44 protein-coding genes and 1 pseudogene (2 of these 45 cut by a window edge) are annotated in these 57,671 nt (G+C 72.9%); 27 read left to right on the forward strand and 18 right to left on the reverse strand.

Annotation, left to right across the window (positions count from 1 at the left end):
- A protein-coding gene (locus ACIRRH_RS17975; RefSeq protein ID WP_403067810.1) for an FUSC family protein crosses the window boundary here: on the reverse strand, positions 1-340 show its start. The gene continues 1,610 nt to the left of window position 1, outside the view; 340 of the gene's 1,950 nt are visible here — the first part of the coding sequence; it begins with the start codon at positions 338-340; its stop codon lies beyond the left edge, outside the window.
- 509 nt (positions 341-849) lie between these two features.
- On the opposite strand from ACIRRH_RS17975, the gene ACIRRH_RS17980 reads away from it, so the two are divergent.
- From ACIRRH_RS17980 to ACIRRH_RS18010, 7 genes are all read left to right on the forward strand, one after another.
- The gene (locus ACIRRH_RS17980) at positions 850-1,956 is read left to right on the forward strand and encodes a phytanoyl-CoA dioxygenase family protein (RefSeq protein ID WP_403067812.1); all 1,107 of its coding nucleotides are present in this window, start codon (positions 850-852) and stop codon (positions 1,954-1,956) included.
- A complete protein-coding gene (locus ACIRRH_RS17985) occupies positions 1,938-3,251 on the forward strand; it encodes a DUF6271 family protein (protein WP_403067815.1) in 1,314 nt (437 codons plus the stop codon). Before ACIRRH_RS17980 ends, ACIRRH_RS17985 begins: the two co-directional genes overlap by 19 nt.
- 207 nt (positions 3,252-3,458) lie before the next feature.
- Positions 3,459-4,640 carry a type III PLP-dependent enzyme gene (locus ACIRRH_RS17990; protein WP_403067949.1) on the forward strand — a complete coding sequence of 394 codons (1,182 nt, stop codon included), beginning with the start codon at positions 3,459-3,461 and terminating at the stop codon, positions 4,638-4,640.
- Positions 4,637-5,272 (forward strand): GNAT family N-acetyltransferase, encoded by a 636-nt coding sequence (locus tag ACIRRH_RS17995; RefSeq protein ID WP_403067817.1) that lies wholly within the window; start codon positions 4,637-4,639, stop codon positions 5,270-5,272. The genes ACIRRH_RS17990 and ACIRRH_RS17995 overlap by 4 nt, the downstream gene beginning before the upstream one ends.
- A 5-nt stretch (positions 5,273-5,277) precedes the next feature.
- Positions 5,278-6,483, forward strand: a complete 1,206-nt coding sequence (locus ACIRRH_RS18000) for an MFS transporter (protein WP_403067819.1) — start codon at positions 5,278-5,280, stop codon at positions 6,481-6,483.
- A gap of 287 nt (positions 6,484-6,770) precedes the next feature.
- Positions 6,771-8,297: a hypothetical protein gene (locus ACIRRH_RS18005; RefSeq protein WP_403067822.1), complete on the forward strand. Its 1,527-nt coding sequence runs from the start codon at positions 6,771-6,773 to the stop codon at positions 8,295-8,297.
- A 10-nt stretch (positions 8,298-8,307) separates the two neighbouring features.
- Positions 8,308-8,775 carry a hypothetical protein gene (locus ACIRRH_RS18010; RefSeq protein ID WP_403067824.1) on the forward strand — a complete coding sequence of 156 codons (468 nt, stop codon included), beginning with the start codon at positions 8,308-8,310 and terminating at the stop codon, positions 8,773-8,775.
- Positions 8,776-8,787: 12 nt separating this feature from the next.
- On the opposite strand, the gene ACIRRH_RS18015 is transcribed toward ACIRRH_RS18010, so the two are convergent.
- Positions 8,788-9,180 carry a MerR family transcriptional regulator gene (locus ACIRRH_RS18015; RefSeq protein WP_403067827.1) on the reverse strand — a complete coding sequence of 131 codons (393 nt, stop codon included), beginning with the start codon at positions 9,178-9,180 and terminating at the stop codon, positions 8,788-8,790.
- A gap of 16 nt (positions 9,181-9,196) precedes the next feature.
- Positions 9,197-10,216, reverse strand: a complete 1,020-nt coding sequence (locus tag ACIRRH_RS18020; protein ID WP_403067829.1) for a zinc-binding dehydrogenase — start codon at positions 10,214-10,216, stop codon at positions 9,197-9,199.
- A 155-nt stretch (positions 10,217-10,371) separates the two neighbouring features.
- Between ACIRRH_RS18020 and ACIRRH_RS18025 the strand changes: the two genes are divergently transcribed.
- Positions 10,372-10,722: a hypothetical protein gene (locus ACIRRH_RS18025; RefSeq protein ID WP_403067832.1), complete on the forward strand. Its 351-nt coding sequence runs from the start codon at positions 10,372-10,374 to the stop codon at positions 10,720-10,722.
- Here the strand turns inward: ACIRRH_RS18025 and ACIRRH_RS18030 are convergent.
- The 3 genes from ACIRRH_RS18030 to ACIRRH_RS18040 all read right to left on the reverse strand — a co-directional run bounded on the left by ACIRRH_RS18030 (position 10,719) and on the right by ACIRRH_RS18040 (position 12,424).
- Positions 10,719-11,384: a DedA family protein gene (locus ACIRRH_RS18030; protein ID WP_403067835.1), complete on the reverse strand. Its 666-nt coding sequence runs from the start codon at positions 11,382-11,384 to the stop codon at positions 10,719-10,721. The genes ACIRRH_RS18025 and ACIRRH_RS18030 overlap by 4 nt on opposite strands.
- A gap of 50 nt (positions 11,385-11,434) precedes the next feature.
- On the reverse strand, positions 11,435-11,629 hold the full coding sequence (locus ACIRRH_RS18035) for a DUF1918 domain-containing protein (RefSeq protein WP_403067837.1): 195 nt from the start codon (positions 11,627-11,629) through the stop codon (positions 11,435-11,437).
- Positions 11,630-11,755: 126 nt separating this feature from the next.
- Positions 11,756-12,424, reverse strand: coding sequence for a TetR family transcriptional regulator (locus tag ACIRRH_RS18040; protein WP_403067840.1), 669 nt, complete (start codon positions 12,422-12,424; stop codon positions 11,756-11,758).
- 377 nt (positions 12,425-12,801) lie between these two features.
- Here ACIRRH_RS18040 and ACIRRH_RS18045 point away from each other — a divergent pair, with 377 nt between their 5' ends.
- Genes ACIRRH_RS18045 through ACIRRH_RS18075 form a run of 7 tightly spaced genes read left to right on the forward strand, consistent with a single transcriptional unit; the run spans position 12,802 to position 22,097 of the window.
- Complete coding sequence (locus ACIRRH_RS18045; RefSeq protein WP_403067842.1) at positions 12,802-13,644, forward strand: phytanoyl-CoA dioxygenase; 843 nt, start codon at positions 12,802-12,804, stop codon at positions 13,642-13,644.
- Between the two features lie 11 nt (positions 13,645-13,655).
- Complete coding sequence (locus ACIRRH_RS18050) at positions 13,656-14,225, forward strand: DUF6309 family protein (protein ID WP_403067845.1); 570 nt, start codon at positions 13,656-13,658, stop codon at positions 14,223-14,225.
- A complete protein-coding gene (locus tag ACIRRH_RS18055; protein WP_403067848.1) occupies positions 14,222-18,421 on the forward strand; it encodes an AMP-binding protein in 4,200 nt (1,399 codons plus the stop codon). Before ACIRRH_RS18050 ends, ACIRRH_RS18055 begins: the two co-directional genes overlap by 4 nt.
- An 11-nt stretch (positions 18,422-18,432) precedes the next feature.
- Positions 18,433-19,689, forward strand: coding sequence for an aspartate aminotransferase family protein (locus ACIRRH_RS18060; protein ID WP_403067850.1), 1,257 nt, complete (start codon positions 18,433-18,435; stop codon positions 19,687-19,689).
- 12 nt (positions 19,690-19,701) lie between these two features.
- A complete protein-coding gene (locus tag ACIRRH_RS18065) occupies positions 19,702-20,565 on the forward strand; it encodes a TauD/TfdA family dioxygenase (RefSeq protein ID WP_403067852.1) in 864 nt (287 codons plus the stop codon).
- Positions 20,562-21,347 carry an SDR family oxidoreductase gene (locus ACIRRH_RS18070; protein ID WP_403067854.1) on the forward strand — a complete coding sequence of 262 codons (786 nt, stop codon included), beginning with the start codon at positions 20,562-20,564 and terminating at the stop codon, positions 21,345-21,347. Before ACIRRH_RS18065 ends, ACIRRH_RS18070 begins: the two co-directional genes overlap by 4 nt.
- Positions 21,348-21,350: 3 nt before the next feature.
- Complete coding sequence (locus ACIRRH_RS18075; protein WP_403067856.1) at positions 21,351-22,097, forward strand: hypothetical protein; 747 nt, start codon at positions 21,351-21,353, stop codon at positions 22,095-22,097.
- 309 nt (positions 22,098-22,406) lie between these two features.
- On the opposite strand, the gene ACIRRH_RS18080 is transcribed toward ACIRRH_RS18075, so the two are convergent.
- The 4 genes from ACIRRH_RS18080 to ACIRRH_RS18095 form a co-directional block, all read right to left on the reverse strand.
- Positions 22,407-23,093, reverse strand: a complete 687-nt coding sequence (locus tag ACIRRH_RS18080; RefSeq protein WP_403067858.1) for a Tat pathway signal sequence domain protein — start codon at positions 23,091-23,093, stop codon at positions 22,407-22,409.
- A 355-nt stretch (positions 23,094-23,448) separates the two neighbouring features.
- The gene (locus ACIRRH_RS18085) at positions 23,449-24,063 is read right to left on the reverse strand and encodes a TetR/AcrR family transcriptional regulator (protein WP_403067860.1); all 615 of its coding nucleotides are present in this window, start codon (positions 24,061-24,063) and stop codon (positions 23,449-23,451) included.
- Between the two features lie 20 nt (positions 24,064-24,083).
- Positions 24,084-25,532 (reverse strand): MFS transporter, encoded by a 1,449-nt coding sequence (locus ACIRRH_RS18090; protein ID WP_403067862.1) that lies wholly within the window; start codon positions 25,530-25,532, stop codon positions 24,084-24,086.
- Between the two features lie 121 nt (positions 25,533-25,653).
- Positions 25,654-26,472, reverse strand: coding sequence for a tyrosinase family protein (locus ACIRRH_RS18095; protein ID WP_403067952.1), 819 nt, complete (start codon positions 26,470-26,472; stop codon positions 25,654-25,656).
- Between the two features lie 272 nt (positions 26,473-26,744).
- Here ACIRRH_RS18095 and ACIRRH_RS18100 point away from each other — a divergent pair, with 272 nt between their 5' ends.
- From ACIRRH_RS18100 to ACIRRH_RS18110, 3 genes are all read left to right on the forward strand, one after another.
- Positions 26,745-27,548, forward strand: coding sequence for a class I SAM-dependent methyltransferase (locus ACIRRH_RS18100; RefSeq protein ID WP_403067864.1), 804 nt, complete (start codon positions 26,745-26,747; stop codon positions 27,546-27,548).
- 394 nt (positions 27,549-27,942) lie between these two features.
- On the forward strand, positions 27,943-28,548 hold the full coding sequence (locus tag ACIRRH_RS18105) for an AAA family ATPase (RefSeq protein ID WP_403067866.1): 606 nt from the start codon (positions 27,943-27,945) through the stop codon (positions 28,546-28,548).
- Between the two features lie 10 nt (positions 28,549-28,558).
- Positions 28,559-29,425: an NAD-dependent protein deacetylase gene (locus ACIRRH_RS18110; RefSeq protein ID WP_403067868.1), complete on the forward strand. Its 867-nt coding sequence runs from the start codon at positions 28,559-28,561 to the stop codon at positions 29,423-29,425.
- Positions 29,426-29,434: 9 nt separating this feature from the next.
- Here the strand turns inward: ACIRRH_RS18110 and ACIRRH_RS18115 are convergent, their stop codons facing one another.
- Complete coding sequence (locus ACIRRH_RS18115; RefSeq protein WP_403067870.1) at positions 29,435-30,091, reverse strand: hypothetical protein; 657 nt, start codon at positions 30,089-30,091, stop codon at positions 29,435-29,437.
- Between the two features lie 297 nt (positions 30,092-30,388).
- On the opposite strand from ACIRRH_RS18115, the gene ACIRRH_RS18120 reads away from it, so the two are divergent.
- Complete coding sequence (locus ACIRRH_RS18120) at positions 30,389-30,826, forward strand: glutaredoxin domain-containing protein (protein WP_403067872.1); 438 nt, start codon at positions 30,389-30,391, stop codon at positions 30,824-30,826.
- A 192-nt stretch (positions 30,827-31,018) separates the two neighbouring features.
- On the opposite strand, the gene ACIRRH_RS18125 is transcribed toward ACIRRH_RS18120, so the two are convergent.
- Entirely contained in the window at positions 31,019-31,408 is a 390-nt protein-coding gene (locus tag ACIRRH_RS18125) for a hypothetical protein (RefSeq protein WP_403067875.1), read from the reverse strand.
- 608 nt (positions 31,409-32,016) lie between these two features.
- Complete coding sequence (locus tag ACIRRH_RS18130; RefSeq protein WP_403067877.1) at positions 32,017-32,532, reverse strand: SigE family RNA polymerase sigma factor; 516 nt, start codon at positions 32,530-32,532, stop codon at positions 32,017-32,019.
- Between the two features lie 359 nt (positions 32,533-32,891).
- Between ACIRRH_RS18130 and ACIRRH_RS18135 the strand changes: the two are divergent.
- The 3 genes and pseudogenes from ACIRRH_RS18135 to ACIRRH_RS18145 all read left to right on the forward strand — a co-directional run.
- Positions 32,892-33,814 (forward strand): annotated as a pseudogene (locus ACIRRH_RS18135) (hypothetical protein); the annotation flags it as partial.
- Positions 33,815-33,868: 54 nt separating this feature from the next.
- The gene (locus ACIRRH_RS18140; RefSeq protein ID WP_403067880.1) at positions 33,869-36,286 is read left to right on the forward strand and encodes a DUF4118 domain-containing protein; all 2,418 of its coding nucleotides are present in this window, start codon (positions 33,869-33,871) and stop codon (positions 36,284-36,286) included.
- A 450-nt stretch (positions 36,287-36,736) separates the two neighbouring features.
- A complete protein-coding gene (locus tag ACIRRH_RS18145) occupies positions 36,737-37,585 on the forward strand; it encodes an SDR family NAD(P)-dependent oxidoreductase (RefSeq protein ID WP_403067883.1) in 849 nt (282 codons plus the stop codon).
- Positions 37,586-38,088: 503 nt separating this feature from the next.
- Here ACIRRH_RS18145 and ACIRRH_RS18150 read toward each other — a convergent pair.
- Entirely contained in the window at positions 38,089-38,802 is a 714-nt protein-coding gene (locus ACIRRH_RS18150; RefSeq protein ID WP_403067885.1) for a TNT domain-containing protein, read from the reverse strand.
- 339 nt (positions 38,803-39,141) lie between these two features.
- Between ACIRRH_RS18150 and ACIRRH_RS18155 the strand changes: the two genes are divergently transcribed.
- Complete coding sequence (locus tag ACIRRH_RS18155) at positions 39,142-40,482, forward strand: GH1 family beta-glucosidase (protein ID WP_403067888.1); 1,341 nt, start codon at positions 39,142-39,144, stop codon at positions 40,480-40,482.
- Positions 40,483-40,657: 175 nt separating this feature from the next.
- Here the strand turns inward: ACIRRH_RS18155 and ACIRRH_RS18160 are convergent, their stop codons facing one another.
- The 4 genes from ACIRRH_RS18160 to ACIRRH_RS18175 form a co-directional block, all read right to left on the reverse strand.
- Positions 40,658-40,870, reverse strand: a complete 213-nt coding sequence (locus ACIRRH_RS18160) for a hypothetical protein (RefSeq protein WP_403067890.1) — start codon at positions 40,868-40,870, stop codon at positions 40,658-40,660.
- A gap of 201 nt (positions 40,871-41,071) precedes the next feature.
- Positions 41,072-42,334 carry an IS701 family transposase gene (locus ACIRRH_RS18165; protein ID WP_403067893.1) on the reverse strand — a complete coding sequence of 421 codons (1,263 nt, stop codon included), beginning with the start codon at positions 42,332-42,334 and terminating at the stop codon, positions 41,072-41,074.
- A gap of 47 nt (positions 42,335-42,381) precedes the next feature.
- Positions 42,382-48,033 carry a hypothetical protein gene (locus ACIRRH_RS18170; protein ID WP_403067895.1) on the reverse strand — a complete coding sequence of 1,884 codons (5,652 nt, stop codon included), beginning with the start codon at positions 48,031-48,033 and terminating at the stop codon, positions 42,382-42,384.
- Between the two features lie 41 nt (positions 48,034-48,074).
- Positions 48,075-49,010, reverse strand: a complete 936-nt coding sequence (locus tag ACIRRH_RS18175; protein WP_403067898.1) for a hypothetical protein — start codon at positions 49,008-49,010, stop codon at positions 48,075-48,077.
- A gap of 765 nt (positions 49,011-49,775) precedes the next feature.
- Between ACIRRH_RS18175 and ACIRRH_RS18180 the strand changes: the two genes are divergently transcribed.
- The 4 genes in view from ACIRRH_RS18180 to ACIRRH_RS18195 are tightly spaced (at most 34 nt apart) and all read left to right on the forward strand, a layout consistent with a single transcriptional unit that may run on beyond the window.
- Positions 49,776-51,290, forward strand: a complete 1,515-nt coding sequence (locus tag ACIRRH_RS18180) for a TIGR02677 family protein (protein WP_403067900.1) — start codon at positions 49,776-49,778, stop codon at positions 51,288-51,290.
- Positions 51,291-51,324: 34 nt separating this feature from the next.
- Positions 51,325-52,539, forward strand: a complete 1,215-nt coding sequence (locus ACIRRH_RS18185; protein WP_403067903.1) for a TIGR02678 family protein — start codon at positions 51,325-51,327, stop codon at positions 52,537-52,539.
- 16 nt (positions 52,540-52,555) lie between these two features.
- Positions 52,556-56,641 (forward strand): TIGR02680 family protein, encoded by a 4,086-nt coding sequence (locus tag ACIRRH_RS18190; RefSeq protein WP_403067906.1) that lies wholly within the window; start codon positions 52,556-52,558, stop codon positions 56,639-56,641.
- A protein-coding gene (locus ACIRRH_RS18195; protein ID WP_403067909.1) for a TIGR02679 family protein crosses the window boundary here: on the forward strand, positions 56,638-57,671 show its 5' portion. The gene runs 193 nt beyond the window's last position; the window shows 1,034 of its 1,227 coding nt (coding positions 1-1,034); it begins with the start codon at positions 56,638-56,640; its stop codon lies beyond the right edge, outside the window. Before ACIRRH_RS18190 ends, ACIRRH_RS18195 begins: the two co-directional genes overlap by 4 nt.

Consider the following 57,671-nt stretch of genomic DNA (forward strand, 5'->3'; position numbering starts at 1 on the left):
GCGCGACGACGGTCACCGTGGCGACGGCCGTCCAGCCGGCGCCGAACACCAGGGTGCCGAGCAGCAGTCCGAGGGCGCCGAACAGCTGGGGCACGGCGATGTTGAACACCCGCATCCGGTACGCGTCGGCGGTGTCCCCGATGACCCCGGACAGCGCGCCCATCGACACCAGCGCGCCGTAGGCGGGCCGCCCGGTGGCGGTGCCCACCGCGAGCGGGGCGGCGAGGGCGACGGAGGCGCGGGCGACCGCGGCCCAGGGGATCGGCGCAGCCCGGGGCCGCAGGCTCGCGGTCAGCCAGCCGGGCGGGGCGAGCCGGACGGCTCCTCGGGGTCGTGCCACGGTCCCAAGCTACGGCGGGTGGGCGGGCCCGGCCCGGTGTCGTGCTCCCGGGCGCGTCCCGGAGCCGGGTGTCACGGGGTGCAACGGGTCTCCGGCCGGTGACGGTTCAGTATCCCGCCGTTATGTCGATTCCGGAAACATACTCGTCCTTATGTCAGTCTCCGAAACATAAAGCGAACTCCGAGAGGGCGTCGTGAGCTGCATTGATTTCCCAATCGGTAACCCGCGGGAAAGGGTTGACACCATTAGTTGGTCTAGTCCAACGTATGGGGAGTGCGGTTCGGCAAAGGCTGATGCAGGGTGAGAGCCCTTGCCGAGCAGGCGAGTTGGGCCCCTGACGTGGCGCTGTTCCGCGCCCGTGGGGCGAGGCATGAAGGACCGTGTGCGGACGGCCCTCCGGTCCGCGCTCGAATTCCTGTTGCGGCCGGCCACCGGCCGTCGACCCGCCGTGCCCGTACCGGGCGCCCGAGGAAGCGCCGCGTCGACTACGAACCACGGAGTGACTGCCCATGCCGAGCCCTGCCGAACACCCCGACGAACCCGGGGAATACCTGTACCGGGCCGCATCGGAGCGCCCCTACTTCAGCGCCGACACCGAGAGCTACCTCGCTCGGACCGCGCTGCGCGAGATCCGCAAGAAGCACCCGCTGCGGGTGCTCTCCGAGGAGGACTACGCGTTCTGGCAGACCTACGGCTACGTGGTGGTGAAGCAGGCCATCCCGGCCGGGGCCGCGCGCCGACTGCTGGACTTCGCCTGGGAGTTCCAGGGCCTCTCGCCGGACCGCCCCGAGGACTGGTACCGCGGGCGCGAGTACCGCGACGAACTCGACCGGCACCTGTACATCTACGGCTTCGTCGAGGCCTACCACCACCAGCTCATCTGGGACAGCCGGCAGGCGCAGCGCGTCTACGACGCCTTCGTGGACGTGTGGGACTGCGAGGAGCTCTGGGTCACCCTCGACCGGCTCAACCTCAACCCGCCGAACGTCCGCAACCGCGACCGGGCGCTGATCGAGCCCACCGACCGCGGCTTCGACATCGAGCTGCACTGGGACGTCGACACCACCCGGGGCATGCTGCCGCAGCGCGTCCAGGGCATCATCGCGCTCGACGACACCGCCCCCGACCACGGCGGCTTCCAGTGCAACCCGGAGCTTTTCCGCCGCTTCAACGAGTGGCAGGCCGCCCAGCCGGCCGACCGCGACCCGATCCGCCCGGACGTCGACCGAGCCGAATTCCCAGTCGTGCGGCCAGAGTTGAAGGCCGGCGACCTGCTGATCTGGAACGGCCTGCTCGCCCACGGTGTCGAGCGCAACACCTCCGAGAACGGCGTGCGCGCGGTGCAGTACCTGTCGATGATGCCCGCGCTGGAGGAGTCCGGAAAGCTGCGCCGCTCCCGGGTGGAGTCCTGGCGCACGCTCGCCACCCCGGACTGGAACCGCACCCTGGTCGGCGACGCCGACCGGCCCGAGGCGCAGCGCTACAAGACAGCCGAACTCACCGAGCTGGGAGAGAAGTTGCTCGGCCTGCGGTCATGGAGCGGCAAACCGTTCGAGCAGCGCGGGGAAGACCGGCAGGGCGCCACGGGGGAGCGGGAATGCGCGACGTCTGTCTGACCCTGCCCACCAACCGGGAGTGCGCGGACACCATCACCGCGATCGGTGCCGAAGCCGCCTACGCCGCACGGCGGTTCGGCGTCCGGGTGCACCTGCTGGTACTGGACTCCGCCGACCCCGCTTCCCGCGCCCGGCACGCCGGGGCCCTCGCCGCCCTGCCTGCCGTCGAGGGCGTGGTCGTCCACCACCTGGACGAGGACGCCCAGCGCGCCTTCCTGGACGAGGTGATCCACCGCTCCGGCGCGGCCGGCCCGGACAGGCTGCTGGACCTCATGCTGCCCGACGCCGTTTCCTACGGCGCCTGCACCAACCGGGCGTTCCTGCTGGCCGCCGCACTCGGATGCGAGTCGGTGCACCGCCGCGACTCCGACAGCCGCTACCAACTGCTCGACGGCGAACCGGTGTTCCCGATCGAGCACGAGCTGGCCACGCTCGGACTGAAGGCCGCCGACGCGGCCGCGGCCGTCACCGGGAACAGCCTCGACGCGGTGCACGCGGACAAGCGCGTCGTGCTGGTCGGCGCCTCCTTCGTCGGCGAACTCTCCGTCGACATCGGCGAGATCCGGGAGCTCGATGCCGAGGCCTACCACGACGTGGTCGCGCTCTGGGCGCCCACCGGCGCGAGCGAGGAGGAGAAGCGCGAACTCGTCGCCGACTCCTTCGTCGGCGGCGGCACCGAGCCCTTCACCGCCGACCGCGCGGTGCTCGACCTACCCGACATCTGGCACATCGACATGTGCAACATCGGCCTCGACCACGAGGTGTACGAACGGGTGCCGCTGCCGCCCGCCACCGACACCATCGGCAGTGACTACTTCCTACACCACCTGGTGCGTGACGCGACCCTGCCGGGCGTCACCCACAACCGCCACATCGTCAACTACCACACTCCGGAACGGCGCACCGGCCCCGGCTTCACCGCCTACCAGCTGCGCTACGCCAAGTTCCTGCTCTCCATGCTCTACCTCCACCCGGTCTACTCCGAGATGGAGGCCGCCGGCGGCGCTCTGCTGGACGAGCAGCACCGCGTCCGCCCCGAGGTGATCGCCGACTCCGCCCGCCGCAGCGCCGCGACGGACCGCACGGAGAACCACCGCAGGCTCGCCGAACTCGACCGCTGCTACCGGCGGCTCGGAGGGAAGTACGCCGAGTTCGCAGACCACCTGGCGCCCCTGCGGGCGCGCCTGCTCGACGAGGCGCAGGCGGACATCGAGGACTTCGCAGTGCTGATCGACGCGTGGGGCCCGCTGGTGCGGGCGAGCAAGGACACCCCCGCCGACCGGCTGCCGCGCTAGTCGGACGGGGAACTTTACGTGATACGTCAGACCACCAGCCAGCCCATCGGCCGCAACGTCGGTCACCGTGCCGGTCACGCCACCGGCCACCCCGCCGGCCACCACACCGGCCACCCGCCCACCCACCGCATCCCGGCCGTCTCCGCGGTCCACACCGACGCGCCCCGGCCCGAGGCGCTCCGCCCCGGCGAGCACGACCGCACCGCGCTGCGCGCCGCGCTCGCCGCCGCCACCGACGACCGGATCATCTACGACCTGGACGGCATCGGCCGCCAGTACGCCGCGCTGTGCGCCGAACTGCCGGGTGTGGCCGTTCGGTTCGCGATGAAGGCCTGTCCGGTGGATGAGGTGCTGGACCACCTCGCCGCGCTCGGTTCCGGCTTCGACGCGGCCGGCCCGCAGGAGATCGCCCAGGCCCTGCGCACCGGTGTGCCGCCCGAGCTGATCCACTACGGCAACACCATCAAGTCCGACCGCAACATCGCCGAGGCCCACCGGCTGGGCGTGCGGGACTTCGCCACCGACAGCCTGGAGGACGTCGCGGCGATCGCCGAACACGCGCCTGGCGCACGGGTGTTCTGCCGGATCGCGACCACCGGCGAGGGCGCGCTGTGGGGCCTGAGCCACAAGTTCGGCTGCTCGCCCGAGGACGCGCTGCGGGTGCTCGGCGCCGCCCGCGCCGCCGGACTCGTGCCGTCCGGCCTGTCGGTGCACGTCGGCTCGCAGCAGATGACCGCCGAGGCATGGGGGACGGCGATCGACTCGCTGGCCGCCGTGCTGGAGGCGCTCAACTGGCAGGGCATCACCCCGACCCGGATCAACCTCGGCGGCGGCCTGCCCGCCCTCGGCGTCCTCGACCGGCGCGGCCGGCCGCTCGAACCGCCGCTGGACAAGATGTTCGCGGTGATCCGCGAGGGCATGGAACGGCTGCGCGCCGTCAACGCCGCTCCGCTGGAGTTCCTGCTGGAGCCCGGGCGCCACCTGGTCGCCGACCACGGCGCGATCCGTGCGCACGTCTCCCGGCTCACCTCCCGCCGTCGCCTCGACGGCACCCGGGAGGACTGGCTCTACCTGAGCTGCGGCAAGTTCAACGGCCTGTACGAGATGGACCAGTTGCAGTACCGGCTGGAGTTCCCGACCCACCCCGGCGGGCAGTTCGTCAACGCCGTGGTGGCCGGCCCGACCTGTGACAGCGACGACGCGTACGCGCAGGAGGACGGCCTGGTCCGCGTCCCGCTCGCGGTCGCCTCCGGCGACCCGGTGTGGGTCCACTCCTGCGGCGCGTACGCCACGGCCTACGCCACCCGCGGGTTCAACGGCTTCGCACCGCTGCCGCACACCTGCATCGGTGGCGGCGACAGCCCGGGCCACCACGGAGGCACCGCATGACCGACACCCGCGTCGAGGGCCCGGCCGAGCTCCGGACCGACACCCCGGCCGACACCCCGGTCGGCCTGCGCATCCGGTTGCTCCGGGAGGAGGACTGGGACGCCGTGGTCGCGCTGGAGGAGCGCGCCTACGCCGCCAGCGGCCTGTCCGAGGGCCGCGAGGCGCTCCGGTCCCGGCACCGCGCCTCCCCGGACACCTGCTTCGTGCTGGAGCACGCCGGCGGCCTCGGCGGCTACCTGCTCGCCCTGCCGTACCCGCTGTTCCGCTGCCCGGACCTCGGCCGCAACGAGGACGGGGACGGCGCGGGCGAGCGGCCGACCAACCTGCACGCGCACGACCTGGTGATCTCCGAGGACCTGCGCGGCCGGGGCCTGTCCCTGCGGATGCTGCGGCACCTGGAGGAGACCGCCCGGGCGGCCGGCTACCGGACCGCCTCGCTGGTCGCCGTGCGCGGCTCGCAGGTGCTGTGGACCCCGCTGGGCTACCGCGCCCGGCCCGGGATCCGGCTGCCCGAGAGCTACGGCACCCGGGCGGTCTACATGGCGATGCCGCTGGACCCCGTCCCGGTCCGGCCGCTGCCGCACTCCACCGACCCGGTCCCCGGGCCGCACCCCAGAGCCGAAGTGGGCTGATACCGATGTCCCCCGTTCGCGACGACTTCCGCCGGTCCCAAGTGGCCACCGGTGCACTGTTCTTCGTCCTCGGATTCCAGTACGCGACCTGGGTCTCCCGGGTGCCCGCGCTCAAGGCCCGGCTCGACCTGGGCGAGGCCCAGATCGGCCTGCTGCTGATGACCTGCGGAATCGGCGCGGCGGTGTCCTTCCCCCTGGTCGCGGTGCTGATGCGGCGGTTCGGCTCCCGCCTGCTCTCGGTGCTGTCCTCGCTCGCCCTCGGCGTGATCCTGCTCGCGCTGTCGGTGGTGCCCGACTACCCGGTGACGCTGCTGGTGCTGTTCCTCGACGGCATCGCGGTCGGCTGCCTGAACGTCGCGATGAACGCCCAGGGCGCCGCGCTGGAGGCCCGCTTCGGGCGGACCACGATGTCCCGGCTGCACGCCACCTTCAGCGCCGGCTCGCTGCTCGCCGCGCTGCTGGCCTCGGGCGTCACCTCCTTCACCGGCACCCTGGCGGTGCACTTCGGACTGGCCGCCGCGCTGCTCGCGGTACTGGTCGTGGCCGCCCGGCCGGCGCTGCCGGCGGACCTCCCGGTCGAAGCCGCCGAACCGGCGGAGAAGAAGCAGCGCCGCGGCTTCGTGCTGCCGACCGTCGCGACCCTCTGGATGGGCCTGGCGATGGTGTTCGGCACCGTCACCGAGGGCGCCATGAACGACTGGTCGGCGCTCTACCTCAAGGACTACGTGCACGCCGGCACGGGGCTCGCCCCGATGGGCATCGCGGTGGTGTCGGTGATGATGGTGTGCGCCCGGATCTTCGCGGACGGCTGGCGCACCCGCTTCGGCGACGGCCGGATCGTGCGCACCGGCAGCCTGCTGGCCGGCCTCGGGCTCGCCCTCGCCCTGGCGGTCGGCGGCGTGGTCCCGACCCTGCTCGGCTTCGCCTGCGTCGGCCTCGGCGTGGCCGCGGTGACCCCGTGCGTCTACGTCGCCGCCGCCCGGCAGGGCGCCGACGCCCTCTCGCTGGTCGCCGCCACGGGCACCACCGGCCTGCTGGCCGGCCCCGCCGTGATCGGCTTCATCGCCGGCGCCACCAGCCTGCTCTGGGGCATGGCCGCCGTCGCCGCCTCGGCGGCCGTCGTCTCGCTCTGCGCCACCCGGATCCGCTGGCCCGGCCGGCCGACCCCCTCCGTCCCCGCCGACCCCGGGCTCGCCGCCGACGCGACCTGACGACACCCTCCGCACTCCCGCCCGGCACCTCGCGCACCCCCGTCGCGAGGTCCCGGGCGGGTCCGTTGCGCGACCCGGTGATGCGGGCGGTGCCGTACGGCGGGCTGCGGGGGTCGGTTCGGGCACCGGGCCGTCGAACCGGGGCCGCCAAGGCCTACTGGTCGCATGGAAGGGGAATGAGAAGTCAAGGGTACTGGGCTTGACGGCATCGGGGGGGCGCCGTGGGGGTCGTATTACCGGACTATCTGACAACTGCGCTGGATCTGATCGGAGTCTCCTGGCCCAACGTGGACGAGGACGACTACCGTCACATGGCGCAGACGATGCGGGAGTTCGCGGACAGCCTGGAAAACGGAACCGCGGACATCCACAACGCGCTCCAGGAGATGCTGGGTGCCAATGAGGGGCCGGCCATCGAGGCCCTGTCGTCGCACTGGGACACCGTCAAGGGAAAGCACCTCACCACGCTCGTCCAGGTCAGCCGAGGTGCCGGCACCGGGCTGGACGCCGTCGCCGTTCTGATCGAGGGCGCCAAGCTCGCCGCCATCGCCCAACTCGGCATCCTGGCCAGCGAGATCACCGCGGCGCTCGCGGCGGCGCCGCTGACCCTGGGGGCGTCCGCGCTGGCCGGTGTCGCCGGCCAGCAGGTGTGCCGGGTCGCGGTCAAGCGGATCCTCAAGGAAGTGGAACGGGCCGTCGTCGACGAGATCACCAGCAGGGTCATGGCTCCGATCGAGGAGGCTCTCGGCGCCATGGCAGGTGATCTGGTGGTCCAGTTCGGGTCAGTGGCCGTGGGGCTGCAGGGCGGTGTCGATCTCGGCAGGACCGCCGACGCGGGCAAGGCGTCACTGAAGCTCGCCTCCGCGGGAAGCGGCGCAGGCACCGGGGGAGGCGACGGCTCCCCGGCGACGGGCCGGATCCGGGTCGATCTCAAGGCCTACGCCGAACTGGAGAAGTCACTGGGCGAGGCGGGTCGCCACCTGGGCGGCCACACCGCGGGAAAGCTGGCCGTGGCGCGGCAGCACCAGGCGCGGACCCGGGGCAAGGACGCCATCGCGAACGCGGCGAACAGCGCGGTGGACAAGGCGCTCGACGGGATCGGACAGGGCCTGGCGAAAGCGGGGAAGCACCTCGGCGACGACATGAGACGTGGCATCGGACAGATGCGCACGAGCCACGAGAAGCACGACCGGTCGGCGGCCGAGGCGTTCAGGGGCATGGGGTCGAGAGCCGGCGGCGGAGACCCGCATCCGGCGGGCGGCCAGGGGCCGGGTGCCAAGCCCCGGTCGGCGAGCTCCACCCCGGCGGCACTCCCCGCTGCGCCGGAACGCCTCGCGCTGCCACCGGGAAGCGCGAGGCTGTCGCTCCAACAGGTTCGCAACATCCGTGACCGGCGCAGACGCTGGCAGGCCGGTGAGGACCACGTACGGGAGCAGTACGGTGCGGGGCCCGAACGTGCGTATCCGGTGGCGACGAACTCCGACCCGAGGTTCCCCGTGACGACGCCCGGGGGGCGCAAGGTCGATGCCCCGGTCGATCTGCCGGGCGGCGGCACCCTCGCCGTGGAGGTCAAGACGTACCAGCAGTACCGGCGGGTGGAGGCGAAACCCGGTACCTGGGTGACCAAGTACGTGGAGGTCCCGCTCACTGAGAAGATCAGGGAACAGATCGCCAAGGACGTGGCGTTGCGCGAGGCCGACCCCGGATTCGACCCTCGATGGGTGTTCCTGCACGCCACCCCCGGTGACGACCTCCGGGGGCATTTGACGAAGGCGGGCATCATATTCGTCGAACACCACATTCCGAAGAAGTGAGGGCCTGACCATGTCCAGCGACTCCGCTGCCTCCGCGCGTGCCGACCTGGCCCGGTGGGCCGAGGACGCGCGGGAGAACGCGGCCGACCTCGCCGAGGTGCTCGGTGTCGATGCGGCCGACTACGCCGCTGACCCGCTCGTGGCCCTGCCCGCACTGGAGGACTACGTGTCCCGACTGCCCCTCGACGAGTTCGAGTCGGAGGACTGGTTCGGCCTGCACGGAGACCTCGCCGTCTACCTCGCGGACGTGCTGGTCCGCCGGCACGACGCCGAGTGGCAGGTCGTGAGCGATTCCGAGGCCCCGCGTGGCTTCCGCTACCTGCTCTTCGCGCGGGCACTGGACGGAGTGGTGCGCGGGGTGGATCCGTACGACGTCGCCCTCGACGAGATCCAGCACCTTCCGATCGAGGTCATCCGCATGCTCGCCCATGCCGAGACGGCCCTCGGACTGACGAAGGGACGAATGGACGGCGAGTGAGCCGAGGCCCCGTCAGCCCTCGGCCGGGACCTCGGTGCCGCCGGTCGCGATGTGGTGGGCGAGCTTGGCGCGCAGGGTGGTGAGACGGGCGATCTCTGCGTCCAGGGTGGCCAGACGTGCGTGGACGACGGGGGCCAGGGTGTCGGGGCCGGGGGAGTCGGAGCAGCGGACCGGCGGGTCCTGGCCGAGCAGGTCGAGGCGGTGGACGCGGCTGGCCAGGTCGTCCACCGTCAGCCCCACGGCGAGGAGCCGGCGGATCACCCGGACCCGGGCGACCTCGGCCGGGCCGTACTCGCGCTGGCCGGAGGCGGAGCGGGCGGGCGGGTGGAGGAGCCCGCGCTGTTCGTAGAATCGCAGCGCCCTGGGTGTGGTGCCCGCCGCTGCAGCCGCGTCGCCGATCCGCATGCCTGCTCCCTGGTCGTCAGAGTTCCACGATGGTGGCCCCGAAGGTGTCCCCGGTGAACAGTCCGCTCAACGCCGCGGCGGCCCGGTCGATGCCCGCCACCGGCGTCCAGGGGAAGGCGATCTCCCCGGCGCGCAGCCAGCCGCCCAGCCGCTCCCGCCACTCGGCCTCCAGATCCGGGTGGTCGAGTCCGGTGAAGCCGCGCAGGGCCAGGCCGAGGGTGACGACCCGGAAGGCGTCGATCACGGCCGGAGCGTCGCCGCCGGGGCGCTCCGGTGCGAGCTGGCCCGCCAGTGCGCCGACCAGCGCGAACCGGGCACCGTGCCGGGCCGCGTCCACGGCGGCGGTCAGCTGCTCGCCGCCGACCAGGTCCAGCACGACGTCGACGCCGTCCGGCGCGGCCTCGGCCAGCTGCTCGGCGAACGGGCGCTCGCCGGGCACCAGCACCGCGTCGTAGCCGAGTTCGGCGGTCAGCCGCTCCGCCTTGGCGGGCGAGCGGGTGGTGCCGATCACCCGGGCGGCGCCGAGCAGCCGGGCGACCTGCCCGGCCATCGTGCCGACCGCGCCCGCCGCGCCGGTCACCAGTACCACGTCACCCCGGCGTACCTCAGCGGAGCGGCTCAGCCCGCCGTAGCCGGCCGAGGCGGTGGAGAGCAGGGCGAGCGGGTCCGGGAAGTCCGCCGGGACGGGGGTGAACCGCGAGGCCTCGGCGAGCGCGTGGCTCCGCCAGCCGTACAGGTGGGTGACCAGGTCGCCCGGGTGCAGCGGCCCGTCCTCCGGTGCGGCCAGCACCTCGGCGAGAGCGGGCCCGAACAGTGCGTCCCCCGGGGCGATGTGAGGCAGCGGCAGGCCTGAGCCCGCGCCGCCGATCAGCGTGCGCAGGCCGGGGAAGACCAGGAAGGCCCGGTTGCGGACGAGCACCTCCCCGGGGCCGGGGGCCGCCAGCGGCTCCTGCGCCACGGTGAGGTCCTCGGGGGTGGGCAGTCCGGTCGGAGCGGCGGTCAGCCGGACGACGCGGGCGGTGGTGGGCAGGGCCATGGCGGCGCTCCTCGGAGCAGGGGGATGCGGCGGCCGGGCCACCGCGGGACGCCCGGACGCTAACCCCTGACGCTTGCGTCAGAGGCAAGCCTGCCGGACAGCGCCGCGAGGAGGAGCAGAACCACGACCGGGTAGAGGACGACCGGCGTGTTCGGGTGCTCCTGAACCAGGCCGACCACATCGCGGTCGGCCGGGCCACCCTGGACGGGGTCCGGGACGCCGACAACCGCTGGGTGTTCCGCGAGCTGCTGGCCGAGGGCCACGAGCCGTGGAGCGGCCTGCGGCAGATCTGGGCGGCGGCCTCGCCGGAGGCGAAGCACGCGGTGGACACCACCGAGCATTTTGACCGGGGCGTCTCCTCGCTGGAGGAGCACAAGGCGTACCTGGCCGGGCTGGGCGGGGCGACGGCGGAGCCACGGGAGTTCCTGGAGGGCTTCGGCCGGGGCGCGGGCAGCCGGCTGGGGACGCGCTTCGCGGTCCCGTTCGAGGTGTTCCCGCTGCGTTAGTCGGGCCGTTCCCCGGAGGCGTCGGTGCCCGCGCGGCGCCGGCGCCGGTAGCGCAGCACCTGCCGGAGCAGGAGGGCGGCGACCAGCACGCCCAGCCCGACCGCGAACCAGACCTGGTAGCGCAGCGCCGTGTGGTAGACGGTGCCGATGTGGGCCCCGGCGACGTAGCCGAAAGTGCCCCAGACCGCCGTCCACAGCACCGCGCCGAGCACGTTGTACGGAAGGAACCGGCGCCACGGCATCTCCGTGGTCCCGGCGATGATCCCGTTGTACTGGCGCAGCCCGTCCACGAAGCGGGCGACCGTCACCACCTTGCCGCCCTGCCGGGCGAAGAACGCGTCCGCGCGCTCCATCCGGGCCGGGGTGAGCAGCACGTAGCGGCCCCAGCGGTGGACGAAGGCGCGCCCGCCGGTGTGGCCGATCAGGTAGCCGAGGCTGTTGCCCAGCGCGGCGGCGCCGACCGCGATCAGCAGGACGCCGGCGAAGTCGAGGTGCCCGGCGCCGGCGTACACCGAGGCCAGGATCAGGATGGTCTGCCCGGGCACCGGGACGCCACAGTTGTCCAGCAGGACGAGCAGCGCCACCGCGAGGTACCCGTAGTGGTCCAGCAGTGGCGCGAGCTCGGCGAGTGCCCCGGGCAGCGGGGGCGTGGGGGCGGACACCGCTCCTCACCACCTCGCGCGGGTGGCGCGCGGGGCGGCGGAGGTGTGGGTCAGCGTTCCGCCTGACGCTGTTCGATGTTGCAGTCGGGGCCGGGGTAGATCAGACCCTCGTGGCCGTCCTCGAAGCGGACCACGTACGGCGGCTGGCCGTCGGTGCCGCGCACCTCGATGATCTCGCCCTTCTGGTCCACCATGCCCACCGACCTGCTGTGGATGTGGAGCTGGTCACCTACCGCTGCGTGCATGGTCTGCTCCTCGGGTCGTGTGTTCCTGCCGTCTCCGCGGCCGTTCCGCTATCCACTGTGCTGCGGGCGCGGCGGGCTCGCAACGCCTCGGGCGGGCGGGGCGTCCGAGGCCCGCGGGGCCGGGCGTCAGCGGGCGGACGGCTGTTGCGCGAGGTAGCCGCGGACCAACCGCTTGCACTCGGCGATCAGTGCCGGATCGCCGTCGGGGGCGTCCCGGAAGGCCAGTTTGAGCACCGCGTCGGCGGCCTCCAGGGCTACCCGCAGGGTCAGTGTGGTGGCCGTCGGGTCGCCCGTCCGGAACAGTTCGCCGCCGAGCGCCTGGAGCCGCAGCGCGACGGCGGTGTTGTTGTCCACGCCCGCGTCCAGCAGGTGCCGGTCGTCCCGGACACCGGTGGGGACGGCCGGGCCGGCCAGGCCGAAGTCCAGTCTTCCGAAGCCCGGCACCGCGCGTTTCATCGCCACGAACTCCTCCACCGCGAGGTCGGTGAAGACGGCGGGGCCGACCGGCGCGGCGGCGGCCAGCCGGGCGTCCAGGCGCTGGAGGTACTGGTCGAGGTTGCGGGTGGCGAGGGCGGCCAGCAGGTCCTCCTTGCCGGCGAAGAACTGGTAGAGGGTGCCGATCGGCACTTGGGCGCGCTGGGCGACCTCCTTGGTGGTGAGCGCGGTCGCCCCGACCTCGTCCAGCAGTCCGGCGCAGGCGTCCAGGATGCGGCCGTACCGCTCCAGGCTGCGCTGCTGGACCGGGCGGCGCCTGACCGGCCCGGTCGTCCGCTGACTCCTGGTTCCCGCGTTCATGACCTCACTGTGCCGCATCCGCTGTTGCGGCGGCGAATCACCGGGGCCCGAGTGGCCCGGAGTTCCCCGTGAGGCGGGAGCCGAGTGGTGGCCGGAGCTGAACGGCACGGTGGCGGGAAGGTGTCCAGGGGCCGGCATCGGCCTTGTCGTGGACGCGAGGACAGGTTCATACTCCTGAGGCGGACTACCTTGCGTGATCGACGCGTGCCTCTTCGTGGTGATCGCGATTCAGCTGTGGCGGCCGAGGCGCCCGTGACGGACGCTCCGCCGCCACCCGAGGTCTGGATGACCCCCGTGTGCCTCCACTGCTCGTGCCACGTCCCGTGGTGCCGGATCCCCGTGTGTGCCCCGCCGAGCGGAAGGAGGGGATCGGTTCGGTGACGCTGTCCTCCGGAGGGCGCGAGGCCCTCGACACCGGGCGCCGCCGTCAGTTCCTGGAGTCCGGGTACCTGGTCCTGCCGGGCCTGCTGCCGGAAGCACTGCGCGAACGGCTCGCCCCCGAGGTGGACCGGTGGGTCGACGAGGGCCTGCGGGCCCGGTCGATCGCCGCGTGCGCCGACCCCCTACGGCACGGACCGCCCCCGCTGCTGGAACTGGAACTGCCCGCCCACGGTGAACTCCTCACCCACCCGCCGCTGCTGCGCACCCTGACCCGCCTGCTCGGGCCGGACTTCGTCTTCCACCACCTGCACAGCGACCGCCAGGACCCGGGGATCCCGGGCAAGGCCTGGCACCACGACTGCGAGCCCAACGACCGCTCCGACCCGTCCCTGCTGATGGTCCACGCGCTGCACTACCCCGGCGGACTGGACGAGAAGGTCGGCAGCCTGGCCGTGCTGCCCGGCTCGCACCTGCGCGCCGTCGGCAAGTACGCCTTCGCCCACCACGGCACCGCGGAACTGCCCGGCGAGGTGGTGATCGACCGGCTGCCGCCCGGCTCGACGGTGCTGCTCAACTCGGCGCTGTTCCACACCCGCCGGCCGGCGCCCGAAGGGCCGGGCCGCCCCCGGTACTTCGTCGACGCCTCCTACTGCCAGGTGGGGGCGCGCTGGCGCCCGGTGAAGCCGTACTGGCGGCAGATGCTCGCCCGGGCCCGCGAACTGGACCTGGCCGACGGCCAGTGGCCCGAGCTGTTCGCGGAACGGCACTTCACCGAGTACGGCGGCGCCGAGTACACCGGCGCCGGGTACACGGGCGCCGAATCCACCGGAACCGTCTGAGGAGCACTGCCGTGGAGATCGTCACCGCCGTCGCCTACCCCGAGGTCCACGCCGCCTACCTGCGGGACCACCCGCTGGAACGGGCCCACGAGGCGAACAGCAACCTGTACGGCGAGGAGAGCCTCGAACGCGCCGACCGCATCCCCGGCGGCTGGCGGCGGATCCGGCTCTCCCGGGCGGACGTCCTGGGCGTCGTGCTGCCCTGGCACCTCAGCGAGGGCGGGGAGCTCGAACTGGTGCCGCGCTCCGGACTGACGGTGGCCGAGGCGGCCGAGCGGGTCCGCGCCGGCGGAGCCGCCTGGACCGCCGCCAACCCTGTCTGCGCGGCGAAGCTGCAGCTGCTGCGGTGGGCCCCCTTCACGCCCGTCTACCTCAGCACCGCCCCGATCGGCCACCCCGACTACGGGGACCTGAAGGTCCGGTCGGGCCTGATCCACCTCGACGGCCTGCACCGCATGCTGGCCTGGGAGTTGGCCGGGCGGCTGCCCGAGCGGGCGCTGCTGGACGGCTACCTGGCGGGTGATCCGAGGGTGGCCGCCGTGCCCGCCCGGCAGGGCCGGGCGGGGGAGAATCCGGCGTGACGCCCGCGACGCAGCACGTCCGATCCGCGTCCCCCGCCCGCTCCGCCCGCTCACTGCCCGGACTGCTCGCCCACCTCGCCCGGGCCCACCCGGACCGGCCCGCCCTGGGCGACGGCGTCCGCGGCTTCGACTACCGCACGCTCGACACCGCGGCCGCCCGGATCGCCGCCCGGCTGGCGGCCGCCGGCACCGGCCGGGGCGACCGGGTCGCGCTGGTCGGCCCCCGGGACGCCCGGATGCTGGTGCTGCTGCACGGGGTGCTGCGCTCGGGCGCGGCGGCCGTGCTGACCGATCCGGACTGGTCGGCGGCCGACCTGGCCCGGCGGCTGGCGTCCGTCCGGGTGGCCCGGGTCCTGGCCACCGAGGGCGGACTCGGCGGGGAGGCGGTGGACGTCGAGGCGCTGCCGGAGCTGCCCCCGGTGGCCACCGAGGTGCGGGGCGAGGACCTCGCGTACCTCTCCTTCACCTCCGGGTCGAGCGGCGAGCCCAAGGCGGTGGCCGTCACCCACGCCAACGCCGTGCACTACGCCCGGGCGCTGGCCGGGCGGCTCGACCTCACCGAGGCCGACGCGCCCTGCGCCGCGCACGTCACCACCCTGGCCGCAGACCTCGGCCACACCGCCTGGCTGCTCGCCCTGGCCACCGGCGGCTCGGTGCACCTCGTGCCGGACCGCGAGGTGCGCGACCCGGAGGCCTTCTGGGCCTCGCTCCGGCGGGCGCGGGTGGACGTGCTGAAGACCACCCCCTCGCACCTGACCGCCCTGCTGGAGGGCCGCCCGGCCGACTTCCCGCCGCTGCACACCGTGCTGCTCGGCGGCGAGCCGCTGCCCCGCCCGCTTGCCGCCGCCCTGCTCGACGGCGCCGTCACCGCGCGGCTGGCCAACCACTACGGCCCGACCGAGACCACCGTCGGAGCCACCTGCCTGCTCGTCACCTCCGCCCGCCAACTGCCCGCCGAGGAGCCGACCGTACCGATCGGCACCGGGATCGGGGAGGTGCTGCTGGCCGTGGTGGACGGCACCGGCCGGGTGGTGCCGGACGGCACGGTGGGGGAACTCCTCATCGGCGGCCGGGGCGTGAGCGCCGGGTACTTCGGGCGGCCGGCCGAGACCGCCCGCGGCTTCGTCCGGCACGAAGGCCGACCGGTCTACCGTACCGGCGACCTGTGCCGCAGGCGAGCGGACGGGAACCTGGTCTTCCTGGGCCGGGTGGACCGCCAGGTGAAGGTCCGCGGCTACCGGGTGGACCTCGCCGAGGTGGAGCGGGCCATGGACGGCCACCCGGGCGTCGCCCGTTCGGCGGCGCTGCTTCGGGAGGCCGCGCTCGGCAACCAACTGATCGGCGTCGTCCGGCTGTCGGACGGCTTCGGCGGCCTGGAGGCGCTGACCGCGCACCTGCGGGACCGGCTGCCCGGCTACTCCGTACCGCAGCCGATCCTGGTGCTGCCGCAGTTCCCGGTCGGGCCGAACGGCAAGCTCGACCGGCCGCGGCTGGCGGAGCTGGCGGCCGAACTGGTCGAGGCCCGGGCGGAGTCGAGCGGCGCCGCCGGGAGCGGCCCGGCCGGGGAGATCGCCCGGTTCTGGGCGGGCGCCCTCGGCCTGCCCGCGGTCGGGCCGCACACCGACGTGCTCAGCCTCGGCGGGGACTCCATCCTCGCGATGCGCACCATCGCCTTCCTGCGGCGCTCCGGTCTTCGGGTCGCCTACGAGGACTTCTACCGGCACTCGACGGCGGAGGGCCTGGCGGCGGCCGCCGTCCCGGTCGCGCCGTCCGTCCCGGCCCCGCGCGGCGACACCGACCGGCCCCGACTCGCCCCCGCCCAGCGCTGGTTGTACCGGCAGCGGTCGGTGCGGGACCTGCGGCACTGGAACCAGTCCGTGCTGCTGCGGTGCCGCACCGCCGTCGACCCGCAGGCGCTCTCGGCGGCCGTCGCGGCCGTCCTGGAGCGGCATCCGGCGCTGCGCCGGCCGGTCACCCCGGACGGCTGCGGCGAGGTCCGGGCGGTGGCCGACCTCGACCCGGTCTCCTACTCCCGGATCCCGCGCGCGGCCGGGGAGATCGCCGACACCGTCGCCGGGGTCTGCACCGAACTCCACCGCAGCATCGACCCGTTGGCCGGCCGGCTGCTGCGCGCCCACCTGTTCGCCGGCCCGCCCGGCACCGACGACCGGCTCGCGCTGATCGCGCACCACCTGGTGGTCGACGGGCTGTCCTGGCGGATCCTGCTGGACGACCTGGCGCACGCGTACCGGGCGGTGCTCGACCGGAAGCCGGCCGACCTGCCGCCGACGGCGGACTTCTACGCCTGGGCGGCGGTCTCCCTGCCCGTCGCCGAGCGGGTGGGCGCGGAGCCCGCCGACGGCGAGCCGGCTCCGCAGGAGCCCGCGGCGCTCAGCTGGACGCTCGACCCGGACGCCACCGCCCGGCTGATCGCCCGGCACGGCGCCGGCGCCGGACTGGAGGCCGTGCTGCTGGCCGCCTTCACCGACGCCGTCACCGGCGACGGCGGACGCCCCCGGCTCACGGTGGAGGTTGAGACCCACGGCCGGGACGCGGTCGGCGACGCGGGCGAATTCCTGGACACCGTCGGCTGGTTCACCGCCGTCAAGCACGTCGAGCTGGACGCCGGCGCCACCTCGGACACCGTGGCGCGGCGGCTGCGTGAGGCACCCGTCCGGCCGATGGACGCGCCCGGCGAACGGCCCGCCGTCGGTTTCAACTTCCTCGGCACCTTCCGGCTGCCCGAGGAACCCGCGCTGGACTGGACCGTCGCCGCCGAACAGGCCGGGACGGCCCGCTGCGCCGGGGGCGACCCGCTGTACGAACTGCGTCTCACCGCACGGGTGGTGGAGCAGCGGCTGGTCGCCGACCTGGTGTACGGCCGGCCCGGCCTGCCGCACCCGGCCGCCGAGCGGATCACCGGGCGGTTCGCCCGGGCCGTGGCGGCGCAGGCGTGGGCGCCGCAGGCCGTACCGCCGGTGCGGGCACCGCTGTCCACCTCCGGCCAGCTGCTGCACCCCGGCGTCGCCACGGCCACCCGGGCGCGGGTGAGCGAACCCGCCCGGGTGCTGCTCACCGGCGCCACCGGCTACCTCGGGCGGCACCTGCTGGCGGCCTTCCTCCGGCGCGGCGCCCAGGTCACCTGCCTGGTGCGGGCTGCGGACGACGCCGAGGCGCTGGCACGGCTCGGCACCGGCGCGGGCGGCGAGACCGGCCCCGTCCGGGCGCTCGCCGGGGACATCGACCGGGACGGCCTCGGCCTCTCCCCGGCCGGGCGGGAACTCGCCCGGGGCGCCCACCTGGTGGTGCACGCGGCGGCGGACGTCCGGCTGGTGGCCCCGCCCGACGAACTGGAGCGCACCAACCACGCAGCGGTGCGCCGGCTGCTCGACTGGGTCGGGGAACACGCCCCGGACGCCCGGCTCCACCATGTCTCCACGCTCGCCGTCTCGGGCGGCGTCGACGGCCCGCCGCGCCGCTTCAGCGAGGCGGACCTGGAGATCGGCCAGCACTTCCGCACCCCGTACGAGCGGACCAAGTACCGGGCCGAGCAGGCCGTGCGGGCCTGGGCCGCCCGCGGACACGCCGCCTACCTGCACCGCAGCGGCCACATCGCGGCGCACAGCCGGACCGGCGCGTTCCAGGCCAACGCCGACGACAACCGGATCTACCAGCTGATCCGCGGCTACCTGCTCGCCGGCGCCGCGCCGAGCCGGCCGGACACCGCCTTCGCGTTCTCGTACGTGGACACGGTGGCCGCCGGGATCGCCGCGATCGCGCTCGACCCGTACGCCGCGCCCGGGGCGTACCACGTGGAGTCACCGCACGCCGTCCCGCACGACGAGCTGGTGCGGTGGCTGGCCGGGCACGGCCACCGTGTGCGGCTCACCGACGAGGAGACCTTCGCGGCCGCCCTCGCCCGGGCCGAGCGACGCCACCCGACGGCCGCCCGGCTGGCCGCCGCCTGGGCGGCGCAGGAGGAGCGCGGCGTCCTGGTGGACAGCGCGTACACCACCGCGGTGCTCGACCGGCTGGGCGTGCGTTTCGCCGCCCCGACCCCGCGGTGGTGGTCGGCCGCGCTCACCTGGGCCGCCGAGGCCGGCTACCTGCCGCCCGTCGACCCGCCCCCACCCACCGGTGACGACATCCGTGCCGCCACCGGTGACGACATCCGTGAAGGCAGGACCAACCCGTGAAGGCAGGCCCCGTGTCCCAGCTGTCCCCGGTGCTCAAGCAGGCCACCCCGGTCGTCGCCGTACGCGGCGAAGGACTCCACCTCTACGGCGCCGACGGCCGCCGCCACCTCGACTTCACCTCCGGCGTGGGGGTGACCAGCACCGGCCACTGCCACCCGAGGGTGGTCGAGGCCGTCCGGGAACAGGCCGGCCGGCTGATCCACGGGCAGTACACCACCGTGCTGCACGACCAGCTCCTCACGCTCACCGAGCGGCTCGGCGAGGTGCTGCCGCCCGGCCTGGACTCGCTGTTCTACGCCACCGCCGGCACCGAGGCGGTGGAGGCGGCGCTGCGGCTCGCCCGGCACGCCACCGGGCGGCAGAACGTGATCGTCTTCGAGGGCTCCTTCCACGGCCGCACCATGGGAGCGGCCTCGCTCACCACCGCCGGCACCCGGTTCCGGGCCGGCATCGGCCCGCTCATGCCCGGGGTCGCGGTGGCGCCCTTCCCGGCCGCGTTCCGGCTGGGCCTGTCCGAGGACGAGGCGGTCGCGCACGCCCTGCGCGGACTGGACGAGGTGCTCGCCACCGTCTCCGCGCCCGCCGAGACGGCGGCCGTGTTCGTCGAGCCGGTGCTCGGCGAGGGCGGCTACGTCCCGGCCCCGCCCGGCTTCCTGGCCGGGCTGCGCGAACGGGCCGACCGGCACGGCATCCTGCTGGTGGTGGACGAGGTGCAGACCGGCTTCGGCCGCACCGGCCGGTTCTGGTCCCACCAGCACGAGGACGGGGTCGTCCCCGACGTCCTGATCACCGCCAAGGGCCTGGCCAGCGGCTTCCCGCTGTCCGCGATCGCCGCGCCCGCCGAGCTGATGGCTCGCGCCTGGCCGGGCTCGCAGGGCGGCACCTACGGTGGCAACCCGGTGGCCTGCGCCGCCGCCCTGGCGACCCTGGACGTGCTGCGCGAGGAGCGGCTGGTCGAGAACGCGGCCGAGCAGGGCGCTCGGCTGCTGGCCGGGCTGCGCGCGGTCGCCGCCGAGGCGCCCGGGATCGCCGACGTCCGTGGGCTCGGGCTGATGGCCGCCAGCGAGTTCTGCCGCCCGGACGGCACCCCGGATCCGGAGGCGGCCCGGCGGGCCCAGCAGGCGGCGGCCGAGTACGGCCTGCTGCTGTTGCTGTGCGGGATCCACCTGAACGTGGTCCGGATGATCCCCGCGCTGGTCGTCACGGCCGAACAGATCGACGAGGGCCTGGAGCTGTGGGCGAAAGCCGTCGCGGCCGGTGGCCGGTAGGGAGGAGAGGACATGGAAGCGGTGACCGAAATCGGTTGGAGCAGCCTGGAGTTGGACGCCCGGCGGGAGCTGTGGTCGCTCCCGTTGGGGGAGCGGGAGCGACGGCTGCTCTGGGCCGACGCGCGGGCCGGACGCTGGGACGCGGCCGAGGAGGTGCGGGCCCGGCTGCGGGAGTTCGTTCGGAACGCCGCCGACTCGGTCGGCATCACCCATGTGAGCGGACTGGTGGACCCGGCCCACCCGGAGCAGGAGATCACCGAGGTGCTCTCCTTCCTGCTGCGGGACTTCGGCCGGATCGTGCCGCAGAACGGGCGCGGTGACCTCACCTCGGTGCTGCACGACCAGGACGGCGACGGCAACACCGAACTCGGCTTCCACTGCGACACCTGTGACCTGCTGGTCCTGCTCTGCATCCGGCCCGCCTTCGACGGCGGTGGGCTGACCAAGCTGGCGAGCGCCCGGCACGTGCACGACCTGATCCAGCGGGAACGGCCGGACGCGCTGTCCACGCTCCGCGAGGACTGGACCTTCGAACGCAGCGGTCGGGCCGGCCCGCAGGTGGTGGTCACCCCGATCCTGTACGACCGCAAGGACGGGACGGTCGGCTGCTACTACCAGACCCGCACCGTCCGTTCGTCCCCCGACCGCGGCGGGCCGGAACTGACGGACCGTCAATGGGAGGCGCTCGGCGTGCTGGACGAGGTGCTCTACCGGCCGGAGATCGCCTTCGGGCTGTCGATGGCCGCCGGGGACCTGCTGATCATCCGCAACAGCCGGGTTCTGCACGGGCGTTCGCCCTTCGTCGACGAGCCCGGGCGGTATGCCCGGCGGATGCTGCGGGTCTGGGTGAACGAGGGGGAGGAGTGGGCGCCGTGACCACCACAGGAGAGGCCGGCGGCGCGGCCGCACCGCACGGGCGGGTGGCGATCGTCACCGGCGGGGGCAGCGGGCTCGGCCGGGCCTCGGCGCTGGCCCTGCTGGCGGCCGGCTGGACCGTGGTCGTCGCCGGGCGGCGCAAGGACGCGCTGGAGGAGACCGCGGTCCTGGCCGGGCCCGGCGCCTCCCGGGTGCTGCCCGTCCCGACCGACATCCGCAGCCCGGAGGAGGTCGCCCGGCTCTTCGACACCGTCCTCGACCGGCACGGCCGGCTGGACCTGCTGTTCAACAACGCGGGCGCCGCCGCCCCGCGCCGGCCGATCACCGAGACCCCGTTCGAGGACTGGAACCGGGTACTGGACACCATCGTCACCGGCGGCTTCCTCTGCGCCCGCGAGGCCTTCCGGGTGATGAGCACCCAGACCCCGCAGGGCGGGCGGATCATCAACAACGGCGCGCCCTCGGCCTACGCGCCGCGCCCCAACTCGATCGCGTACACCGCCGCCAAGCACGCCGTCCTCGGCCTCACCAAGGTGCTCGCCCTGGACGGCCGGCCGTACGGCATCTCCTGCGGGCAGATCGACGTCGGCAACGTCACCCCGGTGGACGGCGGCCCGCAGCCGGCCGCGATGCAGGCCGACCGGACCATGGCCGTCGAGGCGACCATCCCGGTGGACCGCTTCACCGAGGCCCTGGTGCTGATGGCCTCGCAGCCGCCGGACACCAACATCCAGTCCCTGGTGGTGCTGCCGACCACCATGCCGTTCGTCGGAAGGGGTTGAGCCGTGCTGGTCAGTGCGCGCTCCTTCGCGGAGTACCGGGCGATGTTCGCGCTCACCGAGCGCGACCTGGAGCAGCGCGTCCTGGACTGCCCGGCCGGCGCCGCGAGCTTCGTGGCGGAGGCCGGGCAGCGCGGCGTCGATGCCGTCGCCGTCGACCGCCAGTACGCCGAGCACCGCGAGGAGCTGGGCCTGCTGGTGGAGCGGGAGACGGAGTTCAAGCGCGAGCGGCTGGTGAAGGAGACGGCCGGCTACGCCCGGGCCTGGTACGCCGACGCGGACGACATGATCCGCCAGTGGACCGCCAACGCCCGCGCCTTCCGCGCCGACATCGCCGCCCGCCCGGAGCGCTACCTGGCCGGCTCGCTACCCGAACTCCCCATCGCCGACGACTCCTTCGACCTGGTGCTCAGCTCGCACCTGCTGTTCTCGTACGGCAACCGGCTGGGCAGGGACTTCCACCGGGCGGGCCTGCTGGAGCTCGCCCGCGTGGCGCGCCGGGAGGTCCGGATCTTCCCGCTGGTGGTGTACGACACGGGAGCGCGCTACGAGGGGCTGGGGCCGCTGCGCGAGGAACTGGCGGAGCTCGGTGTCCCCAGCCGGGTGGAGCGGGTGGCGTACGAGTTCCAGCCGGGGGCCGACGAGATGCTGGTGCTCTCCGGCGCCGGCTACCGGGCGCCGGCCCGGACCGCGCCGGGCGCGGCGGGGGCCGACGACCCGGTGCGGTGGCGGCACCGGGAGCCGCGGGCCTGAGCGGTCCTCGGGCCCGCCGGTTCCCCTGCTGCACGGCATGCCCGTAGGGGGTATGGAAAACCGGGCGCACCACCGGTCCGGGCGCCCGCAGTTCGCCCTGGTCCGTCAGCTGCCAGCCGGTACCGTCGAAGCGGGCCCGGAAGATCTCGACGGTCCGGCCCCCGTGGTCGCGCCCGGTCAGGACGGCCCGGTCGCCCCGGGCGGCGGACCCGTCCGGGCCGGGCGCCGGGCTGGGCCGGGTGTCGCTCCCGCCACCGGGGCGGGCCCGGTGACGCCGGGCCCGCCCCGGTGGCGCGGGTGCGGAGGCGGTCAGTTGACGAAGACCGCCGGGCTGCCCGTCTGGCTGGTGTCGGCGACGGGGCCGTACGTCGCGGAGAAGTAGCCGTCGCCCGGGCAGAGCGTCGAGCCGCCGCTCTTGGCGAAGTGCTCGGTGCGGAAGGCCAGGCTGTGCGCGGCGTTGTCGGCGTTTCCGGTGAACGCGCCGCTCAGCTGGTAGGAGCAGGTGATGGTGCCGAACCAGGTGTCCAGCACGGCGGTGGCCTGGATCGTCCCGGCGGACCCGCCGGTGAGGGTGACCGGCAGGCCGGGCGCGTCGGAGACGGTGACGCCGTACGGCAGGTTGCCGACCGTCAGGCTGCGCACCGAGGTGACCCCGGTGACGTTGGCGGTGCACGAGCCGAAGGTCAGCCCGGTCAGCGACGCGGTCGCGCTGCCCGGCGCCGCCGGGTTGCTCAGGACCGAGGCCGAGAGCTGCGACGTGGCGCAGGTGACGCCGGTGGTGCTGGTCGCGGTCGAGTAGAAGGTGGCCTTGGTGCCCGCGGCGAGCGGCGCGGCGAGCGCGTCGCCCACGGCGACGGCGGCACCTCCCGCGCTCCCGGCGGTGAGCACCGGGCCGGCGGCGAGGGGCTCGGGCGACGCGGAGGCGGGTACGGCGGCCGGCGCGAGTGCGATGGTGGCGCAGGCGGCGATGACGGCAAGGTGGCGGCTGAAGCGCATGGGGAAACCTCTTCCTCGGTGAGGGGCGAGAAGACGTCCTCTCGCGGCTCCCGAGCGGTGGGGACCGGGGAGCGCGCGGCGTTTCCGGGTTCCATACGTTCCAGGCTGTGGCCGCGTGCCGTCAAGGCAATGGGCCGAACTTGCTGACTTTTCGTCAACAAGACCGACTGGCGGCGCCGGTTGCGGTCTTCCCTTCGCCCGTCGGGAGTTGCACTGTGGTGGACGCGGGTCCGTCGGCCCGTGCGGCGTCATCGGCCCGGGCCGACGGCGCCGCCCGGGCCGACGGCCTACCCCTGCCGGCGAGCGTGCGGCCGTCGACCATCGGCACGCGCGCGGACGGACTGCGGCGCGGTCGTCAGACCTGCGGCTTCCGGGGGTAGGGGGCGAGCAGGCCGAGGACGGTGGCGGTGAGCGTGTCGACGGCTTCGTCGGCGGGCAGGCGACCCTCCTCGGCCTCGGTGATCGCGGCGTGGACGAGTGCGTAGAGCGTGGTGGCCAGCCAGGTGCTCGGCAGGTCGCTGCGGAAGGCGCCTTCCCGTTGGCCGCGCGTGATGAGCTGGTCGAGGCGCTGGAAGACCGGTTCGTGGCGGTGACGGACGTGCTCGGCGCCGAGATGGCGGACGGCGGCCGCGTACAGGCCGCGGAAGCGGTCGAGCAGCCGGGGAGCGTGCAGGAAGCGGACGAGGGCCTCGGCCGCCGGCCCGGTCTCCGGGTCGGCGGCGTCGAGGGCGGCGGCGATCTCGGCGAGGGTGCGTTCCAGGGTGGCGTCGAGGACGGCCTCGCGTGAGTTGAAGTGCCCGTACAGGGTGACCCGGCCGACGCCGGCCGTCCTGGCGATCTCGGTCATCGTCGCGTCCGGGGTGCGGCCGAAGCAGACCAGTGCGGCGTCGAGGATCGCGGTGATGCTGCGCTCGGCGTCGGCCCGGCGGGGCGTGGACGAGGGGCGGTCGGTGGCGTCGGCGGTGGTCATGACGGCAGCCTACGCGGGGCTCAGTGCGCGAAGACCGGCCCGTCCGAGGTGTCCGGTTTCCCCGGCGGCACCAGCCGCAGGGCGAGCAGGGCCATGACGGCGGCGGCGATCGCGGAGGCGGTGAACGCCGTGTGGAATCCGGCCATGCCGGTGGTGCCGGTGAGGCTGGAGCCCGCGATGGCGGACGCGAGTGCCACCCCGAGGGCGCCGCCGAGTTCGTGCCCGGTGTTCACGATCCCGGACACCAGTCCGGCAGTGTGGTGTTCGACGCCGCGCATCGCGGTCGTGGTGGCGCAGACGAAGCCGGCGCCGAGCCCGGCCGCCAGCAGGACGAACCCGGGCAGCAGGTCGGTGGCCACGCCGGCGTCGGCCGGGAGCCGGGCGAGCAGTGCGGCCCCGCCACCGGTAACGGCGAAGGCGGCGACGACGGTCGGCCGGGAGCCGATCCGGCCGAGCAGGTGGGCGGCGGTGTGCGCGCCGAGGATCGTCGCGACGGCGACCGGCAGGAACGCCAGCCCGGTCTTCAACGCCGAGAAGCCGAGCCGGTGCTGCAGGTACCAGGAGGAGAGGAAGAAGGCGGCCAACAGGAGGCTGGAGGCGGTGAGCATGACCAGCGTGCCGGCCGCCACCGGACGGCTCGCCAGGAGCGGGAGCGGGGCGAGCGGCTGACGGACCCTGCGCGCGATGACCAGGAAGGCCACCGCGCAGACGAGCGCGGCCGTGAGCGGGACGAGCGTCGCCGCGGCTCCCCAGCCGGAGTCGCCCGCCCGCACCAGCCCGTACACCAGCGACCCGGCTGCCACTGTTCCGGTCGCCGCTCCCGGCAGGTCCAGCCCCCGGAGGGTGCCGGCCGGCGGCGTTGCCGGAACGAACCGGGGCAGCAGGAGCAGGATGGCGGCGCCGACGGGCACGTTGACGAAGAACACCCAGGCCCAGCCCGGCCCCGCCGTCAGCGCCCCGCCGAACAGCACGCCGGTTGCGGCCCCGGTGCCGCCGATCGCGCCCCACACGCCCAGCGCCCGGGTGCGCTCCGGGCCGTGGAAGGTGGTGGTGATGATCGACATCGCGGTGGGGGAGAGCAGTGCGGCGCCCATGCCCTGTACGGCCCGGGCGCCGATCAGCACGCCCCCGTTCCAGGCGAGGCCGCAGCCGAGGGAGGCGAGGGTGAACAGGCCCAGCCCGGCGAGGAAGGCGCGGCGGCGGCCGAGGCCGTCGGCCAGCCGGCCGCCGAGGAGCAGCAGCCCGCCGAACATCAGCGAGTACGCGGCGACCACCCAGGTCAGCGCGCTCCGGCCGAGGGTCAGGTCCTCGGCGATCGACGGAAGGGCGACGTTCACCACGGTCACGTCGACGATCAGCATGAACTGCGCCGCGCACAGCAGTACCAGGGCCCGCCAGCGGCCGTCGGGGCCGGACAGGGCGTGCGGCGGTGCGTCGGCCGGACTGTGGGCATGCGGCGGATGGTTCACGAGTACCCCCATAACTCGAACATTGGTGTACGGGTTAGCCTAGTCGCCGCACCCGTGAAAGTGAACATCAGTGTTCGAGTTAACTGGAGGTGCCCCGCCCGTGGAGGGCGGGGGCACCCGGTCAGCGGTACTCGTAGTGGAAGTTGGCGATGTTCCGGGTGGTCGGTTCGGTGACGCGCCAGGGCTCCATCACCATGTCGTCGCCCATCAGAGTCGGGTTCTCGTTCTGGTGCGAGGGGTGCCAGGTCCACCAGAGCCGGTCGACGTTGGCGTGGTGCATGAAGAACAGCGGGTCGGCCGGGGCGGTCGAGAGGACGGACATGGTCGCGCCGACCCAGTCGTGCACGAGGTCGTGGATGTTCTCCAGGCCGTCCACGAAGGTGTTGAAGGTGCCCGCCCGCATGACGTTGCCGAGCCCGGCGATCCTCTGCTGCAGGTCCTCCTTGCTCCCCGGGGAGCGGGTGACCCGAATGACACGCGGGGTGATGCCGGGCACGATCACCGCCGGCAGGACGTTGGTCAGCCACTGCGGGACCTGCTGGTCGGCGGTCCAGTCCCAGTACGGGATCGTGACGTCGGAGTGGACGCGGCGCAGCTCGGTCTCCACCTGGTCCAGGAGTACCCGGTGCCAGGGGAGGAAGCGCTGAGCGCCCATGTCGTCCGGGGCGTTGGTCATGCGGTGCTGGTCGTGCATCTCGGCGTGGACGGCGACGAAGTTCCCCAGCACGCCGGACTGGTTGATCGCGTTGAACGCGTTGATCAGCCGCGACCGTTCGGTGGTGGTGAGGTCCTTCTCGCTCTTCCGGACCTTCTCCTCGGGCTGCGTGCGGCGCATGGCCACCAGGTCGGCGAAGGTCCTCGGTCCCATCCCGTCGTGCGGGATGACGGAGGGGGTGAAGAGGTCGGGCTGGGCGAGGGCGGCGAGCTGGCGCTCGATCATCTGGGTCACGGGGGGCCTCGGCTTCTCGGCTGCTCGTGGTTTCGTGTGCTGGGTGGTCGACAGGCACCCCCAGTAGAATCACGCCGCGTACGGAGCGATGCACGCCGAGCTACCCCGCTGGGATGGCCGGCCCGTCCGACCCGATCCACCGCTCGGGTACCGGCGCGGACGGCGTGACCGCACGCGGGGCTGGTCGGTGGTCATCGGCCCGGGCCGCCGCTGCCGCACGGGCCGGAGTGCCCGGCTGCTCCGACGCCTGCGAGAATTCCGGCATGGCTGAGCACGCGACCGACCACGGCTACCTCCTGGACAACCGGCAGTCGGAGGCGGGCATCCGCTTCGGCGCCCTCGCCGAGCTGTTCGACCCGGTGACCTTCCGGCACGTCGACGCCCTCGGGATCGGCCCCGGCATGCGCTGCTGGGAGGTCGGTGCGGGCGGTCCCTCGGTGCCGCTCGGGCTCGCCGAGCGCGTCGGCCCGACCGGCGCGGTGGTCGCGACCGACATCGACGTCTCCTGGACCGCCCCCGCCGCCGGCGGCGTGATCGAAGTGCTGCGCCACGACGTGGCGGCCGACCCGCCGCCGCCCGGCGGCTTCGACCTGGTGCACGCCCGGCTGGTCCTGGTGCACGTCGCCGACCGTGCCGAGGCCCTGCGCCGGATGGTGCAGGCGCTGCGCCCCGGCGGCCGGCTGCTGCTGGAGGACGCCGACCCGGCCCTGCAACCGCTGCTCTGCCCGGACGAGTCCGGCCCCGACGAGCGCCTCGCCAACCGGCTGCGGTCCGGCTTCCGCACCCTGATGGCGGGACGCGGCGCCGACCTCGCGTACGGGCGGACGCTGCCCAGGGCCTTGCGCGAAGCGGGCCTGGTCGACGTCCGGGCCGACGCGTACTTCCCGATCACCTCGCCGGCCTGCGCGGTCCTGGAGGACGCGACGGTCCGGCAGATCCGCGGGCTGCTGGTGCGGGAGGGGCTCGCGACGGAGGAGGAGATCGAGCGCCACCTGGCCAACGTCGCCTCCGGCTGGCTCGACCTGGCCACCGCCCCGATGATCTCCGCCTGGGCGCGCCGCCCGTGACGCAGCCCACCGACCCCGACCGGGCCGAGTCCGCCGTGCTGCTCGCCGAGGTGCGCGCCTGCGCCGGGCGGGCCCTCGCCACCGCCTGAGCGCTGACCGACGGGCTGGGGCTGCCGGCCTGGTCCACCGGCGCATGCCGCTCTGCCCCGGGTCCGAGCGGCATCCGGTGGGCGCGGCAACACCTGCTCCTGCACCGGCGGTTCGGCCCCGTTCACCTCCGCGTCGACCGGCTTCACCGGGGGGAAGGTCCACTGGGACGACGGCTCCGGAGGGTCCCGGCGGCGCGATCCCGCCGTCCGCCACCCGCCGTCCGCCGTCCGCCACCCGCCGTCCGCCGTCCGCCACCCGCAGGGGAGGTGGCGGGCGGCGGCCGTCCCGCGCAGACTCACCAGGCATGACACGACTGCCGACCGCGAACCGACGCCCGAACCTGCTCGTCGTGAGCGGGCCGCCCGGGGCGGGCAAGACCACGCTGGCGCACGCCCTGGCCGACGCGCTCGGCCGGCCGGCGGTCTGCCGGGACGAGCTCAAGGAACGGATGGCCGCCGCCCGGGAGGCCCCGGCCGAGGACCTGGACCGGCGGACGCTGGCGGAGTTCTTCCGCACCATCGACGAGCGCCTGCGCGCGGGAACCGACCTGGTGGCGGAGGCGGCCTTCCAGGACCGGCTGTGGCGGCCCGGCCTCGCACCGCTCGCCGGCCTCGCCGAGCTGCGCATCGTGCGTTGCACCGTCGACCCGGAGGCCGCCCGCGGGCGCATCGCCCGCAGGGCCACCGAGGAACCCGGGCGCGCCGTCCACGCGGACCGCGAGCTGCTGCGCCGCATCGCGCGCGGCGAACGGCCGATCGAGTCCTGGGTGCCGATCGCGCTGGACGCCCCCTGCCTGGTCGTGGACACCACCCGGGGCTGGAACCCGCCCCTGGAACGGATCACGGCTTTCGCCGCCGGCGCGGCCGCGGAGCCCGCCGGCCGGGCAGTGAACCACGGGCCGTCGGTCTAACCTCGACGGTATGGACGCGTTCGAACGCCCGGGCGGGCAGGCCGGTCCGCCGGGGGAGGGGCTGGAAACCCTGGTACGGCTGCTGGACCGGCGTGGCGCGGTGGTGCTCAGCGGGGCGGGCCTGTCCACCGAGTCGGGCATCCCCGACTACCGCGGCGCCACCGGCCGCCACCGCAGCGGCACCCCGATGACGTACCAGGAGTTCACCGGCAGCGCGGACGCCCGGCGCCGCTACTGGGCCCGCAGCCACACCGGCTGGCCCGCGATCGCCGGGGCCCGGCCCAACTCCGGGCACCACGCGGTGGACCGGCTGCGCCGGACCGGGCACGTCGCGGCGGTCATCACCCAGAACGTGGACGGCCTCCACCACGCAGCCGGCACCCGGGAGGCCGTCGAGCTGCACGGCGGACTCCGCCGGGTGGTCTGCCTCGACTGCCGCCGCACCAGCGCCCGGGCCGAGCTGGACCGGCGGCTGGAGGAGCTCAACCGGGGCTTCCGCCGGCCCGGGGCGGAGCTGAGGCCCGACGGAGACGCGCGGCTGCCGCAGCCGCTGATGGACGGCTTCCGGATCGCCGCCTGTACGGACTGCGGCGGCGTGCTCAAGCCCGATGTGGTCTTCTTCGGCGAGAACGTTCCACTGCCCCGGGTCGAGCACTGCTACGAACTGGTCGACGCGGCAAGTTCGTTGGTGGTCCTCGGCTCCTCCCTGGCGGTCCTGTCCGGGCTGCGCTTCGTCCGCCGCGCCGCCCGGTCGCGGCTACCGGTCGCGATCGTCAACCAGGGGCCGACGCGCGGGGACGGACTTGCCGCACTCCGGCTCGACCTGCCGCTGGGGCCGGCCATGACGGAGGTCGCCCGGCTGCTCGGCGCGGGCTGACCAGCCCGCTCAGCCGGCCGGCTGAGCGGGCCGGCCCGGCACCCACAGCGGCGCCCGGCCACCGCGCGGCATGGAGCGCGCCGCGTCCTGTTCAAGCCGGCCGGCCACCCGCTCGGGATCGCCCTCGCACAGCTCGACCAGCGCGGCCGCGGCGATCCGGGTGCAGCACAGCACCAGCGCCAGAGTGTCCTGGCGGTGGTGCCGCTCCCGTACGTACGCCTCTCCGCGCTCCTCGACGCGGCGGGCGTGGCACGGCCCGTCCTCGGTGGTCAGCGCTTGGACCCCGTGCCACACCAGGGTCAGCGCACAGGGCTCGGCCGGGTGCGCGACACCGTCCCGCTGCGCCTGCTCGCGGGCCTCCGCCGAGCGTCGCCCCAGCCACTCCAGTGCCGCCGGTCCGTCGTCCCGGCAGGAGCGCAGCACCAGCTCCGCGGCCCGGGCCACCACGGCCCGCAGCACCGCCGGCGCGGGCACCCGCAGTCCGGACGCGGGCCCGTCGCCGAACGCCAGCCAGGCATCGGCGAACGAGGCCGCCCGCAGCCCGCCCACCCAGGCCGGCGCCCCGCCTTCCGTGCTCCGCCAGTCCTGCGTGCCCAGCCGTACCAGCCCCACGGCCGCCAGGCACGCCGCGTCGCCGTCCAGCTCCCGCAGCCATCCACTCCGCACCAGCACACACCCCGTCAGCGGTTCATCCCCGTGAGGCCTCATCCCACCACACCAGGACGGGAACGAACTAGACAGGGTCACGTCACAATCTGGAAGCGGGCCTTCCGAGCCCCTGCGCGGTCGGCGGGCGTCCGGCTCAGGTCACCAGACCGCGCCGGAACGCCTCGCCGACGGCGCCCGCCCGGTCGCGCACCCCGAGCTTGTCGTAGATCCGCAGCAGGTGGGTCTTGACGCTGGGCGCCCCGACGCCGCTGCCGTCGTCGCTCGGTGCCGCACTTGCGGATAGCCTGGGCCGCCATGATGCGTAGGTGGATACTGCCGCTGCTGCTCGTCCTCTGCGGCGCGACCGTCGCGGGCGGGCTGGCGTTCAGCGGGAGTCGCGGAGCGGCCGTCCTGTACCTGCTGTTGTTCGCGGGGCTCGCGGCCATGAACTCGCCGCTGCTCTTCCCGAAGTCGCTCGGGGCGGCGGAGGCACAGCGCCGCAGCGCGGCCGACGGCCGGCCGGTGGTGTACTGGCGGCCGGGCTGCAGGTACTGCCTGCGGCTGCGCCTCCGGCTCGGCCGGGCGGCCCGCAGGCTGCACTGGGTCGACATCTGGAGCGACCCGGAGGCGGCAGCGGTGGTGCGGGCGGCCAACGACGGCAACGAGACCGTGCCGACCGTCGTCGTGAACGGCCGACCGCACACCAACCCCGACCCCGCGTGGGTTCGCGGACAGCTCTCCTCCGCCACCTGAGCGGTTGATCGGTCTTCAAACGTCGCGCCCGGCACGGGGAACCCGAGGCGCAGGCCCCGGAAACGCCGGAAGGCGGTGCCACCGGTCAGCTCGGTGGCACCGCCTTCCGGCGGCGCATGGCGTTGCGGCCGTCATGGCAGCCGCTTCCGGAACCAAGGTCCCGGCGAGGCAGAGGGCGTTCGCGCCCGGCCGTCAGCGGACCTCGGCGACCAGGGGCCCGTACTTCGCCTTGATCTCCGCCTCCGCGGACTGCCACTGCGGGGTGTCGACCACCACGCCGGTACCGTCGATGGCGAGTGTCAGCCCCTCGATCACCACACCCTTGGCCTGCCACTCCTCGGTGTCCGCGCGGATCCGGTTCAGGAACGTCATGAGCTGGCCGCGGGAGCCCGCCGCGTCGGCGAACTGCACCTTCACCGTGGGCCAGTCGGCCGCCATGCGGGTCACGGCGGCGTCCAGGCCGGTGCCGGGGACCCGCATCACGTAGAGCGTGTTCGTGCTCCTGTCGCGGCAGGTACCGAAGTAGTGGTCGGGGTAGTCGGCCATCCCCAGGTACTCGATGGCCTGACCCGCCCGCTCCACACCGGCCTCCACCGGATCGGCCGACAACGATGCCGACGGCGAGCCGGAGGCCGTCGGCCAGGCCGTGGGGGAGCCCGAGGACGTCGGCCAGGCCGTCTGCGAGCCGGACGGCGTGGGGGCGCCGGATGACGGCTGGCCGGACGATGACTGTGTCCCGGACGTGGGAGCGCCGGATGACGGCTGGCCCGATGACGACGGTGTCCCGGACGAGGGGGCGCCCGATGACGGCTGGCCCGACGACGACGGACCCCATGGCAGCTGGCTCGGGTGCTGGTGCCAGCCCGGTGTCCGCATCGACGTGGGCCCGTTCGTGCAGTTGAGCATCACGGCCACCTGCCTCGGGGCCGTCGCCCTCGGCGTCGGACTCGGCACGCCCACGCCGAGCCCCGCCGCCCCTGTACGACCGGTCCCGAGGCCGCCGAGCTGCGTCAGCGCCCCCGCTCCGACGGCCAGCACCGCCGCCGCCGTCACCCCCCGCACGGCCGCCTGCCGCCTGGCCCGCCGCCGTCCGGCCTCGCGCAGCTCGGCCAGCGGCGGGCTGCCCGCGACCCCCGCCGCATGCGCTCCGAGCCGGGTGACCAGCTCCTCCTCGAACCTGTCCTCAGCGTTCACGGCCCCACCAACTCCCTCACGTTTTCCATGTCCTGTCGAAGCGCCTTGATCCCGCGCGCCAGGTGCGTCTTCGCCGTGGGCACCGAACACCCCAGCTCCTCCGCCACCTGCGCGACCGGCAGGTCCAGGTAGTAGCGCAGCACCACGGCCGCCCGCTGCCGCCGCGGCAGTCCGGCCAGCGCCGCCGCCAGCTGGTCGTCCCGCTCGCCCTCCTGGGCCGCCGGTCCGTCCGGCAGCACGGAGGTGAGCACCTCGCGTCTGGTCCGCCGCCACCGCGAGACGTGGGTGCGGACCATCGTTCTGCGGACGTACCCCTCGGTCGCCGCCGCGTCCCGGATCGCCGACCGCCTCGGGTACACCTGCGCCAGGGCGTCGTGCAGCAGGTCCCGGGCGTCGTGGACGTCTCCCGTGATCAAGTACGCACCCCGCAGCAGGGCCTGGTACCGCGTTGCGACGAACTCGTCGAACGGGTCGGATCCGGAGCCCCCCGGGCGGATCGATTCGCGCTTCATACCCCCAGGACGCACCAGCCACCGAAAACGGATGACAACGGGCCGGCCCCTCTTCGCGGGCGTCGGCTCGCCGCCGGCACGTCGAGGCCCGGGGCTGCCTGCCGGGCCGCTGGGCCGACGGGGCGAATCCACGCGGGCGGTTGCCGGGAGCGAAGCGGCTGGTCGCATAGCCTTTCGCCCTGCCGCCGCCTCGGTGGCGCCGGCTCGGGGACGTGGACAGGGGGCGCAGGTGAGTTCGTCGGATGCGGCTGCGTCGACGCGGCGGACGAGGTTCCGGGCATGGCTGCTGGAGGGCCTGTCCGACATGGCGCAGGAGAGCCCGCACGGCGCGGGCTCGATCGCGATGCTGGAACGGCTGCTCACTCAACGCCGTCGTCGTGGTGAACGGTCTCTGGCACGTGCTGAAGGCCCCGCACGTGGTCGGCGACTGGACGGGCGCGCTCACCACCGAACACGGCAACGCGGTCGCGATGATCGGTGTCGCGCTGGCCGTCTTCCCGAAGCTGGCCCTGGGCTTGTCCGGCTTCGTGACCGGCGTCGCCGTGATGCCGCACATCGCGGGCGACCCCGAGGACACCGAGGAAAAGCCGGCCGGCCGGATCCGCGGCGCCCACAAGGCCGGGCAGCGCAACTGGACCCTCGCCTTCGCCGCCATCTCGACGGTGTTCCTCTGCGCGACGGGCGTGAACATCGCCGAGCGTCCGGACGGCGTGAAGATCGGCGCCTGCTTCATCGGCGGGATCGTACTGGTGTCCGTCCTGTCCCGGTTGAGGCGGCGTTCGAACTGCGGGTCACCGACGTGGTGCTGGACGAGGCGGCCGACCGCTTCGTCCGCGATTGCACCCACCGGACGATGCGGCTGATCGCCAACGAGCCGAACAGCCGTGACCTGGTGGAGTACCAGGAGAAGAAACGGGAGGTCCGGGCGCACCACGACATCCCGGCCGACGTCGACCTGGTCTTCGTCGAGGTGACGGTCCAGGACCCGTCGGAGTTCGAGTCGGTGCTGGACGTGCACGGAGAGGTCCTGCACGACCGCTACCGGGTGCTGTCGCTGGAGAGCTCCAGCGTCCCCAACGCGCTGGCGGCCCTGCTGCTGACCGTCAGGGACCGCACCGGACAGCTCCCGCACATCTACTTCGAGTGGACCGAGGGCAATCCGTTCGGCCACTTCCTGCGTTTCTTCCTGTTCGGTCAGGGCGAGGTCGCTCCGGTCACCCGCGAGGTGCTTCGCGAGGCCGAGCCGGACCGCTCCCGGCGCCCGCGCGTCCACGTCGGGTAGGGCGGAGCATGGAACCGGAGGCGGAGAGAGGCGGAGAGAGGCGGTGGGACGGCGGTGGCCGGGAAGCTGCGGGTGTTCCTGGGAGCGGCGCCGGGGGTGGGGAAGACGTACGCCATGCTCCGGGAGGGGCGGCGGCTGTACGGCGAGGGCCTGGACGTGGTGGTCGGCCTGGCCGAGACGTACGGCCGGCGCGGGACGGAGGAGCAGCTGGGGGACCTGCCGGTGTTGCCCCGGCGGACGGTGTCGTATCGGGGGACGGAACTGACGGAGCTGGACCTGGACGCGCTGCTGGCGCGCCGTCCGGCGCTCGCGTTGGTGGACGAGCTCGCGCACACCGACGTGCCCGGCGGGCGGAACGAGAAGCGCTGGCAGGACGTGCGGGAGCTGCTGGAGGCGGGGATCGACGTGGCGACGACGCTCAACATCCAGCACCTGGAGAGTCTCAACGATGTCGTCGAGCAGATCACCGGCGTCGCCCAGCGGGAGACGATCCCGGACGAGGTGGTCCGTGCCGCCGACCGGATCGAGCTGGTCGACCTGAGCCCGCAGGCGCTGCGGGCGCGGATGGCGCAGGGGGAGATCTATGCGCCGGACCGGATCGACGTGGCCCTCGGCCACTACTTCCGGGCCGGCAACCTCGGCGCCCTGCGGGAGCTGGCACTGCTCTGGCTCGCGGACCGGGTGGAGGAGGAACTGGCCGACTACCGCGCCCGGCACGGCATCCGGGCGCCCTGGGAGACCAAGGAGCGGATCCTCGTCGCGCTGAACGGCGCCCCGCAGGGCGAGCACCTGATCCGCCGGGGAGCCCGCACCGCGACCCGGATGCACGGGGACCTGCTCGGCGTGCACGTGCGGCTGGACGACGGCACGGCCGAGCGTGAGCCGCCGGGCCTGGCCGCGCAGCGGGCGCTGTTGCGGGAGTTGCACGGCGGTTACGTCGAGGTGAGCGGCGGCGACGTGGCGCGTGCGCTGGTGGACTTCGCCCGGACGGAGAGCGCCACGCAGATCCTGCTGGGGCCGACCAGCCGCAGCAGGCTGCGCGAGCTGGTGTCCGGCTCGGTGATCAACCGGGTGATCCGGCTGGCCGGCCCGATCGACGTACGGGTGCTGCCGCCGCCGGAGCCGGGGCTGCTGACCGTGCCGCCCGCGCCCCGGCGCCGCCGCCCTGCGTTGGTCCCGGTCCGGCGGCGCCGGCTGGCGTGGCTGCTCGGACCGGTCGCGGCGGTCGCGCTGACCTGGGCGCTGTCGCCGACGCGCGACTCGCTCGGCCTGTCCGGCGTGCTGCTGTGCCTGCTGCTGGTGGTGGCGGGGACCGCGCGGCTGGGCGGGCTGCTGCCGGCGGCGGGCAGCACCGCGGCCGGGGCGCTGGCGGCGGACTACTTCTTCACCACGCCGTGGCGCAGCCTGGCGGTGGAACGGGGCGCGGACGTCGCGGCGCTGCTGGTGTTCCTCGCGGTGGCCGGGGTGATCTCCCATCTGATCGACGGTCTGACGCGCCGTTCGCAGCAGGCGGACCGGTCACGGGCGGAGGCGGCGGTCCTCACCCGGCTGGCGGGGGAGACGGTGGAGTCCGGGCCACGGGTGCTGTCCGACCTGGTGGCGGAGCTGCGGCAGGTGTTCGGTCTGGACGGCGCCGCCGTGCTGGTGCGTGCGGGTGAGGCACTCTGGCAACCGGCGGCCTCGGCCGGGGTGGAGGTGCCGTCGAGGCCCGACGAGGCGTCGTTCTCCGTCGACCTGGGCGACGGCGCGGTGCTGGTGCTGCGCGGCGCACCGCTCACCGAGGAGGACACCCGGCTGCTCGGGCCGTACGTCACGCAGTTGAAACTGGCCCGGGAGCGGGAACGGCTGGCCGCGCAGGCATCGGCGGCGGAGGTGCTCGCGCACACCGACGCCATGCACACCGCACTGCTGGAGGCCGTGGGGAAGGACCTGCGGGCGCCGCTGGCGGCGGTGCGTCGGGAGGCCGAGCGCCTGCCGGACCCGGCCGAGGAGCGGATCGACGCCGAGGTGGAACGGATGGAGCGGATCGACGCCGAGGTGGAACGGATGGAGCGGCTGGTCGCCAACCTGCTGGACCTGAGCCGGCTGCGGGCCGGAGTGATGCCGGTGGTGCTGAGGCCGACGGCGGTGGCCGAGGTGGTACGGGCCGCCGCCGACGGGCTGGTCGGCGTCCGCATCGACCTCGGGGCGGGCTTGCCGCGAGTGCTCGCGGATCCCGGGTTGCTGGAGCGGGCGCTCGCGGACGTCCTGGTCTCCGAGGGGACGGCGGCGGTGGCGGTCGACGCCGGCGTGGTGGCCGGGCGAGTGGACGTCCGGGTGACCGTCCACGGCGGCGAGGCTGTGGCCGTGGAGCCCACGAGTCTGGCGGTGGTACGGGGATTCGTGGAGGCGATGAACGGCGAACTGGCCGTCGAAGAGGCACCCGGCGGCGGCACCGCGTACGTGATCAGCCTGGCCCGTGCGGTGGCCTGAGGGCGCGGCGCCGGGTCGGCCGACGATCTGGGGCATCAAGGCCGCGTTGTGATGCCGGGTGTCGGCGTCAGGGGTTCATCAGGGAAGGCGAACCGGCTTGCCCCGGGCCTGAGGGAAGGCTTTGATCAAGGACATGCACCGCTCGACACGCCACCACGACCGCCCGCCGCATAGCCGGCCGCGGATCGTCGCTGTCGCGGTCGCCACCGCTGTCCGGTAGGACCGAGCCCCTTCCCGCTCTCCGCCGGCCGCGTGCACGGGCCGGGTGCCGTTCGTCGTTCCCGTGCCGATCACCGCCGTCCGTTCCCTGTTCCGGACGACTCCGGGCGCAGGGGACGGACGAGCGGCCCCTCGCACCACTCCCTTCTCGCACCGCCGGCCCCGGAGGCGTACGGCTTCGTGCCGCGCCGCCTTCGCACCCCGCCGGTGCCTTCCACCCTTGGATGGGTCATGTCCGACGCTGTTCTGTCCACCCTCCCCCAGCCTTCGGCCGGGGGTACCCCCATCGCCCTCGTCACCGGCGCCTCCTCCGGGATCGGCTGGGAGACCGCCCGACTGCTCGCCGCGCACGGTGCGACCGTGCTCGTGCACGCGCGCACCACCGGCGAGGCCGAGGCCGCCGTCGCCCGGCTGGTCGACGCGGGTGTTCGGAGGGACCAACTCGTCGAGCTGGCAGCCGACTTCACCCACCTCGCGGAGGTCGCGGGGCTGGCCGGTGCGGTCGTCGAGCACTACCCGGCGCTGGACCTGCTGGTGAACAACGCCGCGGCGATGGCGCCCGAGCGCTGCACCCTCACCGACGACGGCAACGAGGTCTCGCTGCAGGTCAACTTCCTGGCCGCGCACCTGCTGGCGAAGCTGCTGCGCGCGCCGCTGTCGGCGGCCGGCGACGCCCGGATCGTCAACGTCTCCTCCTCGCTGCACCGCACTGCCTCGATGAACTGGTCGGACCCGCACCGGGTGAAGAGGTACTCGCGGGTCGCCGCGTACGCGCAGTCGCAGCTCGCGCTCACCATGGCGACCGCCGACATGGCCCCGGCCGGCTCCGGCATCACCGCCGTCAGTGTCAATCCGGGCCTGTGCGACACCGCGCTGCTGCCGCTGTACGGGCGGGTCGGCGCGCCGGCCGCGGAGGGCGCGGCGGAGGTGGTCCGGCTCTGCCTGCCCGGGACCGTCGTCGCCAACGGCGCGTACTTCGACGGCGGCACGCTCGCGCCGACCGCGCAGGCCGTCCAGGAGGAACGCTCGCAGAAGCGGCTGGTGAAGCTAGCCGACCAGCTGGTCGGCCAGGCTGCCTGAACCGCGCCGACCCGACGATCAAACGAAGGGGCACGATGTCCAAGCGCGCCCCGCAAGAAGGGGGACCGGCGCAAGAAGGGGGACCGGCGCAAGAAGGGGGCTCGGCGCAAGAAGGGGGCGAACCACGGCCGCAAGGCCGGCCAGAGCTGACCCCGTAGACCCACCCGGTGCCGCGTGCCACCGGCACCGGGTGCACACCTTCGGTCCTGAGGCCCGTCGTCCGTCCGCCGGTACGGCGGGCGTGCTCGGCGGCCATCGCGACGGCGGTCGGGACGTCGAGCGAGGTCGGGGTGGGGTCGGTGAGATGGGCGAGTAGCTCCCCGGCCGGGCCGGACGGCGCCCGCGGCCGGTTGCCTCGGTCGAGCAGCCCTACTGCGGGTGTCGAGTCCGCCTCACCACGAACCACCGATCAAGAGCCCCTCGCCGGACCGGGCCGACCGGCCCGAGGCTGAACCCCCGTCTCCGCTCGTCATGGTGGTGTCCCCCGTCCGGCCGGCCGTGGTTCAGGAGCCGTGGCCCGTGCCGACGCAGCGCTCGGGCGGGGCGACCTTCAGGTACTCGTGCTTGAGGAGGTTGGCGACGTTGTAGCGCTCGGCGTCCGTGAAGTCGGACGGCTTGAACTGGGGGTCGAGCCACTGCTGGTAGCCGAACCCGGGCTGGTTGAAGCCGGCCGCGATCCGGCCCGCCTGCACGCGGAAGGAGCGGCTCACCTCGTAGCAGTGGTAGCTGTTCCCGGGGCCGTTGAGCGAGTCCGGCGGCAGGGCGCGCTTGGCGTAGGGAGTCCCGCCGGTCGCCAGGAAACCGCCGGTCTCGGCCCCGAACCGGTCCAGGGCCTGACCCACGTCCATCGCCTGCTCGTGCATGTCGAGGGTGCCGTTGGTCTCCGCGAAGCCTCGGTTGTCGGGGTACTTCCACTGGGTGCCGTCGCGGTACCAGGCGAGGAACTGGGTCGGCTGCAGGCCCCCGAAGCGCTGGTAGTGGTTCAGCAGCGCCGCCACCGGTCCGGTTGTCGGCAGTTCGGCCGGGCCCAGCTCGGACCGGCCGCAGTAGTAGACGGTCGGGTCGTCCGGAGGGAGGAGGTCCGGACAGTCGGACGGCAGAGGGGCGCGGTGGGACGCCGACCGGTCCGGCGCGGCGACGGCGGTGCCGGCCGAGGCCATCACGGTGAGCGGAAGGGCAGCGGCCAGCGGCAGGACGATGAGCCTGAGCGAACGCATGGGTGGGCTCCAGGAGTGCACGGACGGAGGGGTGCGCGACGTACGACGCAGCGACAGCGGGCGTACGTGGCACGGTCATTGCACACTCGTACTGATCGGTAGGCGGGCAACCTGGGGAGTGGCTGCGCGCACAGCATTCGGACGGAGCAGTCGACGGGGCCGTGAGGCCTCGGGTGCCCCGCTTCACGCAGCGGTGGCAGCAGGACATCCCGTGGCCTCCGTTGCCGGATGCGGCTTCTCGGGCACGGAACAACGCCGCTGTGATGACGGGCGGTTGCCTCTGGCGTTTCCCGGGCGGGCGGCTAACATGAGTTTCCCTCACATTTTGAAGGGGGAGCAATGGTGAACCGTCTTGACCTGCCCGCGGGGTTCCGCTGGGGTGCTGCCACCGCCGCCTACCAGATCGAGGGGGCGGCGGACGAGGACGGGCGCGGACCGTCCGTCTGGGACACCTTCGTCGCCCGCCCCGGCGCCGTCCGCGACGGCCACACCGGGGCGGTGGCCTGCGACCACTACCACCGGTACCCCGAGGACATCGCGCTGATGAAGGACCTCGGACTGGACGGCTACCGGTTCTCGATCGCCTGGCCCCGCGTCCTGCCCACCGGCGCGGGCGCGGTCAACCCCGCCGGCCTCGCCTTCTACGACCGGCTGGTGGACGCCCTGTTGGAGGCGGGCATCACCCCGCTGCCCACCCTCTTCCACTGGGACCTCCCGCAGGGCCTGGAGGACAGCGGCGGCTGGCTCAATCGCGACACCGCGTACCGCTTCGCCGAGTACGCCACCGTCATGGCCGACCGCCTCGGCGACCGCGTCCCGGCCTGGATCACCCTCAACGAGCCGTTCGTGCATACGGTGTTCGGCTACGCGATGGGCACCCACGCCCCGGGCCGCACCCTGATGTTCGAGGCCCTCCCGGCCGCCCACCACCAGCTCCTCGCCCACGGCCTGGCCGCCTCGCTGCTCCACGAGCGCGGCCTGGAGGTGATGCTCTCCAACAACCTCACCCCCGTCTGGCCGGCCTCCGACTCGGCCGAGGACGCGGCCGCCGCCGAGGCCTACGACGCCCTGCACAACCGCCTGTTCACCGACCCCGTCCTCCTCGGCCGCTACCCCGACCTCTCCGCCCTGGACGTCCCCGACGACATCTTCGGCGCCGTCCACCCGGGCGACGTGGACCTCATCCACGCTCCCGGCCTCGACGGCCTCGGCCTCAACTACTACAACCCCACCCGCGTCGCGGCCCCCACCGACCCCGGCCTCCCCTTCGACCTGGTCGACATCCCCGACGTCCCCCACACCGCGTTCGGCTGGCCCGTCGTCCCCGATGGAATCCGCGAACTCCTCTTCGGCTTGAAGGAGTTGTACGGCACGGCCCTCCCGCCCATCACCATCACCGAAAACGGCTGCTCCGTCACCGAGTCCACCGTCCCCGACCAGCCCCGCATCGATTTCATGGCCGCCCACCTCGACGCCCTAGCCCAGGCCGTCGCCGAAGGCGTCGACGTGCGTGGCTACTACACTTGGTCACTGATCGACAACTTCGAGTGGGCCGAGGGATTCAACCAGCGCTTCGGCCTCGTCCACGTCGACTTCGACACGCTGAAGCGCACCCCCAAGGCCTCCTACGCCTGGTACCGCGACCTGATCGCCGCCCACCATGCCTACCACTCACAGTAGTTGGCCGTTGGCTTCTGCCGAAAAGTATGGTCTCTCGGCAATGGCCGAGAGCTGGTCGGACGGGGCTGCCCGCAGCAGTTGCGGCTCGGGCACTGCGCAAGAGACAGGCGACGCGGTCCCGGGTCACCCGGGTCCTGGCGGCAGGACCCGGGTGACCCGGTGCGGCTCTGTACCTTCAGGAACGGGACCAGCACTCGTGCAGGACCGGTTCCAGGCGCATTCGGGTGCCATCCCGGTCGAAGACCTGGAGGGCCTCCAGGCAGGTCAACACCCATTGGGTGTCGTGTAGTTCGATGCCGGCGAGCTCGATCGCGGCGAGGAGGTCCGCCTCGTCGGTCCACTCGCCGCCGAACTCGTCGGATACGGCCCGGTAGCCGGTGGCTACCATGGGATCGGTTGTGAGTCCGGTGTTCTCAAGGAACTCGACCGCGAAGGCCTTCTCTTGAACGTGTTCCCTGAGCCTGCCTAGTAGGGCTTTGTTAGGTGCGGTGGTGTGGTTTGGGTTCTGGGGCGGGTTGGCCGCATATGGAGCAGGCGCCGGTCCAGGTGGCCAGGAGGGCCTGGAGTTCGCGGAGGACCGCGTAGAGGGTCAGGCCGGCGCAGGGACTTTTGGGTCGATCCTGAGCATGGTGCAGAAGGCCTGGGCGAGGGAGGCGAGGGTGGTGTGGCGGTGCCAGCCGGGGTAGTTGCGGCCTTCGAAGTGGTCCAGGCCCAGGCCGTCCTTGAGTTCGCGGTAGTCGTGCTCGATGCGCCAGCGGATCTTGCAGATGCGGACCAGTTCGCGTAGCGGGGTGTCGACGGGGAGGGTGGAGAGCCAGTAGTCGGTGGGTTCGGCCGAGCCGGGCGGCCACTCGGCGAGCAGCCAGCACTCGGGCAGGGAGCCGTCGATGGCGCGGCGGATTGTGCGGTTGGCCGGTCGGACCCGCAGCGCCAGGAACCGCGAGCGCATCTCGGCGCGGGGGTTGTGCTCGGTGGTCTTGCTTCCCTGGCGCCAGGTCACGGTTCGTGCCGCCGATTGTCCTGCGTCCAGGGTGAGTTGGCGCAGGGTGGTGTGCGGGTCGGGGTAGGTCGGGCCGGGTGGGCGGCCCTGGCCGCTGTAGGGCGGGCGCTCGGGGACCACGTCGCCCGGGTAGGCGGTGGTGGTGCCCTTCACCGCAACGGCGTAGGCCAGGCCGCGTTCGGTCAGGTCCTCGCGAAAGCCCGTGGCGTCGCCGTATCCGGCGTCGGCGACCACGGGCAGGTCGGGTAGTTCCCAGTCCCCTCGGACCTCGTCGAGCATGTCCAGGGCCAGGCGCCACTTCTCCTTGTGCCGCTCGCTTTCGGGGATCGCCGCCTTGGCACGGCGGCGCACGATCGCCTCGGCCAGCAGCTTATCGCCGGCGTTCTTGGCGTCGTCCCAGCTCTCGGGCAGGAAAAGGCGCCAGTCGATGGCCGAGGAAGCGTGGTCGGACACCAGGTTGACGCTGACGCCGATCTGGCAGTTGCCGCGCTTGCCCAGCGCGCCGCAATACATCCGGGCCACTCCCGGGGAGTCGTAGCCGTCCTTGGGAAAGCCGACGTCGTCGATGGCGTACGCCTCCGGCGCGATGTGCGCTGCGGCCCAACGGGCCAGCCGCTCGCGAACCTTGGCCCAGTTCCAGGTCGAGGAGGCCACGAACTGCTGGAGCTGCTGATGATCCACCCCAAGGCGCTCGGCCATCGGCTGCATCGACTTGCGCTTGCCGTCCAGCATCAGCCCGCGCAGGTACAGCTCGCCCTTGGCCCGCTGGTCTCGCCGGGCGAGCGAGCCGAGCATCTCGGCGGCGAAGGCCTCCAGGCGCGGCCGGACCTCTTCCATCTCCTCAGGTGTCACACCTGAAAGAAGATCACAACCTATCCGATAAGGATCACTTGGGGTACCTAACAAAGCCCTACTAGGGCTTCGTCCTCATTCCCGTGGTCCTTGTGCAGGCTGATGGCCTTGTCCAGCAGGATCGGCCAGCCGCCGGTGACTTCGAGCAGCCGGGACACCCGGTCCGCGGTGAAGATCTCGGTGTGCTGAGCCCAAGCCCGCAAGCTTCGCTGATCGTGTCGCCTGAGGAAGACCGCGAACGAGTCGGCGTCGTCCGGCGAGGTCAAGAGCTCACGCCAAAGACCCAGTTGATGCGTTCCGAGGGTGAGGACGACCGCACGGGTGACGCCAGGGATCTCCGGGAGTGCGGTCCGGGCGACTACCAGTGACTCCCGACAAGTCTCGTCGCTCGTTCCCTTTTTCGCCAGACTGCTCACCACTACGCGACGCTCGCCGGGCCGGCCGCCGGTAAGCGCCTGCCGGAAGACACTCGGGCGTCCGATCGGAGGGAGGGTCCATCCGGCCACGCGCTCGGTGACCGACCGCAGGGTGTCCTCGACGTCGTCGATGCCCGTGGCGGGGGTGCCGAAGACCACCCGTGTTTGGTTCACATGGTTGCCGAGCAGGTCATCGACCTGGGTGACGGTCAACGGAGCCGCCCGATTGTCTCGCAGCTCTGGCCGACTTTCGAGCACCACCGTCTCCTCCAACTGGCACTCGTCGGCGGCGCTGAGCAGACGGTTCTCCACCTCCTCGGCGGTACCGATCATGCGCAGTGCGTTCGGTCCGCGCAGGTGCCAGCCGCGTCCGTCATGGTTGGGAGCGAGTACGCCGAGGCCGACCATCTCCTGGAGGTAGGCTCGCAAGCCTTCACTGTCCAGTCCTACGAAACCGTCGGGCCACCAGCTGCCGCACTCCTGCCGGAGTTCCGCGTCGGTCAGACGGGTTTCCAGACCGTTGTCCCGGGCATGGCGGGCGAGAACGTTCGCGATGACGTCGTACCGGTCGTCAAGCGTGAGCGTGTCCTTGAACGCCGCAGTGATGTCGGCTCGCAGCGAGGGGTCCGATTCGACCGCCTCGACATCGGTGGGAGAGATCGGGTAGGGAGGGCCATCCATGTCGCCACGAGCTCGGCGCTGTTGCATCACCTCCACCAGCCTGCTGCCGAACATCTGTAGCAGGAAGGGCTGATAGGAGCAGTAGCCCAGTACCCGGTTGACCAGGTCGACGTCGACGAACTCGAAGCCCAGGGCCCGCATCGGATCGACGAGCAAGTCGGCCGCGAACTGCGGAGCAAGTGGCCCGACGACGGTAGGCGTCTGGGCGAGGTGGCTGAACGGCCCGTTGCGGGCGAGGCGGGTGAAGCGCTGGACGGAGTGCAAACCGGCGAAGACCACCTTCATCCGCCCTGGCGTCTCCGTGCACAGGCCGCGCAACCGTCGCGTCTCGGTGCAGTGCGGGACGTCGGCTTCGAAGAACCGGTCGCACTCGTCCATCAGGATCAGCAGCCGGTGGCGGGAGTCCTCACCGAGCCATTGCTTGATGACGGAGCGCACCCGCTCGTACGGGCTGGTCCCGGCCTTACGGCGAGGCTTGGCCAGGGGGAGTTGTTCGGTCAGCTCGCCGTCCAGGACGCCCCAGATCGCCTCCGGGCCCAACGCGGTGCCCTTGCCGATGTTGTGGTGGTCCAGGTTGAGGTAGAGCTTCTTGTGGTAGCCCGGCTGCTGTTCGGCGAACCGGTCCCCGGCGTCGTTGAGCAGGGCGGACTTGCCGAGGCCGCGTCCGCCGAAGATGATCTGCGTCCCGTCCGGGTCCAGGATGTTCTTGCGCTCGGAATCGCGTCCGTAGAACATCTCCCGGCCGATGCGACCGCGCTTCTCCTTGATGTAGGGGTTCACCCCGGAGAACGGGAGGAGCGTCTCGGTCGCCACGCTCACTTGGCGGTTGCCCTGCGCGGCGAGATAGGCCAGAGCGGCGTCGTCTACGACCATCAGCGGGGCCACGTCCAAGGAGGCCGCCGCGAGTTCTGCTCGGGCCCTGCTGCTCAGTGTGCCGAAATAGGCGACGAGCAGGCTCTCCTTGCTGGGTTCCTGGGCCACCCGGCTCAGCAGCAGTTGGGCCGACGGGCGCCCCCAGATCATCAGGACGCGGAGACGTCCGGCTCGTTCGAGGATTCTGGAGCCGAACGCCGGGGCCCACGCGCGGCCGTTGATCTCGATGTCGAGGACGTCGACGAAGCGGTACTCGTTGCTGCGCGGAAGGTTGTGCAGCGGATGTGCCTTCTTGGCTTCGTAACCGAGTAGCTTCAGGGCGGGCAGCAGCATGACGTTCGCGCTGACGTTCTGTCGTTCCTTGGGTCCCGTAGCGGCGATTTCCTGCCAGGCCTCCAACGCCTTGGCCGCACGGTCGCTCTCGTCCTCCGACAGCCGCGTGTAGTCGAGTGCGGGGATGCCCGGGTGCTTGTCGCGTCCGCGTACCGACCGAATCAGCTCGTTCGTGATTCCCGCGCCGAGTCCGTCCGGCACCGCCGGGTAGAAGTCCGCGAGATGGGACTCACCGGACACGATCTCGGGCACTGGCTCGCCGAGTTCCAGGAAGTAGACGAGGTCGGCTGCGGTGGCTAGGCCGTCGGTGTCAAGGTGGCGAAGCACCTGCGCGCGGTCCTCGTCATTGATGTCAGGCAGCGCGTCGAGCCGAGAGCGCAGGCGATCCGCGGCCTCCTTGCGGTATCGGGGGAGGGACACCGCGACCTGTTCGAGCGTGCGCCGGACGAGGACCAGTTCGCGGGGGCTCCCGTCCTCGGCGTCGGGGTAGGCATCGCTCAGCAGCTCCTGCAGGCTGAGGTCCTGGTCGTCGGTGAGAGCGCCGTCGGCCTGGGCGCGTCGCAGCTCAGCGACCAGCTCGGTGTGCTGCTCGCGCAGCGCGGTGCGCCGCTTCATCTCGGTCTCGGCCAGCTCGGCGCGTTGTGAGGGCGCGAAGGACACTGGCTTGTCACCGGGGAGCGCACCCTGTTCGGCGAGGTCGAGGATGCGACGGGCGACGCCGAAGGCGTCGTGCTCCTGCTGCAGGGCCATGGCCTCTTCCCACGTCCGGTCCAAAGCCGCGAGCAGTCCGGCCACGGTGGGGTGTTCGCCGTCGGCCAGGGGGAGCTTGAGTAGTTCTGCGTCGATCGCCTGGTGCGCGGCTTGGTCCGTGAGGCCACGCGGTGTGGTGGCCACGCCGTGCTCGATCTCGCCCAGGAGCGTGCTCAGTGATGCCTGGGCCGCCCACGCGGTGGCTGCGGTGAAGGAGTTGTCCGACCTCTGCCGAATGGCTTCGAGGTCCTCCATGGCCCGCTGGCGTCCGGCGAGCATGGCCTCGCGCATGGTTGCGGTCTCCTGGAGAGCCCAGTTGCCGTCGGACGAACCGCTGCGCCTGATCATGTCGGTGACATCGACCCAGGACCTGGCGCAGTCTGTGGCCCGTTCGACCAGGTGGACGAGGTCCTGGCGTCCCGGGCCCTGTAGGGCGCGGCGGCTCGAACCGCGCAGCTCACGGTCCATCCGGTCGATCTCGGAGTGGATCTCGGTGAGCCGGGACAGCCGGCCGATCGCATCGCGTGCCTTCAGGTCGGCATCGGCTGCGTCGTTGACGATGGCGTGGAGTAGCAAGCCGAGCATGCCGTCCGGGGCGAGCCAGCGCTTGGCGATGTGGGTCGCACGGTTGAATCGGAGCCGCGGGGGTTTTAGGAGGTCTCGACCCTGCTGGACAACGTCGCGGAGCCTGTTCTCCGACTCGGACACGTTGGCGGTGCCGGTGAGCGGTTTGGTGAACGTGAGGGCGCTGCTCAGGGTCGGGTCCGCGACGGCGATCGCGACGGCGGCGAGCCCGTCCGGCAGCCTTGGGGCAAGCGCTTTCAGCTGAGCGCCGGCCGCGTACTCCCCGGTGACCAGGGAGGCACGGATCAACGCCGGAAGCGCGAGCAGCTCAGCGTTCTCGAATGTTCTCGCGCCGAGGGACTCGCAATGCTGAAGCGCGTCATGGAAGGCGCGGGTAGCGCCTCGGGACTCCGGCCTCAGGGTTGCGCCGGCGGCAGCGAGACGGAGGACGGCGCACTCCGGCTCCGGGCGGTCGGCGGCCACGGCCAAGTGGAAGGCCATGCCGTACCGGCCCTCGGTGACCAGTCGGGAGACGGCGTTCGACACTGCGGTGTCGCCGTGGGCGGGTACGGCCTCGTCGTCGGCAACGGACGGTGTGTTCGGACTGTCCTTCGGTCGCTCCGCCGTCGCTGTGCCTGCCTGGGTCTCGATGACGGGGGCGGGCGTGGGGGCCGCAGTGATCCCGGCTTCGGTCCTGGGCTGGGACACGGCCGCCCGAGCGCTCACGGCGGGATCGGTCGGCATGTCGTTGGTCAGTGGCGTCTCATGCGTAAGGGCCGACGGCTCGGGCCGGTCGGCCTCGCTGATTTGCCGGGGGAGGGACAGCTCCGTGTACAGCACGGCCGCGACGGCGCAGGCGGGCAGCGCCGTCACCACACGCTGTTGGCGGGTCATGATCTCCGGTAGGGAATCGGGCACTTCACGGAGTTCGACGATCTCGACGAGGACACCGAGTGCTTCGGCCTGGTTCCTCTCGGCGTCGCCCCACACGGCTGCACCGAGCAAGCGCTGAGCCAGTTCGTGGGCGGCTTCGAGCCCGACGCTCGCTGTGCTCCCGTTGGGGCAGGTGACCGACAGGAGCGCTTGCAGGGCCTCACGGGCCATCTGGTCGTGCCGACACTCGGAGAGGTACTCCCGCACCACCACCGCCAGGTCGTCAAGCCTGGTGGCCGTGGTCGTGACGCCGGCTTCGGCCAGGGAGTCCCGTACCCGTTGGAAGGCGTCAGTCAGCGTGGTGAGCGGGAGCAGGTCGCTCCGGCTGGGCGGACGCCCGTCGTCGAGCGAAGCCGCGACCCGCTCGGCCGCATCGTGAGCGGCTTGGAAGGCCAGTTCCAGCGCCCGGTGTGCGGCGTCCACGTCAACGATCCCGCCGGGATCTGACCCGACCGTAGGCGTTGGCGGGCTGGGGGTGACTTCGGTGGTCGGGCAGTGGGTGGTCGACGCGTCGGACTTACGCGGCGCCGGGACCAGGGAACCCTGGTTCGTGGTTTCGGGTCCGAAGGGATCGAAGTCGGGGAACTCCTCGACGGCCCCGGCGGCAGCGCCTCGCAGGGACGCCAGGTCCTGGTTGCCCGTGAGCGGCCCCAGGAGAGCGCGATCGGCCGCCCAGAGCAGAATCCTGGCGTCGGCTGCCGAGGCTTGGCACCATGAGAAGACCGCCAGGCGGACCAGGGCGGCACCCCAGCGGTCCGCTGGGTCGGCCGCGGAATCCGACTCCTCGGGCTGCCAGGATGCGTGAGCCGCGTCGTTCATGACCCGGTGCGTCAACGTCTGGGCGGCGCACCAACACTTCCGCTGGCGTGCATCCCGCTGCATCCGCGACAGCATGTCGTGGCACAACGCTTTACCAGCCCGGCGGGGAGCCGCGAGCTTGATGCCCAGCTTGCGCAGCAGGCCCTGCCGCTCCTTCGGTGAGAGGGAGTTGAAAGCCAGCTCCACCATATCGGCGGTCACCTCGTCGAGGGCGTCCGCGACCGGGTGATCGAGAGTGTTGAGCGCGTCGGCCAGTGGACGCAGACTCGCGAGCGTGGTGCCCGGTGGTGACAACGGTGGATCTGTCACCGCCAGGTAGGTGTCGTGCATACGTGCTCCGGTTCTCGGCGAGCGTGTCGGACGTGAGTCGGTCATCGCGTCCGGGTGTGGTCTGTGACGAAGGTGTATCCAGACGGGAGTTCCCAGCCGTCCGCCTTGCCGAGCCTTTGGCAGTGCTGCCGGTAGGCAGCCCGCTGAGTCTCGCTGGGGGAGCTTCCAGGGCGCAGCCGCCGGACGAAGCCGTGGACCAGGTGCGTCGTCGAGTGCCAGCCCGACGCCCTGTCGGGATCGACGGAGACGGCGCGAGGTGTGGGGACGGCGTTCGGCGCGTAGCCGATCAGTGGAATCTCCGGCTCACTGGCGCGTGGGGGGTAGTGAGGATGACCGTACGCGTCACGGCTGCCGCGCGCCGGATAGAGGCGATCGGTGGCGAGCAACTCCTCCACCGCCGCCTCGAGTGCGACTGTCTGCCAAGCGGCGGGCGGCTGCCCGAACACCGCGGTGGGCAGTCCCGAGCGGTCCAGGAGCGCGTGTCCGTCGACGGTGAGCAGCCCGCAGCGGCGGACGGCGCGCATGACCAGGCCGCGCCCGTCGAGGCCGATCGGAGAGTCCTCCTCACGCGTGCTTCCGGGGGCGTTCTCCCGGGTGAACACATCCTTGGAGTAGCCATGTCCGATGGTCAGCCCGTCGACCGTGACGGGCGTTTCCATCAGAGCGGTGGTGGCCCGTACCACCCGTCCGTGGCGTGGCCACTGCACCAGTAGTTCCAGTCCTGGGAAGAAGCTCAGTGGCCACTTGATCCCCGTGAGGCGGCCCTGCTCATCAGAGAGGTCGGACACTGTGTCCTGGACGGCTTCGGATTCGTCGAGTTCCTCGCCCGGGTGGGCGAGTTCGAAGCGAACAGTCGCAGCTGTCCCCTGGAGGGCGGCGCGCAGCTCATCGGCAATGCGCGGGCGTAGCGGGACATAGCCGTCCATGATGTGTGCAAGGCGCAGCGGGAACCTCCACACGACCTCGCTGTCGGTCACACGCAGCAGTTCCGGCTCTCCCAGGCAGGCATCGTCGAGCGGTGCGTCGACGGGGTGCAGTTCGGGCTCGGCGGCAGGACCGGACTTCTCGGAGGAAGGAGCGGGGGAAAACCGGTGGAGGGGAAGCCGTGACCTCGGCGTACAGCGGATGCGAGCTGGTGGTGATCCGCACCATTGCTCCCACCGGAATCGCCGGAACGCTCTCCCCGAGGCTGACTGCTGGGAAGGCACCGGGGTCCAGGGGACTGCCGCCGTATCCCTGACCGTCGAGGTCGTAGCCGAAGTAGACGGCATTGAACGCCACCGCGGTGTGCACGGGTCCGTTCCTGGTCGAGACCAAGGCGATCAGGTAGCGGCGCAGTCGGTCCAGGTCCAGACCGGGCACACCGTTCAGTCCGTCCGCCATGGCGGACGTCAGTAGCGGGTCGTCATGGTAAGGACGCCAGGCCCCGGGTGCCGTGGGTGGTGCAAGGGTCACGCATGCTCTCGTTCCTTCCGGCTGTGGGTCCTGCCGGTGGCCGTGGCAGGCGGCCAGATCGTCTGACCCGCGCATGCCCTGCCGTGATGTGCGCGGACCAGTGAACTCGCTGCACAGGGAGGGTCTTTCGGGTCGGACGCAGTCTAGCGGCGAGTCTGAGCGAACAGCGGAGCAACGTGGAAAGTAGTACAAGCGACGCGAGGATCTCGGACGGCGCTGTCCGTGCGTCCGCGTACTGTGGTGCCCGACGGAGGGGAGGGGAGTCGTTGCGCAGGGTGCCGCCGGAGATGTTCCGGTTCACGACGGGGGAGAAGGCCGAACTCTACGGTGCGATCCTCCAGGCCTTCGGCGCGGCCAACGAGCGGTTGGAGACGGCGCTCGGGCTGGACGAGGTCCGCGGCCGTTTGCGGACGGTCGGCTGGCTCGACGCGGTCGACGACGACGATCTCCAGGAGGCGCTGCGGAAGCTCAGGGAGTGGCAGCTGCTGGACGTCGTCCAGAACCACGCGGAGAACTACCGCACCGCCGAGGAGTACGAGCGCCGCAACCTCCAGTACTCGCTGACCCGGCGCGGTGAGGCAGCGTTCGCCGGGGTCGAGCACGCCCTGTCCGTGCTCGCCTCGACGGGGGCGCTCCAGACGGCGGTGCTGGAGGCGATCACGGACCGGCTTGACGAGCTGTACGTCCTTATGGGCGACTCCGCCTCCTCGGACCGTCGGGTCTTCACCACCCTCCAGGAGCTGGAGGGTCACCTGGAGGCGCTGCTGGCCAACACCAAGACGTTCAACGGCGAGTTGCAGCGCCTGCTGCGTGCCGAGGGCGCGGACCTGGCGACCTTCCGTGAGGTGAAGGCCGCGACGGTGGCCTATCTCCAGGAGTTCCTCGTCAACCTCGACCAGAGGAGCCGGGCGGTGGCCACTGCCGTGGGTCGGGTGGAGCAGCGTGGGGTGAGCCTGCTGCACGATCGGGCGCTGCGGGGCGCCGAGCTGCCGCCGGTCGTGGACGGCGATCCCGCGCCGGCCTGGCTGGAGCGGCGCCGGGCGCGCTGGGAGGGGCTGCGGGCCTGGTTCCGGCCGGCGGACGGGTCGAGACCGCGTGTGGAACAGTTGCACGACGTGGCGCGGCGGGCGATCGTGACGCTCCTCCAGGTCCTCGACCGGATCACCGAGTCACGGCGCCGTTCGTCCAGTGCCGTCCAGGACTTCCGGGAACTGGCACGCTGGTTCGCCGCGGCGCCCGGGGAGGACGACCTGCACCGGCTGTGGTCGGCCGCCTTCGGACTCGGCCCGGCTCGTCACGCCCATCTTGCGCACCCCGATCCCGAGTTGGTGCCTTCGTCGGGGAGCTGGGCCGAGGCCCCGCCGGTGGAGGTGTCGGCGCTGCTGCGCACCAGCGGCCGTACCGAGAGGTTCACCCGCACCGGCAAGGTGCGTGACATCGGCGGCGTCAAGGCGGCCCGCGCCGAGCGGGCCCGGAAGGAGCGTGCCGAGCTCGAAGCCGCCTGGGACGTGCTGGGCACCGACGGCCCGGTGCGGCTCTCCGGGTTCGGCGTGCTGGACCACACCGTCTTCGAGCGTCTGCTCGACCTCCTCGGCCGGGTGCTGGCGGTACGACCGGACGCCGGCGGAGTACGTCGGGCGGTCACCTCCGACGGCCGTGTCGAGATCGTGCTCCGGCCGCTTCCCGCCGGCGGGCGGGCCGTTCTGCGGACCTCCCACGGTCGGCTGGAGGGGCCCGACTACCTGGTGGAGATCCGAAGCCCGGGAGCCCAGCGGGCGGTCACCCGTGAGGACACCGCATGAGTGGGCGGAGCGCGATCCTCATCAGGAGAGGCGTATGAGCACCCTTGCCAACCAGCTGGTCCTGGCCGAGCGGCAGGACGTGGCCCGAGGCATCAGACTCCTCCTCGGCCGACCGCTGATCACCGAACGCGGCGATCAGCACGCCTTCGAGCTGATCCGCCGTCGGCAGGCCCCGTTGACGAAGTGGTTCGACTACCACTGCGGCTGGCAGCTGGTGGTGGAGCCGCGCCTGGGGTACGCGCGCCTGCTCAAGATCCGGGAGATCGCCGACGCCTCGCGCCCCGCCCGCCGACTGCGGTCCGGCAAGGCTCCGTTCGACCGTCGGCGTTACACGCTGCTGTGCGTCATCGCGGCCGAGCTGCTCCCGGTCCCGGTGACGACGGTCGGCCTGCTCGCCGACCGGGTCGTCCAGGCCTGTGCCACCGATGAGGCGCTGCCGCCTTTCGACACGGCGAGCAAGTCCGAGCGCATGGCCTTCGTGGACGCCCTCAAGCTGCTGGAGTCCTACGGCGCACTCCTCACCGTGGACGGCGTCACGGAGTGCTTCGTCGACTCGGCGAAGGCCAAGGTCCTCTACCGGGTGGACGCCACCGTACTGATGCGCCTGCTCGCCGCGCCCGTCGGGCCGTCCCGGCTGGCCGTGCCGGCGCAGGACGTGCCGCTGCGCTTCGAGGACCTCCTGCGCGGCACCGTGCGCGAGAGCCGGTACGGCGGCGCCGACGCCTCCGATGCGCAGCGCAACCTCCGGCTGCGGCACTCGGTGCTGCGCCGGCTCTTCGACGATCCCGTCCTCCACCACGACGAACTCGGCGCCGACGAACTGGCCTACCTCACCTCGCCGACCGGGCGCCAGATCGTCCGGCGCGCCGCCGAGCAGGGCGGCTTCGTGCTGGAGGAACGGGCCGACGGCCTGATGCTCGTCGACCCGGACGGGATCGCCACCGACAGCCGCTTCCCGGACGACTCCGCGACGGCCCGTGTCGCCGCCCTGCTCCTGCTGGAACCTCTGACGGCCGCTCCGGACGGGCTGACACCGGAACAGCTCACCGTCGAGGCGAACGAACTCCTGCGGCGCTTCCCGAAGTGGGCGAAGAGTTACCAGTCGGAGGACGGCGCCCAGCGCCTCGCGGCCGATGCCGTTCGCGTCCTCGGGGACTTCGGCCTGGCCCGTCGGATCGGCGACCGCACCGTTTCCCGGCCTGCGGCGTTCCGGTACCGGACCACCGTGACCGACGGTCCCGCAACCTGACCAGGGAAGACCTCCGATGACCGTGACACAGCTCCCGCAGCGCTCCGAGTTCCCGACGGCGTCCGCAGCAGTGCGATGGCAGCCCGCCAGGGCCGGCATCCTCAACGTCTGGCGCTACTACGACGAGACCTTCACCTTCCACGAGGGCCGACTGCTCCTGCGGGGGCAGAACGGCACCGGCAAGTCCAAGGCCCTGGAGGTGCTCCTGCCGTTCCTGTTCGACGCCAGCCTGCGCCCCAACCGGCTGTCCACCTTCGGCGGCTCCGAGCGCACCATGCACTGGAACCTGATGGGCGAGGGCACCTCGGGCAAGACCCGTGTCGGGTACGTGTGGCTGGAGTTCGTCCGTGGCGACGGCGATCCCGTCCGGTTCACCTGCGGTGCCAGGCTCCAGGCCAGCGTGCACACCACCGGTGTCACCGTCGACTACTTCACCACCGGCGCGCGGATCGACCGCCCCGGCGGTCTCTGCCTGGTCAACGACGCGGGCCAGCCGCTCACCCGCGCCGCCCTGGCCGAAGCCCTGCAAGGCCGGGGTGAGCTGCACGGATCACCCACCGACTACCGCAACACGGTCAGGAGCACGCTCTTCCCCGGACTGAGTGAGCAACGCTACGACGCCCTGATCACGGCCCTGCTCCAGCTCCGTACCCCCAAACTCTCCGAGCGCCTGGACCCGTCGCTGCTGTCCTCCCTGCTCTCCCGGGCCCTTCCCCCGCTCGGCCAGGGAGAGATCACCGAACTGGCCGAGGGCTTCGAGCGCCTCGACCGGCAGCGCGAACACCTGAAGTCCCTGGACGACGAGGTGGCCGCGGCCACCGCCGTCGCGACCCAGCAACGCGGCTACGCCCAGCGCATCCTGCGCGCCGGGGCGGCGGCGCTCATCTCCGCGACGACCGAGATGGACAACCTCACCCGCATCGCCAGGGAGAGCGAGAAGGAGCACGCCGAAGCCCTGCGCCGACGCGATGAGGACAGAGGGGCGCGGGAGGAGCTCGAACACCGGCGACAGGAGATCGAGGGCACCATCGAGGGGCTGCTCGACTCCGAGGCCTACCGGCAGGGGCAGGAACTCGACCAGCTCCGTCGCAGGACCGACCAGGCCGCCGGGGCTGCCGCCCGTGCCCGCGCCGCCGCCGACCGGAAGGTTCAGACGGCCGACGAGGACGCCGGGCGTGCCGACGATGCACGGCTGCGCTCGGAGCAACGGGCCGAACACACCCGCGTGGCCCGGGAGGAGACGCGCGGCGCGGCGCGGCGAGCAGCCATGGAGTCCGTCTGCACCGAGGTGCAGACGCTGCTCGGCGCCGCACCGGGTCCGTCCGGGGACGCGCAGGAGCAAGGGCGCACGGCACGCCGCCTGCTGCGCGGCGCGGTCGTCTCGCGGCACGGCCAGATCGCCGAAGTCCGCACCGCCGTCGAGCGCCACGAGCGTTCCCTCGCGGACCGGACGGCGGCGGAGCAGCACCTCGACACGGCGCGCGAACGGCTGGCCGACGCGACTGCGAAGCGCGAGGGGAACGCCCACGCCTACGAGACAGCCGTCGACGCCCACGCCGACCGGCTGCGCCGGTGGGCAACGGCCGACTGCACCGAGCTGTCGATCGACGACGTCGAGGAAATCGCCTCCCGCGCCGCCGTCGAGACCGACGTCCTCGCGCTGGTCGAAGCCGCCGCCCGGGCCGTGGAGAGCTCCGTCACCGCGGACGAGACGACCGCCCGCGCCGGCCGGGACGACGCCCGCGCCCGGCGTGACCTGGTCGTCGGGGAACTGGAGCGCACCGCGGCCGCGGCGGATCTCCCGCCGGTGCCGCCGCGGACCCGCACGGCCGACCGGTCGGTCCTGCCGGGTGCGCCACTGTGGCGACTGCTGGTGTTCCGGCCGGACGTGCCGCCCGCCGACCAGGCAGGCATCGAAGCGGCCCTGGAGGCGGCCGGCCTGCTCGACGCCTGGATGACCCCCGACGGAGGCCTCGTCGTCGCCGGGCACGACACCCTGGCCGACCCGGCATCGGCCCTTCCCGCACCGGGTCCCTCGCTGCTCGACGTCCTCGCTCCGGAACCCGACGGCCCGGTGCCGTCCGGCCGGGTACAGAGGCTGCTGGCCGGCATCGCCTACGGCCCCACGCTCCCGGCGGGCCACCCGGCCGCCGTGGCGGCCGACGGAAGCTGGCGGCTGGCGACGGTGGTCGGCTCCTGGACCAAGGAGGAGTCCAGTCACATCGGCGCCGCGGCCCGGGAACGCGCCAGGCAGCGACGGATCGCGGAACTCACCGCCGAACTGGCCGAGGCCGAGACCAGTGTCACCGGCTTCGAGACGCGGCTGCGCGCCCTCGCCGACCGCCGGACGCGCCTCGGTGCCGACCTCCGCTCCCGGCCGCACCACCGGGAGGTGGAACAGGCCAAGCGGGTCTGGGAACGGTCCGAGTCCGAGGTGGGTGCCCGCGAGGATGCCGTGCGCGAGGCCGTCGAACGGCTCGCGCGACAGGAGGAGGTGGTCGCGGACGCGCTGCGCGTACTCGCCGTCGCCTCGGCCGAGCACGCCCTGCCGACCGAACGCGCCGCCCTGGACGCGACCGCCACGGCGGTCGACGCGCTGCGCGAACAGGCAGACGTCTGGCTCGATGTGCACCTGGCCTGGACGGCCGCCCAGCAGGCCTGGGACACCGCCCGTAGCCACGCCGAGGCGTCCCGGGGCGCGGCAGCCGAGAGCCTGGGCGAGGCCGAGGACGCCGAGGCCGCCGCCCGCGGGCTCCGATCCGCGCTGCGGGCCGTCGAGAGCACCGTCGGCGAGGACTACCGCCAAGTGGCCGCCCGGATCAGTGACTTCCGAAAGCTGCTCGACCGGACCCGCCATGAGATCGACACCAGCAACCGGTCGCTCCTCGCCCTCGAAGGACGGATCGGCGCGCTGGGCGCCACCACGGCCCAGGACGCGGCCCGGCGTGATGAGGCTGTGGTGGTCCGGAACGAGGCCGCCCACGGCTTCCGGCGCCTGTGTGTCCTCGGGTTCCCCGAGGATGCGGGCCTCGGGCTCGTCCTCACCGCCGTGGACGGCACCCGCGCCACCCTTGAGGCGGCGCGCGGGACCGCCGCCGCGTGGCCCAACCTGCCGCACGGCACCAGGAACCTCGGCGACTCGCTGAACCGACTCTCCGAGGCCGTCCACCGAGCCCGCCAGAGCCTCAGCAACCGTGCCGACCTCGAACTCGAAGCCGAGGAGGACATCCACGTCCTCACCGCCACCATCGACGGCATCCGGGTCGGCGCGACCGGTCTCCTCGCCATCCTCACCGGCGACCGTGACCGCAGCCAGGACGACATCACCACCGCCGAACGCAGCCTCTTCGACCGGACCCTCACCGGCGACACCCGCCGCCACCTCGCCTCCCGGATCCGCCAGGCCGGTGAACTCGTCGAGCGGATGAACGGCCACCTCGAACGGGTCCGCACCGCCTCGCGGGTGGCCGTCCGGCTGGTGTGGCAGATCCACCCCGACCTGCCCGCCGGCACCCGGACGGCCCGTGAACTGCTGCTCAAGGACCCGGCGCGGATCACCGAAGCCGACCGCGAGGCCCTGCACGCCTTCTTCCGGGGCCGCATCGAGGAGGCCAAGACCCGCAACACGGCGGCGACGTGGGAGGAGCAGCTCGCCGAGGTCCTCGACTACACGGCCTGGCACCAGTTCGTCGTCAAGCTGGACCGCGCCAACGGCTTCGGGTGGCAACTGCTCACCAAGAAGCTCCACGGCGCGCTCTCGGGAGGTGAGAAGGCCATCGCCCTCCACCTGCCGCTGTTCGCCGCTGTGGCCGCCCACTACGAGGCGGTGCCGGAGTCCCCGCGACTGATCCTGCTCGACGAGGTCTTCGTCGGCGTCGACACCGTCAACCGTGGGCAGGTCTTCGCCCTCCTCGCGGCACTCGACCTCGACCTGGTGCTCACCTCCGACCACGAGTGGTGCACCTACCGGGAGCTCTCCGGCATCGCCGTCCACCAGCTGATCACCGGAGGCGACGGCGACGACGCCGTCACCAGTGCCCGCTTCACCTGGACGGGCACCGAGCTGCTGCCCGACGAAGCCGACACGGAAGAACCGGCATGACGGACCACCACCGCCTCGACCTCCCCGAACTCCGCCCCCTCTGGTCGGCCGTCCACGACCGCCTCTCGACCGGCCGGCCCGTCAGCCGGGTGCGGTCCGGACCGCTCGACGACGCGGGCCGGGAGGCATTGGCCGACCTCCTCGGACTCGACCGGCTTCCCGGTACCGAACCGACGATCCCCCTCGCGGGACTCGACGGTGCCGTGCTGGAGGCCTGCGGCCGGCCCGTCCGGGACGTGGTGACCGCGATCCTCGGCCCGATCCACGACCGGGCCGCCGAGCGCGAACGCAAGGCCGGCCAACGCGACGCCCTGTGGGGGTGGTTGGCCGGCCACGAGGTGGTCACCGCCCAGCCCGCTCTCCTGGAATGGGTCGGACACCTGCGGGCCAACGGCCTCATCGACGGCTCACCCGACCGGACCCGGGGCCTGTTGACCGCGGCGCTGACCGTCCTGGCGGCCCTCCCGGCCGACGGCGAGCCGCTTCCGGTCCTCTCCGCCCGTCTCCTCGACGGTGACTCCCACGCCCTCGACGACGGGACCCGACTGTCCTCTCTGATCCTGCGCGCACTGGCGGCGCAGTACGGGACAGATGTGCCGGACGCCGCCGAGGAGCGACGCGCTCTCTGGAGTCGAGCCGGCGTGGCCGACGACGAACTGTCCTCCGGCGTGCTCGCCGTCGGTCTCCGTGCCGAGGGAGAAGGTCCGGTCGCCACGATCTCCCGCGTCTGCGCCCGAGCCGGCCACCCCGTCAGCCTCACACTCGCCCAACTCCGCACACCCGGTGACTTCACCGGCCCCGCAGGGCCGGTGCACATCACCGAGAACCCCAGCGTGCTCGCCCTGGCCCTACGGCGATTCGGCCACCACTGTCCGCCGCTGGTCTGCACATCAGGGTGGCCCAACACCGCCGTGATCCACCTGCTGCGCCGACTCGCCGACGACGGCGCATCCCTGTACTACCACGGCGACTTCGACGGAGAGGGGGTCCGCATAGCGGCCCATGTCATCGCCAAGACGGGGGCCGTGCC

Origin of the sequence: Kitasatospora sp. NPDC101235 (assembly GCF_044767505.1) — a bacterium.
Classification (GTDB): Bacteria; Actinomycetota; Actinomycetes; order Streptomycetales; family Streptomycetaceae; genus Kitasatospora.

Bases quoted from the DNA above. Each gene is read 5' to 3' on its own strand.
- ACIRRH_RS17980 (WP_403067812.1), top strand. From the start codon at position 850: ATGCCGAGCCCTGCCGAACACCCCGACGAACCCGGGGAATACCTGTAC.
- ACIRRH_RS18035 (WP_403067837.1), bottom strand. From the start codon at position 11,629: ATGCACGCAGCGGTAGGTGACCAGCTCCACATCCACAGCAGGTCGGTG.
- ACIRRH_RS17985 (WP_403067815.1), top strand. From the start codon at position 1,938: ATGCGCGACGTCTGTCTGACCCTGCCCACCAACCGGGAGTGCGCGGAC.
- ACIRRH_RS18100 (WP_403067864.1), top strand. From the start codon at position 26,745: ATGGCTGAGCACGCGACCGACCACGGCTACCTCCTGGACAACCGGCAG.
- ACIRRH_RS18185 (WP_403067903.1), top strand. From the start codon at position 51,325: ATGAGCACCCTTGCCAACCAGCTGGTCCTGGCCGAGCGGCAGGACGTG.
- ACIRRH_RS18010 (WP_403067824.1), top strand. From the start codon at position 8,308: ATGTCCAGCGACTCCGCTGCCTCCGCGCGTGCCGACCTGGCCCGGTGG.
- ACIRRH_RS18085 (WP_403067860.1), bottom strand. From the start codon at position 24,063: ATGACCACCGCCGACGCCACCGACCGCCCCTCGTCCACGCCCCGCCGG.
- ACIRRH_RS18130 (WP_403067877.1), bottom strand. From the start codon at position 32,532: ATGAAGCGCGAATCGATCCGCCCGGGGGGCTCCGGATCCGACCCGTTC.
- ACIRRH_RS18020 (WP_403067829.1), bottom strand. From the start codon at position 10,216: ATGGCCCTGCCCACCACCGCCCGCGTCGTCCGGCTGACCGCCGCTCCG.
- ACIRRH_RS18120 (WP_403067872.1), top strand. From the start codon at position 30,389: ATGATGCGTAGGTGGATACTGCCGCTGCTGCTCGTCCTCTGCGGCGCG.
- ACIRRH_RS18080 (WP_403067858.1), bottom strand. From the start codon at position 23,093: ATGCGCTTCAGCCGCCACCTTGCCGTCATCGCCGCCTGCGCCACCATC.
- ACIRRH_RS18000 (WP_403067819.1), top strand. From the start codon at position 5,278: ATGTCCCCCGTTCGCGACGACTTCCGCCGGTCCCAAGTGGCCACCGGT.
- ACIRRH_RS18180 (WP_403067900.1), top strand. From the start codon at position 49,776: ATGTTCCGGTTCACGACGGGGGAGAAGGCCGAACTCTACGGTGCGATC.
- ACIRRH_RS18145 (WP_403067883.1), top strand. From the start codon at position 36,737: ATGTCCGACGCTGTTCTGTCCACCCTCCCCCAGCCTTCGGCCGGGGGT.
- ACIRRH_RS18170 (WP_403067895.1), bottom strand. From the start codon at position 48,033: ATGCACGACACCTACCTGGCGGTGACAGATCCACCGTTGTCACCACCG.
- ACIRRH_RS18065 (WP_403067852.1), top strand. From the start codon at position 19,702: ATGGAAGCGGTGACCGAAATCGGTTGGAGCAGCCTGGAGTTGGACGCC.
- ACIRRH_RS18150 (WP_403067885.1), bottom strand. From the start codon at position 38,802: ATGCGTTCGCTCAGGCTCATCGTCCTGCCGCTGGCCGCTGCCCTTCCG.
- ACIRRH_RS18160 (WP_403067890.1), bottom strand. From the start codon at position 40,870: ATGGTAGCCACCGGCTACCGGGCCGTATCCGACGAGTTCGGCGGCGAG.
- ACIRRH_RS18015 (WP_403067827.1), bottom strand. From the start codon at position 9,180: ATGCGGATCGGCGACGCGGCTGCAGCGGCGGGCACCACACCCAGGGCG.
- ACIRRH_RS18110 (WP_403067868.1), top strand. From the start codon at position 28,559: ATGGACGCGTTCGAACGCCCGGGCGGGCAGGCCGGTCCGCCGGGGGAG.
- ACIRRH_RS17995 (WP_403067817.1), top strand. From the start codon at position 4,637: ATGACCGACACCCGCGTCGAGGGCCCGGCCGAGCTCCGGACCGACACC.
- ACIRRH_RS18105 (WP_403067866.1), top strand. From the start codon at position 27,943: ATGACACGACTGCCGACCGCGAACCGACGCCCGAACCTGCTCGTCGTG.
- ACIRRH_RS18155 (WP_403067888.1), top strand. From the start codon at position 39,142: ATGGTGAACCGTCTTGACCTGCCCGCGGGGTTCCGCTGGGGTGCTGCC.
- ACIRRH_RS18095 (WP_403067952.1), bottom strand. From the start codon at position 26,472: ATGATCGAGCGCCAGCTCGCCGCCCTCGCCCAGCCCGACCTCTTCACC.
- ACIRRH_RS18190 (WP_403067906.1), top strand. From the start codon at position 52,556: ATGACCGTGACACAGCTCCCGCAGCGCTCCGAGTTCCCGACGGCGTCC.
- ACIRRH_RS18040 (WP_403067840.1), bottom strand. From the start codon at position 12,424: ATGAACGCGGGAACCAGGAGTCAGCGGACGACCGGGCCGGTCAGGCGC.